Annotated in this window: 53 protein-coding genes (2 of these 53 cut by a window edge); 21 read left to right on the forward strand and 32 right to left on the reverse strand. The window is 42.1% G+C overall.

The annotated features are described in order from the left end of the window. On the forward strand, positions 1 to 15 hold the end of the coding sequence (locus RM368_RS08750; RefSeq protein WP_322693722.1) for a DUF6745 domain-containing protein. 1077 nt of this gene lie to the left of the window's left edge; the window shows 15 of its 1092 coding nt (coding positions 1078–1092); its start codon lies off the left edge, out of view; it ends in the stop codon at positions 13 to 15. A 124-nt stretch (positions 16 to 139) separates the two neighbouring features. On the opposite strand, the gene RM368_RS08755 is transcribed toward RM368_RS08750, so the two are convergent. The 5 genes from RM368_RS08755 to RM368_RS08775 form a co-directional block, all read right to left on the reverse strand. Further along, the gene (locus tag RM368_RS08755) at positions 140 to 343 is read right to left on the reverse strand and encodes a hypothetical protein (RefSeq protein ID WP_322693776.1); all 204 of its coding nucleotides are present in this window, start codon (positions 341 to 343) and stop codon (positions 140 to 142) included. Continuing rightward, positions 288 to 503 (reverse strand): histidine kinase dimerization/phospho-acceptor domain-containing protein, encoded by a 216-nt coding sequence (locus RM368_RS08760; protein ID WP_322693723.1) that lies wholly within the window; start codon positions 501 to 503, stop codon positions 288 to 290. The genes RM368_RS08755 and RM368_RS08760 overlap by 56 nt, the downstream gene beginning before the upstream one ends. A 177-nt stretch (positions 504 to 680) precedes the next feature. Then, positions 681 to 1997, reverse strand: coding sequence for a dihydroorotase (locus tag RM368_RS08765; RefSeq protein ID WP_322693724.1), 1317 nt, complete (start codon positions 1995 to 1997; stop codon positions 681 to 683). Between the two features lie 237 nt (positions 1998 to 2234). Then, a complete protein-coding gene (locus tag RM368_RS08770; protein WP_322693725.1) occupies positions 2235 to 3599 on the reverse strand; it encodes a histidine phosphatase family protein in 1365 nt (454 codons plus the stop codon). 274 nt (positions 3600 to 3873) lie between these two features. Next, positions 3874 to 4062 carry a hypothetical protein gene (locus RM368_RS08775; RefSeq protein ID WP_322672903.1) on the reverse strand — a complete coding sequence of 63 codons (189 nt, stop codon included), beginning with the start codon at positions 4060 to 4062 and terminating at the stop codon, positions 3874 to 3876. A gap of 23 nt (positions 4063 to 4085) precedes the next feature. Between RM368_RS08775 and RM368_RS08780 the strand changes: the two genes are divergently transcribed. The 7 genes from RM368_RS08780 to RM368_RS08810 all read left to right on the forward strand — a co-directional run bounded on the left by RM368_RS08780 (position 4086) and on the right by RM368_RS08810 (position 10343). Beyond that, positions 4086 to 5279 (forward strand): aminotransferase class V-fold PLP-dependent enzyme, encoded by a 1194-nt coding sequence (locus RM368_RS08780; RefSeq protein ID WP_322693726.1) that lies wholly within the window; start codon positions 4086 to 4088, stop codon positions 5277 to 5279. Positions 5280 to 5381: 102 nt separating this feature from the next. Continuing rightward, on the forward strand, positions 5382 to 6464 hold the full coding sequence (locus RM368_RS08785) for a glycosyl transferase (RefSeq protein WP_322693727.1): 1083 nt from the start codon (positions 5382 to 5384) through the stop codon (positions 6462 to 6464). 227 nt (positions 6465 to 6691) lie between these two features. Next, positions 6692 to 7105, forward strand: coding sequence for a secondary thiamine-phosphate synthase enzyme YjbQ (locus RM368_RS08790; RefSeq protein ID WP_322693728.1), 414 nt, complete (start codon positions 6692 to 6694; stop codon positions 7103 to 7105). A gap of 294 nt (positions 7106 to 7399) precedes the next feature. Further along, on the forward strand, positions 7400 to 8149 hold the full coding sequence (locus RM368_RS08795; RefSeq protein WP_322693729.1) for a hypothetical protein: 750 nt from the start codon (positions 7400 to 7402) through the stop codon (positions 8147 to 8149). Between the two features lie 32 nt (positions 8150 to 8181). After that, a complete protein-coding gene (locus RM368_RS08800) occupies positions 8182 to 8970 on the forward strand; it encodes a Nif3-like dinuclear metal center hexameric protein (protein WP_322693730.1) in 789 nt (262 codons plus the stop codon). A 269-nt stretch (positions 8971 to 9239) separates the two neighbouring features. Beyond that, the gene (locus tag RM368_RS08805) at positions 9240 to 9458 is read left to right on the forward strand and encodes a hypothetical protein (protein ID WP_322693731.1); all 219 of its coding nucleotides are present in this window, start codon (positions 9240 to 9242) and stop codon (positions 9456 to 9458) included. A gap of 573 nt (positions 9459 to 10031) precedes the next feature. Then, a complete protein-coding gene (locus RM368_RS08810) occupies positions 10032 to 10343 on the forward strand; it encodes a DUF6679 family protein (protein ID WP_012408115.1) in 312 nt (103 codons plus the stop codon). A gap of 105 nt (positions 10344 to 10448) precedes the next feature. Here RM368_RS08810 and RM368_RS08815 read toward each other — a convergent pair whose 3' ends face one another. Both RM368_RS08815 and RM368_RS38720 read right to left on the reverse strand, forming a co-directional pair. After that, positions 10449 to 12116, reverse strand: a complete 1668-nt coding sequence (locus RM368_RS08815; protein WP_322693732.1) for an MBL fold metallo-hydrolase — start codon at positions 12114 to 12116, stop codon at positions 10449 to 10451. 616 nt (positions 12117 to 12732) lie between these two features. Next, positions 12733 to 12882, reverse strand: coding sequence for a DUF29 family protein (locus RM368_RS38720; protein WP_416212223.1), 150 nt, complete (start codon positions 12880 to 12882; stop codon positions 12733 to 12735). A gap of 440 nt (positions 12883 to 13322) precedes the next feature. On the opposite strand from RM368_RS38720, the gene RM368_RS08825 reads away from it, so the two are divergent. Continuing rightward, positions 13323 to 13658 (forward strand): hypothetical protein, encoded by a 336-nt coding sequence (locus RM368_RS08825; RefSeq protein WP_322693734.1) that lies wholly within the window; start codon positions 13323 to 13325, stop codon positions 13656 to 13658. Positions 13659 to 13750: 92 nt separating this feature from the next. Here the strand turns inward: RM368_RS08825 and RM368_RS08830 are convergent, their stop codons facing one another. The 3 genes from RM368_RS08830 to RM368_RS08840 form a co-directional block, all read right to left on the reverse strand. After that, on the reverse strand, positions 13751 to 13897 hold the full coding sequence (locus tag RM368_RS08830; RefSeq protein WP_322693735.1) for a hypothetical protein: 147 nt from the start codon (positions 13895 to 13897) through the stop codon (positions 13751 to 13753). Between the two features lie 766 nt (positions 13898 to 14663). Continuing rightward, entirely contained in the window at positions 14664 to 14888 is a 225-nt protein-coding gene (locus tag RM368_RS08835) for a hypothetical protein (RefSeq protein ID WP_322693736.1), read from the reverse strand. Between the two features lie 272 nt (positions 14889 to 15160). Beyond that, positions 15161 to 16624 (reverse strand): RtcB family protein, encoded by a 1464-nt coding sequence (locus RM368_RS08840; RefSeq protein WP_322693737.1) that lies wholly within the window; start codon positions 16622 to 16624, stop codon positions 15161 to 15163. A gap of 528 nt (positions 16625 to 17152) precedes the next feature. On the opposite strand from RM368_RS08840, the gene RM368_RS08845 reads away from it, so the two are divergent. The 3 genes from RM368_RS08845 to RM368_RS08855 all read left to right on the forward strand — a co-directional run bounded on the left by RM368_RS08845 (position 17153) and on the right by RM368_RS08855 (position 20117). Next, positions 17153 to 17347, forward strand: a complete 195-nt coding sequence (locus tag RM368_RS08845; protein ID WP_322672151.1) for a heavy-metal-associated domain-containing protein — start codon at positions 17153 to 17155, stop codon at positions 17345 to 17347. 186 nt (positions 17348 to 17533) lie between these two features. After that, on the forward strand, positions 17534 to 19870 hold the full coding sequence (locus RM368_RS08850) for a heavy metal translocating P-type ATPase (protein WP_322693774.1): 2337 nt from the start codon (positions 17534 to 17536) through the stop codon (positions 19868 to 19870). Positions 19871 to 19889: 19 nt separating this feature from the next. Beyond that, entirely contained in the window at positions 19890 to 20117 is a 228-nt protein-coding gene (locus RM368_RS08855; protein WP_322693738.1) for a hypothetical protein, read from the forward strand. 6 nt (positions 20118 to 20123) lie between these two features. On the opposite strand, the gene RM368_RS08860 is transcribed toward RM368_RS08855, so the two are convergent. After that, a complete protein-coding gene (locus RM368_RS08860; protein ID WP_322693739.1) occupies positions 20124 to 20549 on the reverse strand; it encodes a heavy metal-responsive transcriptional regulator in 426 nt (141 codons plus the stop codon). A gap of 320 nt (positions 20550 to 20869) precedes the next feature. On the opposite strand from RM368_RS08860, the gene RM368_RS08865 reads away from it, so the two are divergent. Continuing rightward, positions 20870 to 21958 carry an aromatic ring-hydroxylating dioxygenase subunit alpha gene (locus RM368_RS08865; protein ID WP_322693740.1) on the forward strand — a complete coding sequence of 363 codons (1089 nt, stop codon included), beginning with the start codon at positions 20870 to 20872 and terminating at the stop codon, positions 21956 to 21958. Positions 21959 to 22364: 406 nt separating this feature from the next. On the opposite strand, the gene RM368_RS08870 is transcribed toward RM368_RS08865, so the two are convergent. The 7 genes from RM368_RS08870 to RM368_RS08900 form a co-directional block, all read right to left on the reverse strand. Then, the gene (locus RM368_RS08870; protein ID WP_322693741.1) at positions 22365 to 23408 is read right to left on the reverse strand and encodes a caspase family protein; all 1044 of its coding nucleotides are present in this window, start codon (positions 23406 to 23408) and stop codon (positions 22365 to 22367) included. A gap of 195 nt (positions 23409 to 23603) precedes the next feature. Further along, positions 23604 to 25757, reverse strand: a complete 2154-nt coding sequence (locus tag RM368_RS08875) for an ABC transporter substrate-binding protein (RefSeq protein WP_322693742.1) — start codon at positions 25755 to 25757, stop codon at positions 23604 to 23606. Continuing rightward, positions 25754 to 27178 (reverse strand): hypothetical protein, encoded by a 1425-nt coding sequence (locus RM368_RS08880; protein WP_322693743.1) that lies wholly within the window; start codon positions 27176 to 27178, stop codon positions 25754 to 25756. The genes RM368_RS08875 and RM368_RS08880 overlap by 4 nt, the downstream gene beginning before the upstream one ends. After that, entirely contained in the window at positions 27165 to 28100 is a 936-nt protein-coding gene (locus tag RM368_RS08885; protein ID WP_322646898.1) for a MoxR family ATPase, read from the reverse strand. Before RM368_RS08885 ends, RM368_RS08880 begins: the two co-directional genes overlap by 14 nt. Further along, positions 28085 to 29068 (reverse strand): hypothetical protein, encoded by a 984-nt coding sequence (locus RM368_RS08890; RefSeq protein WP_322693744.1) that lies wholly within the window; start codon positions 29066 to 29068, stop codon positions 28085 to 28087. The genes RM368_RS08885 and RM368_RS08890 overlap by 16 nt, the downstream gene beginning before the upstream one ends. Positions 29069 to 29298: 230 nt before the next feature. After that, positions 29299 to 29979, reverse strand: a complete 681-nt coding sequence (locus tag RM368_RS08895) for a hypothetical protein (RefSeq protein WP_322693745.1) — start codon at positions 29977 to 29979, stop codon at positions 29299 to 29301. A gap of 94 nt (positions 29980 to 30073) precedes the next feature. After that, positions 30074 to 32068, reverse strand: coding sequence for a heavy metal translocating P-type ATPase (locus RM368_RS08900; protein ID WP_322693746.1), 1995 nt, complete (start codon positions 32066 to 32068; stop codon positions 30074 to 30076). A 634-nt stretch (positions 32069 to 32702) separates the two neighbouring features. Here RM368_RS08900 and RM368_RS08905 point away from each other — a divergent pair. Next, the gene (locus RM368_RS08905; RefSeq protein WP_322684508.1) at positions 32703 to 33083 is read left to right on the forward strand and encodes a hypothetical protein; all 381 of its coding nucleotides are present in this window, start codon (positions 32703 to 32705) and stop codon (positions 33081 to 33083) included. Positions 33084 to 33326: 243 nt separating this feature from the next. On the opposite strand, the gene RM368_RS08910 is transcribed toward RM368_RS08905, so the two are convergent. The 5 genes from RM368_RS08910 to pipX all read right to left on the reverse strand — a co-directional run bounded on the left by RM368_RS08910 (position 33327) and on the right by pipX (position 39003). After that, positions 33327 to 36005, reverse strand: a complete 2679-nt coding sequence (locus RM368_RS08910) for an RNA helicase (RefSeq protein WP_322693747.1) — start codon at positions 36003 to 36005, stop codon at positions 33327 to 33329. A 141-nt stretch (positions 36006 to 36146) separates the two neighbouring features. Then, positions 36147 to 36965 carry a pyrroline-5-carboxylate reductase gene (gene proC / locus RM368_RS08915; RefSeq protein ID WP_322693748.1) on the reverse strand — a complete coding sequence of 273 codons (819 nt, stop codon included), beginning with the start codon at positions 36963 to 36965 and terminating at the stop codon, positions 36147 to 36149. A gap of 106 nt (positions 36966 to 37071) precedes the next feature. Continuing rightward, on the reverse strand, positions 37072 to 37677 hold the full coding sequence (locus RM368_RS08920) for a cell division protein SepF (RefSeq protein WP_322659462.1): 606 nt from the start codon (positions 37675 to 37677) through the stop codon (positions 37072 to 37074). A gap of 382 nt (positions 37678 to 38059) precedes the next feature. After that, positions 38060 to 38728, reverse strand: a complete 669-nt coding sequence (locus RM368_RS08925; protein ID WP_322693749.1) for a YggS family pyridoxal phosphate-dependent enzyme — start codon at positions 38726 to 38728, stop codon at positions 38060 to 38062. Further along, positions 38725 to 39003, reverse strand: coding sequence for a transcriptional coactivator PipX (gene pipX / locus RM368_RS08930; protein WP_069068710.1), 279 nt, complete (start codon positions 39001 to 39003; stop codon positions 38725 to 38727). Before pipX ends, RM368_RS08925 begins: the two co-directional genes overlap by 4 nt. Before the next feature lie 225 nt (positions 39004 to 39228). Between pipX and RM368_RS08935 the strand changes: the two genes are divergently transcribed. Continuing rightward, positions 39229 to 39456, forward strand: coding sequence for a hypothetical protein (locus RM368_RS08935; protein WP_322693750.1), 228 nt, complete (start codon positions 39229 to 39231; stop codon positions 39454 to 39456). 397 nt (positions 39457 to 39853) lie between these two features. Here the strand turns inward: RM368_RS08935 and RM368_RS08940 are convergent, their stop codons facing one another. The 4 genes from RM368_RS08940 to psaK form a co-directional block, all read right to left on the reverse strand. Continuing rightward, positions 39854 to 40771, reverse strand: coding sequence for an energy-coupling factor transporter transmembrane protein EcfT (locus tag RM368_RS08940; RefSeq protein WP_322693751.1), 918 nt, complete (start codon positions 40769 to 40771; stop codon positions 39854 to 39856). Positions 40772 to 40971: 200 nt separating this feature from the next. After that, positions 40972 to 42342 (reverse strand): ribosome biogenesis GTPase Der, encoded by a 1371-nt coding sequence (gene der / locus RM368_RS08945; RefSeq protein ID WP_322693752.1) that lies wholly within the window; start codon positions 42340 to 42342, stop codon positions 40972 to 40974. Between the two features lie 304 nt (positions 42343 to 42646). After that, entirely contained in the window at positions 42647 to 43843 is a 1197-nt protein-coding gene (locus RM368_RS08950) for a site-2 protease family protein (protein ID WP_322693753.1), read from the reverse strand. A 339-nt stretch (positions 43844 to 44182) separates the two neighbouring features. After that, positions 44183 to 44437, reverse strand: coding sequence for a photosystem I reaction center subunit PsaK (gene psaK, locus RM368_RS08955; RefSeq protein WP_322693754.1), 255 nt, complete (start codon positions 44435 to 44437; stop codon positions 44183 to 44185). Between the two features lie 110 nt (positions 44438 to 44547). Between psaK and RM368_RS08960 the strand changes: the two genes are divergently transcribed. Continuing rightward, a complete protein-coding gene (locus RM368_RS08960; protein WP_322693755.1) occupies positions 44548 to 45186 on the forward strand; it encodes a phosphoribosylanthranilate isomerase in 639 nt (212 codons plus the stop codon). Between the two features lie 202 nt (positions 45187 to 45388). Here RM368_RS08960 and folE read toward each other — a convergent pair whose 3' ends face one another. The 5 genes from folE to RM368_RS08985 form a co-directional block, all read right to left on the reverse strand. Next, positions 45389 to 46096 (reverse strand): GTP cyclohydrolase I FolE, encoded by a 708-nt coding sequence (gene folE / locus RM368_RS08965; RefSeq protein ID WP_322693756.1) that lies wholly within the window; start codon positions 46094 to 46096, stop codon positions 45389 to 45391. Between the two features lie 105 nt (positions 46097 to 46201). After that, positions 46202 to 46927, reverse strand: a complete 726-nt coding sequence (locus RM368_RS08970) for an SDR family oxidoreductase (protein WP_322693757.1) — start codon at positions 46925 to 46927, stop codon at positions 46202 to 46204. 362 nt (positions 46928 to 47289) lie between these two features. Next, positions 47290 to 48270: an acetyl-CoA carboxylase carboxyltransferase subunit alpha gene (locus RM368_RS08975; RefSeq protein ID WP_322693758.1), complete on the reverse strand. Its 981-nt coding sequence runs from the start codon at positions 48268 to 48270 to the stop codon at positions 47290 to 47292. 128 nt (positions 48271 to 48398) lie between these two features. Continuing rightward, entirely contained in the window at positions 48399 to 49418 is a 1020-nt protein-coding gene (locus RM368_RS08980; protein ID WP_322693759.1) for a long-chain acyl-[acyl-carrier-protein] reductase, read from the reverse strand. Positions 49419 to 49526: 108 nt separating this feature from the next. Then, entirely contained in the window at positions 49527 to 50225 is a 699-nt protein-coding gene (locus tag RM368_RS08985) for an aldehyde oxygenase (deformylating) (protein ID WP_322693760.1), read from the reverse strand. Positions 50226 to 50406: 181 nt separating this feature from the next. Between RM368_RS08985 and RM368_RS08990 the strand changes: the two genes are divergently transcribed. The 5 genes from RM368_RS08990 to RM368_RS09010 form a co-directional block, all read left to right on the forward strand. After that, a complete protein-coding gene (locus RM368_RS08990) occupies positions 50407 to 51234 on the forward strand; it encodes a carbohydrate ABC transporter permease (RefSeq protein ID WP_322693761.1) in 828 nt (275 codons plus the stop codon). A 204-nt stretch (positions 51235 to 51438) separates the two neighbouring features. After that, on the forward strand, positions 51439 to 51765 hold the full coding sequence (locus tag RM368_RS08995) for a hypothetical protein (protein ID WP_322693762.1): 327 nt from the start codon (positions 51439 to 51441) through the stop codon (positions 51763 to 51765). 168 nt (positions 51766 to 51933) lie between these two features. After that, positions 51934 to 54396, forward strand: coding sequence for a filamentous hemagglutinin N-terminal domain-containing protein (locus tag RM368_RS09000; protein WP_322693763.1), 2463 nt, complete (start codon positions 51934 to 51936; stop codon positions 54394 to 54396). 523 nt (positions 54397 to 54919) lie between these two features. Further along, positions 54920 to 55246, forward strand: coding sequence for a hypothetical protein (locus RM368_RS09005; protein ID WP_322693764.1), 327 nt, complete (start codon positions 54920 to 54922; stop codon positions 55244 to 55246). 169 nt (positions 55247 to 55415) lie between these two features. Further along, positions 55416 to 57671: the 5' portion of a filamentous hemagglutinin N-terminal domain-containing protein gene (locus RM368_RS09010; protein ID WP_322693765.1), read on the forward strand. 231 nt of this gene lie beyond the right edge of the window; only the first 2256 of its 2487 coding nucleotides appear in the window; its start codon is at positions 55416 to 55418; the stop codon falls past the right edge of the window.

Raw genomic sequence — 57671 nt, forward strand, 5'->3', positions numbered from 1 at the left:
GGTGTGCAAACATAATTACTTAAAGGACTTCCTCATTTAGAAATTGTTCAAATATGTAATGACAATCTATTCATGTTAGATGTCACTTTAGCAGAAAGGGCATACTATAAATTCTTAAATGCAGTAATTTGAGAGTTAATTATTCATTTTTGAGTAATACAGTGAAGATACTACCATTTGGATAATTATCTTCAACAGTAATTGAACCGGAATGTGCCTCGATCGCCATTTTGCAGAAAGCCAATCCTAAACCAATTTGCGAAACTTCTGGTATCAAAGTTCCAATTTCATAGTTTGACAAAGGCAAGGCTGGTATCACAAAGGCTCCTAACAGAAACATCATTTAGTTGCAGTTCCAGTTTGGTAGATTCGATTTTAGACAAATTTAGAATGTCATTAATTAGTTCTAGTAAATGTCTGCCACTACGCTCAATAGTGGCAATCGCTCTTACTTGTCTTTTATTAATGGAGCCGAATACACTTTCTTGTAAGCCCTCTGACATACCCAAAATCGCATTGAGAGGTGTTCGCAGTTGATGGCTCTATGTTTGCAAGAAATTCATCTTTGAGGCGAGTGACACGGGCAAGTTCCATATTGGCGTTAGCAAGCTGCTCATTTGTTTGCCGCAATTGTGCTTCGGCTTGTTTGCGTTCTGTTGAGTAGTTCTAAGTGCGCTTTTTTAACACCAGGTTTGCACAACATGACCCTTCAACTGTTGTCCTAACCAAGGTGTATTTTGTGAAAGTGTATAAAGACTTTTCCGTTCGACTTTCCAAGTTTGCTGAGGATCAAATAAAGTAAGTTCTGCTGGTCGATCGGGTGCGATCGCACTTACTTTTTCTCCCAAACACTCTGCTGGATTGGTACTCAATGCCCGCCATAATTCTAAAGCTGTAAATTCCTCAGTTTCAACGAGATATTGCCATAAAAGAGGTAGTGCTAATTCCAAACCAATTGCTCCTGGAGGCGCTTCGGCAAAGGCTTGGACTTTTTCTTCGTAGCTGTAGGGTGTGTGATCGATAGCGATCGCATCGATTACACCCGCACGTACCCCTGTACGTAACGCCGCTATATCACTGGGATTACCTAAAGGCGGATCTAAATGCAAGCTGCTGTGATAACTCTTAACTGCTTTTGTATCAAGTAAAACGTGCATCCAGGTGGTGCTGGCGGTGATGGGTAAACCAGCCGCTTTAGCTGAAGCAATTAATTCCACGCTGCGAGCTGTGGAAACACGCATGATATGAACTGGTGTGCCGATGGTTGCAACCAATTCAAGCATAGCTGCGATCGCAGTTGTTTCAGCGCTGGTGGGTATTGGGGGTAAACCAAAACGGAGAGCATTTGTTCCTTCTCTCATTACACCATTGGCTGTTAACTGGCGATCGCTAGGCCAAAATGCTACTGGTTTACCCAACGGCTGGAGATACTCTAACACTCTTCGCACCAGCGCCAAATTTTCTAAAGGTTTACCATCAGTAAAACCAACAACTCCAGCAGACGCTAAATCTGCCAATTCCGTCATCTGTTTCCCAGCAATATCTACAGTGATCGCACCCCAGAGATGAAGCAGGGGGAGAGGAGAAGACAAGGAAGAGGGGGGAGACAAGGGAGAAAAATTGCCCCCTTGTCCCCCTTGTCCCCTTGTCCCCCCTCTCCTCTTCTGCAACTGTGCCACAAGCGCAGGGTTATCAATAACTGGGGATGTATCGGGTAAAATGCTAACTCTAGTAAAGCCGCCAGCAGCAGCAGCTTGTAAGAAAGACGAAAGGGTTTCCCGTTCTTCAAAGCCAGGTTCGCCAGAGTGGCTGTACAAATCGACTAACCCAGGGCCGAGAACTAATCCCTGACAATCTCTGATTTGAGTATCGGCACTGATGTCAGAAATGTGGGAAGCCACTTCTCGGATATAACCATCAGCAATCAGTACATCAAAGAGTTCGTCGATTTCAGAAACAGGGTCAATTACTCGTACTTTTTGCAGCAGTTCAGTCATAAAAGTTTTAGTTATGAGTTAGGAGTTAAGTAGGTAGGCATAATTAAACATAAAGTAAAATCCTAATTCGTAGTGAGCGTTCATCGCTTAAAGAAGGGATTATAGGACTAAAGTCCTTACTACAAACTTTAATTTATTTACGTCTAGCTACTTATGAGTTATTTGTTTTTCAGTCATTGCTTCTAACTTTATTCCTCACTCCTCACGGGCTAAACGCCCTGCTGACGCTAACAGCACTCACAACGCTCCTGCTGCTGTTTTATCTAGTACACCTCCACCAAAGTGATAAGTGATATTCATTGCTTGCAGTACTGGTAAACCATCGATTCCAGCAGGGTAGTCGATAACACTGACTGCACCATTACCCTGACGAAAACTCCAGAATTTTTCCAGCGATAAACCCAGAATGTGACAAAGCAAGGTTTTGTTAGTAGCGTCATGAGCTACTACTAATACAGTTTTGAATTGATTCTTTGATGCTGCTTGCAGAATTGATTGCCAAGCTACAACGCTGCGCTCCCACACTTGTTGTAAATTTTCCCCTTCAGGCATTTGCACTTGCGTTGGTATCAGCCGCCATCGCTGCAATTCTCCTGGAAACTCTTGCTCTATCTCTGTTTCTAATTTTCCTTCCCAGAGACCATGACTGATTTCTCTTAAACCATCTTGCAATTCTAATTTTACATTCGGATGTTGTTTTAAGATAATCTCTGCTGTTTCTTTAGGGCGCAGCATTGTGCTACTGTAAGCATTATCGATTGCTACTTCTTTGAGAAATTTGCTGGCTTTTTGTGACTGTTGTCTACCGTTGTCGTTGAGGGGGACATCAATTTGTCCTTGAAACCTGGTTTGGCGATTCCAATCGGTTTCACCGTGACGTACTAGTAACAATCGTACTCCTTGATGATCCGGTCGCAATGAAGGTAGAGTTTCTCCGGTGTGTTGCGTCTGATTTAAAGATTCTAGCTGGACTGGTTTGCCCAATCCGCCAGCAAAATTTAATACGGTAATCCCACAGTTAGATTGCTGTATTGAGTGGTAGCGACTGGGAGGGATTCCCAACGCTGTGCTAATCAAAGCGCGATTGATTCCGTTATGTCCCACGATCAGAATGGTTTCGCCTTGATGTTGAGACAAAATTTCTTGCCAAAACTGCCGTGCTTGTTCGTATAAAGCAAGAACGGGAAAATGTTCTCTTGTTCCTTCTGCATCATTAAGCAACATTCGCAGTTCGTCGGGGTGTTGATGCCAAGTGCGGTAGTCTTCAGCAAATTTTTGCTTGACTTGGGCAGTCAGCAATCCTTCCCATAAAGGTAGATCGATTTCTAGTAGCAAATCAGAAACTTGAACTACAGCAGATTTTTGAGCATGAGTAGCTAACTCACTATGGATAATATCTGCTGTGTGTTTCGCTCGTTGTAAGGGACTGCTGTAAATCGTATTAAATAAGATATTGCTGAGGGCTTTGCCTACTAGACTTGCATCCTTACGACCTTTTTCGGTTAATGTTGACGCATCAGTGCGTCCTTGGATGCGCCGCTCGGTGTTATAACCGCTTTGACCGTGGCGCACAATGATGACCTTTAAAGTTTTATTTTTCAAAAGCTTCAGCCTTATTTCTACAAAAAATACTCAATTAATGCTCAAATTAATTAATTAAGTGCATAGTTGCACATTAAAAGTATAGATTTATACTCATTTTCAATGCTCAATATATGCTCAGATTTATCTTACTTCCTAATTACTCCAAGTAATACTCTGAGTTAAAGTGACTCCTTACAGTACAAGCATTCTAGCCATCTTTGTCATCAGGGCATTCATTCTTATCTGTTAATAGTTCCATCCTTTGACTGTAGATGGTAGACTAAAGGCAATTCTAGACATGAATAGGGATATCGTGAGAGTCATTATCACTCACTATTGATAATAGATTGGGTGCGATCGCCGGAAATACGATCGAAGATGTAATCCATGAAGTCTTGTATCCAGCATTGCCAGTCGGGCGGATACCGTAACGTCGGCATGAGAAACGGTCAAAATACTTTTGAATATCAATAGCCTGCAAACAGCAGATATCCCTTGTAAATTATGACTAGTATTTCTGCATCACCAATCAAGCTGCATCGTCATCGAGAGCAATTTCCCGCTTTAGGGAATAAGGCTTATTTTAACTATGGAGGACAAGGGCCCATGCCCCAAAGGGCAATGGATGCGATCGCCCAAACTCAAGCTTATGTTCAGCAAATAGGCCCCTTTGGCAATGAGGCGTTTAGCTGGATAGCACCTCAAACTCAAGCCGCTAGAGTTGCGATCGCTTTGGAATTAAATGCACCAAGCCAAACAATTACTCTTACCCAAAATGTCACTGTTGGCTGTAATATCGCCATGTGGGGCATTGAATGGCGTGCTGGCGACCATCTACTGCTCTCAGACTGCGAACATCCAGGCGTAATTGCTACAGCACAAGAAATCTCGCGGAGATTCTCTGTAGAAGTTACCACTTGTCCCCTAAAAGCGACTTTAAATGAGGGCGACCCTGTAACCATCATTGCCCAGCACTTGCGCCCCAATACCCGCCTAGTAATATTGAGTCATGTTTTCTGGAATACCGGTCAAGTTTTACCTCTAGACAAAATTGCCGAAGTATGCAGAAATAATCATTCTGCACTATTAATAGATGCTGCCCAATCTGCTGGTTTATTGCCTTTAAACTTGACTGAATTGGGAGTAGATTTTTATGCTTTCACTGGTCATAAATGGTTATGTGGCCCTGCGGGTGCTGGCGGCTTGTATGTCCGGCCAGAAGCACGAGAAAGCCTAAAACCTACGTTTATTGGCTTGAATGGTGTTGTTGTAGATAGTCAATCTCAACCTGTAGATTGGCTTCCCGATGGGCGACGATACGAAGTGTCTACATTAGCTTATCCGTTGTATCTTGGTTTAAAGGAAGCGATCGCAATTCATCAGCAATGGGGAACGTCACAGGAACGTTATGAGCAAATTTGTCATAACAGTGAGTACCTCTGGCGACAATTGACGGCGTTACCCAATATTAAATGTTTGCGAACTTCTCCACCTGAAAGTGGTATAGTCTCTTTTCAACTTGCAAATAATCAGCCTCAAGCTCATTTGAAGTTGGTGCAATTTTTGGACTCACAAAAAATATTAACTCGGACAATTGCCGATCCTAGCTGTATACGTGCTAGCGTTCATTACTTTACTTTAGAATCGGAAATCGACCAATTGATTGAGGCGATTCAAAATTTTTGCAAAATTAATTAAAAGTTATGATTTGTAAGTTAGCGTGTAGAAATTATGATTTCAACTCCTAACTCTTGTACAGACAAGGGTTAATCGCGTCTCTACTCCTAACTATAAAATAAAATGGAACGCCCAATCTTATACTTAGCCATAACTAACCACGGCTTTGGTCATGCTACCCGCACGGCTTCTGTAGCTGCAACAATTCAAAAGTTATGTCCAGAAGTTTTGCTAATTGTGGTCAGTACTGCCCCACGCTGGCTGTTAGAGTGCTATATAGAAGGCGATTTTATCTATCGTCCTCGTGCATTTGATTTGGGTGTGGTGCAAACAGATAGTTTGACAATGGATAAAGTAGCGACTTTAGAAAAGTTACTGGATATTCAGAAGCATCAAAATTCGCTGATTGCCTCAGAAGTGAATTTTATCCGCCAAAATCGCGTTAATATTATTTTGGCAGATATTCCCTTCCTCGCTCCTGGGTTTGCCAAAGCTGCAAATATTCCTTGCTGGATGATGAGTAACTTCGGTTGGGACTTTATCTACCGAGATTGGGGAGGCGAATTTACCGCAGTTGCAGATTGGATTAGTGATTGGTATTCAAAGTGCGATCGCCTGTTTCGTCTTCCTTTCCACGAACCAATGCCAGCTTTTAATAATATCACAGATGTCGGCTTAACAGGTGGTTCCCCCCGTTACACTGCTAATGATTTACGTTCTCTTTGGGGAATAACTGCACCAGCCGAAAAAACCATTTTGTTGACCTTTGGCGGGTTGGGTTTACAGCAAATTCCTTATGATAACTTACAGCGATTTCCAGATTGGCAATTTATCGTATTCGATCGATCTGCCCCTGATTTACCTAATTTAGTGAAAATTAATGACCACAAATACCGCCCTGTAGATTTTATGCCTATTTGTGGCCGAGTCGTTTCTAAACCTGGTTATAGTACTTTTTCGGAAGCCACGATACTAGGAGTACCAATTGTCACCATACCGCGTGAAGACTTTGCCGAAGCAACTTTTATAGTAGAAGGCATAACTAATTATAATCAGCATCAAATCATCACCCCATCTGAGTTTTTTCAAGGAACTTGGAATTTTCTCCATGATTTACCCCAACCTCCAAGGCAATCTCAATCAATTGCTAAGGATGGTAATGAAACTATAGCTCAAACTGTTATCAATTATTTACAGACAAAATAAAGCTATTTAAAGTAACATCAATTAATAATGGAATCTTCAAGCATAGATAAAGAAACTCTATAATTAGCCATCCAAGGAATATGGATTAAACATAGATTAAATAAAATGTAAAAATTACTGTTTGAAATGACCGAAAACGACTTATGATACAGAGTCACTAAATTTATTTACAGGGATGATTAATTTTGAATTTTGAATTTTGAATTTTGAATTCGGAGCGAAGCGACGTGACTCACTACCAGAAGTTACTCAGAATTTCTACTACTGGCAAATCTTTTCAAAACATCACCGCAAAAATTGCAGCTATAGTTGCAGAATCGGGAGTAGAAACTGGTCTTTGTACTTTATTTTTGCGCCACACTTCAGCTAGTTTGGTTATCCAAGAAAATGCCGATCCTGATGTTCTTGTGGATCTAGCTAATTTTATGGCAAAACTCGTGCCCGAATCAGGCAAATACATCCATGATGCAGAAGGGCCCGATGATATGCCAGCACATATTCGTACTGCACTCACCCACACTTCTGAACATATCCCCATTAATCGCGGTCACTTAGTACTAGGAACTTGGCAGGGAATTTATATTTGGGAACACCGCCAGCGCAGTCATTCCAGAGAATTGGTTGTTCACATTTCTGGATAGCCGATTCTCCAGTTGGATTGAAGGTGTGGTTTTGTAGAGTTTAAATACTCTGGTTATACTGTCTACATTTTGGATATAATCTCCTAAAATCACGGTGATATGCATTAAAAAAATATCGCCTTGATAAATTTCTCATGACAATTATTGATGCAAAATTGACCAAATATACATTAAATAATTCGTGTGTGTATATTTGTAAATCAAAAAGTTAAGTTTATTTGTGATTATTAAAGAATCCGCTGATGCCGATATAGACTAATATTTAGTGTCAGATGCTGGGCTATTATTATTACTATGAAGCAAGAACTAACACCAACTAATACTTTTCAGGTTATTGATGAAATCCTTGCCCAGCAGTCTGTTAAATTATTGTCACTGAGTCCCAAAAAAACATTAATTACTAGCTTTGCAGAGTTAGGAAATTTGATTACAAAACAAAATACAGACATTCAAATTATCACAACTATTCAAGAAACTCTCGAAAGCATAGTCCGCACTCAATTGCAAAACTTCCCAGAAAACATCTTTTGGGATTTCGATTTTCTGGTAAGCAGTATGCTTAGGCAGGCTTTAAATGCAGAGGAGGGCGCTATTGCATTCTTAAAATTTTTTGGTGAAAAGATGGTTTGTCTAACAGAGATGTTCGGTAATAAAACAGAAATTCGCTTTCGTTATGTTCATGATTTTATGTATGGGTTTGACTGGGCAAGATGGGTACAAAAAGAACCACAAAAGCGTGCACATATAGAGCCTTTTAGTCTGTTATTTTTGGATTATTTACTCATCAAAGGTAAGGAACTTTTACAACGTATTAATCATGGTCAGGTCGTATCTTATAAACTGTGTGATACGGGCTACCGCAACCCCTTCACCTTTTCTCGCGAACCAGAAGATGAATACCGTCTCTTAACTTATCTTGCTGAAGAACAACTGATTCCAGTAGCAGCATGGAACTGGAATGCAAGCCCTGTATGGAACAAACCTTTCCAAGAAATGCGCCAGCAATTAGCATTAAAATTAAATATTCAACCACAGAAACGGTGATTAGCAATTAAAAATTGCTGAAGAAAATAATTATGAAAATTGCTGATTTAATTATTTGGTTTGAAGCATGGGCGAATCCCGCTTGGTGTGAAAGTTGGGATAATTGTGGCTGGCAAATTGAACCAGGAGTTTTGCAGGAAGAAACACGGGTTTTGGTATGCTTGACACCGACTTTGGCGGTAATGCAAGAAGCGATCGCTCTAAATGCTAATCTAATATTTGCCCATCACCCCTTGATTTTTAATCCTCTCAAATCTTTACGTACTGGTGAAGCGATCGCTGAAATGGTACGGTTAGCATTTACTCATAATATTGGTATTTACACTGCTCACACAAATTTTGACCAAGTGCAAGATGGGACTGCTGACGTTTTAGCTCAGATTTTAGAATTAAAAGAAGTTACTCCCATAGAGCTTACACAAGCAAGATTAGGATATGGTCGTGTTGGTTTGCTAGAACCATTTCTGACATTACAGGAATTACTCGCAACCATTCAAACCCGACTTTCTCCCCCTAATTTGATTTTTTCCCCAAGTGCTGATTTACAGGAAACGATTTCACGAGTTGCTGTTTTGGGTGGTTCGGGGGCTAGTTACATTTCAGCCGTCGCCAAAACAGGTGCCCAAGCTTATCTAACTTCTGACTGTAAATTCCATCAGTTTCAAGAAAGCCGCGATCGCAATCTCATTTTAATCGATGCCGGACATTACGCTACCGAACGTCCGGCTTGCGATCGCTTAGTGCAAAAATTCCAGTCTTTAAACTTAGACTGGGTACAATTAAGTCAAAAAGATGAAGATTTCCGCCAGTTTTTTGCTTGATTGCTGATGTTTGATTGGATTTTGTAGATGCTTGTCGAAAAAATTATTGTATTTTAATTTTGTTAAGTATCAGCTTTTCAACATTGATGCTGAAAAATTTTCTGCCTTTTTATCTGTGTAATATTAGAGTATCCAAAACTCATATTGTGATATAAATCACTGATTTAGCGTAATACTAATCACACAGTATTAATGTCTCATATCAATTAGCAAGAAAAGAAAATGTTCCACACTAGACCTAATAATTTGCTCATTCTGCCCTAATCAAGATGATTCGCACAATTATCGCATCTGCTTTCCAAACTGGATATCTTAGTGTTGAATCTGAGGGTTTACTCCAGCAGGTGCTAGCCACTAAATGCTATCAGTCAGAGGATTTGTCAGAACTCGCAGCCCTATATGATGCAGTTCGCGCCGGAAAAATTAAACGAGAAGCATCCTCGTCGAACGTGCTTATAGAATTTCCTTTACCACATAAATCCTCCTAAGACTTCTGGAGTAGGATTTTCTCATGGTGTTTTCCTCTACTCTTCCCTGACGCTCTTGACTTTTTTCAGGTTTTTGACTGAAAAACTCAAAACTATTTGGGTGTTGTTGTTGAAAAGCATCAAGGTCAGCAAGAGAATGAGTTAAGATCAGATACAAGTGGGTAAAAGTAAAGCTAAGTCCCCGGACTTCCCAGTAATGCCAATGATTAAAAGTAGGCAAATTAAACAACCGCAATCAACGATTGTTTTGGAGTATTCTTTATTACATAATGATAAGAATGACTCAGCAGCAAATATGAACCTGGTTAGGACAGGTACCGAATTGTTTGACTTTTATAGAAGCAGACATTCCCTAGAATAAGCTGGAGGGAGATTGAGTTCATTGTTGGAGCAACCATTGATTTATGACCCAACACGATCCTGATATTTTGAATAGAAGCAAATCTTGGGATTGGGTTATGAAGCGCATTTGTTCTAAACGGTGAAATAAACCTCTTAAAGGTGTAATGTAATGGGGTAGAACCCAGATTTTGACAGGTTTAACTACGTTGTTTAAAAAGGCAGAAACAGTACATGCTACACCGCAAGATTTATCAACTGTGTTGCGATGGGCGCGAGGTATGTGTTTTCTTGCGGGACCAGCAACGCTGGATTGAACGCGCCCGCATCATAGACATAGAGGGAGATTTAGTGACCCTACGCTATGAAACAGAAGAAGAGGACGAAGTTTGTTCTTGGGAAGAAATGGTTCGCCTCGAGAGCATTGGTGCTGTAACGCAAAAATTGGCTTCAGTACCGCGCGGTAATGTAGAACCTCTGATGACTGAAGATTGTCCCGAAGCAGAGCGCATTCACAACCGTTACACTGACTCGAATCCAGAATAATCAGTCATTAGTCATTGGTCATTAGTCATTGGTCATTAGTCATTGGTCATTAGTCAAAAATGACAAAGGACAAATGACAAAGGACAAAGGACAAAGAACTAATGACTATTGGCTATCATTCAAACCTTCAAAGGCAGGACAGTAACCTTCGAGAGTTACTTTAAAGTTATACAACGGGGAAGCTGGATTCCAACACCGCTGCCCCCTTTGATGTCGGCAAGTACCACAACAGTCTACATCTGTCCAGGTATAGCGATCGCTGTTCTGGTTGAGCAGTTCTCGTTGAGACAATCCCCTTAATACTAATTCTTCTCCTTGCCAACGAGCTTCGATTAAACCAGTATCAGCGAATTGCCGCCAACGCGGATCGGCAGTAATCACATTCGGTAGGGTGATTGTGATTACTGTTCCTAATTCTGTCAGTTCCCCTTCATAGTTAGTTTCTGGTGCTGCTGGTTGTAAAAATGTGTCGCCGATGGGTAGTTCTACTAAAGTATCAGCCGACGGGGAATGTACGTGGTAGCGGTTTTGCAACTCCTCTAAGCTAGTCAGGTCTGCCAAGTAGGCAGGAGAACCGTGGACAAAAACGACGTGCTGGGGTCGCAAATTATGAATTAGCTGTGTAGTACCAGGGCCATCGCTATGTTGAGCTAAGAGATAAGTTTCGACAGTACTGGGCGCTAAATATTCTTTGTTAACTTTTATATCAATTTTTTCTGGCAGGAGAATCAGCCAAGGCCCGGTGTCTAATTGGCAGTGTTCGCCTAAATCAGATGTCGAGTCGGTGAGGACAATACAAGGTGACTTGCCTACACTGGGACGATGTTCTGGTTGGAGACGACGCACGCGGGGACGTACCCGTTCATCCCAAAATAAGGGTTGATGGCGGGCGAAGTTCTGCACCGATGGAGGGAGATGGGGTAGTAGTTCAAGATATGCATCGCATCCAGTGGCGACAGCACCATCTACCCAAATATCTAAATCTCGTCCGGTGAAGTGGTGATGCGATCGCAAGAGCATTAATAATTCTTGACCTAATCCTAAAGCTGGGGTAGGAAGGATTACAGAACAATGGTCAGCGATCGCTCGATTAATTCGCTCGGCTAGTTGATTTTCTTGGTTGCGGCGGTGAGGATGACGGGATGTGCCATAACTACCTTCAATAATTAGCACATCCAAATCCAAACCCCGCAGTTCCTCTAAACGCAAACCTTCTACTAGTCGGGAGTTCGATAAGAAAAAGTCTCCTGTATACAGTAGCTTGTAAGTACGCTGCTGGGTGGTATAGGTAAGGAGAATTGCTACTGCTCCTGGTAAATGTCCTGCGGGAAATAATTCTGCCACTAAACCATCTTGGAATTCTACAGGCGATCGCAATGGCAGGGCATGACAAAATTGAGAAATTTTCTCAGGGTCTTCATCTACCCAATTCAGCGGTAGTAACTTGCTAGTTACCTCACTACCATAAATTGGTAACTTGGGAAAAGCTGTATGCAGCGCCAGTAAGCCTTTAGCATGATCTGGGTGGGCATGACTAATCAAAACTAAATCTGCTGGTAGAGGCGAACTAGTTCCACGTCCCGATTTAGTCAGCCCCTTAGCCAGCGATGAAATATCCTCAAAACCACAGTCCAATAGGATGCGGTGCGGGCCCATCTTCACCAACAAACACACACCCTCATTGTCATGCTGGACACTATAGGGGAAACATTCTAATTCACTACCTAGTTCCGCAGCATCTACGCGAGAGGATGCCGATAGATTATCCCTCATGCTCTCCTCCCCTCAAACCTCATCATCATGGACATATCCCAAAAGCCAAAAGTTACACAAATTTTGGTTTTGTGACTTAGGGGTAAGTTTTATCGTGCGCCCCTACACCCTGAGAATACGGATTTTTGATTGGGGAGGACGCCTGCACCGAACCTGCACTGATTCGGAAAGGTGGGCTAACCAGAAGCCATCAAACTAGTAGCTCAAGGAGTTTGCCGTTTGTTTTCCCTTTACAAGTTTTGAGCGCTCTTAGCCAACTCACCCTCCGGTAAGCCGATCGAGCGTCTACAGATTTATCTCAATGTGCGGAGCCATTGCCATGATAATTATCTGAATCATAGAATCCATTCTTCGTGCCAAAAAATAAGCACGAAAGTGTAAATATAACTGTTAATCCAGCTAAAATCAGCTTTACATCCATTTGTCTGCTGCCCTTTACTCAAAGACTTTCCTATATTAATTTAGTGCTTCCGCAATCAAACGGAATCACTAGAAAATCTTTACTATGCTTATATGGATTGGGCAATAGGTAAATTTACCACAATCAGTCAGATTGTAGAACTTTTCGGTCAAGCTGTCTATCTAGATGTAAAGCAATATGACAACGAGCAATCGTCTACAGCCCGTAAAAATCTTCATCTAAAATCTGGGCATTTTTCTCTGCCTTACCCAAATCAACTAGTTCCTCAATCAAATGCTCAATATCCAACGCCTTAAATTCATGATTTTGTAACTTGATTTTATAACTGTTTAATGGTTTGCTCAATCCATAATTGTAAATCGTGAGTATAACGGCTTAGGCATTTCTCAGATCAACTCCTAGTTTCTCGCTCGATCGTAGCGATGAAAGCGATCGACGCGATCGCTACTTTCTAATTTAGGTACTTTAGTGTTAACCAGCGAATGAATATTAAGAAAAATTAGCGATCGCATTTGGATTAATGTAAATTTGTGTTTGCTATGGGTTCATTTTCCTAAAATTGGTTTTTTAAGAGCTATTCCTGAACTGTAATTTTTAATTATTATTTATCTCTGGAGTAGGAGGTTATTTATAAACCTCAGAGCTAGGGTATAACCTAAGATATGTTCCTCAGAAAATCTCTTCAAAATATATTCTCAAATTCTCTCCAGAGAAAGAACTCTTTATACCCTTGATTTTTTAAGCTGTTGTTAGTCGAGTTCCATATTTTAAGAATTGAAAGCGCCATGAGTGATAAAAATCAAGAAAATCAAATTAATCAACCAGTAAGCGAAGATCGGGATTCTCGTGAAAAGCCAGATGTGAACGAAAGAAACTTAACCGCGAATCCAGGAGATAGAATTTCTGATAAGCCTCAATCAGTTGAAGAGAAGGCTAAACAGGCAGCTATTGATGATGTACCAGATATTACAGGCGACAAAATCACAGTACCTACTTACTTCGTTGTCGATGAACCCGACGGTGAAAAGAAGGCACTTCATCACGTTAAAGATGCTGAAGAAATTTCCGACGTAATTCGGGAAGCACGAGTTGACGAAAATGGAAATCGAGTTTGGTGGTAGTTGTTTGTTGAAGACGCACAGATGCGGAGAAGTTATTAAATACTCTCTCCGTTTCTTTGCGTCTCGCGCTGACCACATTTTCTTTGGTCAAGTTAGTGTTGCTTGATTTTGTTTTGCTCGTCTACTGTTTCTCCAAGTGGATGAATTATTTTCCCCTCAAATTTTGCACCTAAACCAAGTCCTAATTCAATTTTAGTAATCGTTTCCAATTCAGCTTGTAACTGCTCGATTGTTGGCAAATTACCTTATTTTTACTTTTGCATAGAATCATTCCAAGAGTGAGTAATAGTAATTCTTTATTGACTGCAACTGCGGCTCGTAACTGAGCGCTAGAAATTCGCGTTTTTAGTTCAGTTAAAACATCTTCATAACCAAACGATCGCAGATGCACTCTTTTGTGAAGTTTCAAATTTATCGTCTCTAGGCATAAAAAAGAAATAGTGCTACTTGTATTCTGCCAGGATTACACCAAATTTTGGTATCAGATCCAGATAGATCAGAATTCAGAAGTAAAACACTCTTTCTGTCTGGGTAATAGACTTAGCTTATGTACCTCACCAACTTGAAAACTGCTGTATATAGATATCCAGTCATATACCAGCATTGTTGCTGTATAGGTTAAACTGGATGTAAGTGAAATTTGCAAGAATTTACGTAAGAGCGATCGCCATAACTTCAATATTTTTTCATTAAAAACCTTTTTTAGCCCTGAAAAATTAAAGGTTCTAAGAAGTCGTCACTTGTACCTTTGACATCAGAGTGTATAGCCTGAATAATATTTTTACGTAAAAATCCATACTTATATAAAACTCATATTTGATTTTTGCTAAATATACTGAGAGCAAAACCCTATCGCGCTTGCTCTGAGTTAGCTTGACTTTTAAAAATCAAATTTGATTCTTATATAAACTGGTATTAATAGGATTGCATTATGTATTTCTCGAATTCAAAAACCAGCTTAAAAACTCGTCAAAAAAACAAGAAAATAGGTACATTTATTTTGACTCATAGCAACATATTACTGCTGACTGCATATTTACTCACTCTACCAATTGGTACATTAATAATTTTATCTTTATTATTACCCTTATTCAGTGCTAGCTTATTCGCTTCCATTGGAAACTCGTACCACTCTACATCGATTCCTTGGATAGATAATGCATCTGAATGCGAACATACTGGCAGAAATTGGAGCGATCGCAAGTGTTGGGATAATGAACACAATCCCATGTTTTGAATGGTGATTGCAAAAAAGCGTAGGTCTAGCCCGCACTTCTCTACGAGATGCTCCGCGAACGGCTGCGCTCAATGACCGTCGTAGATATAGCTCTCATCCATGCCACTGAGTAAATTCCGATCTAGCTCACCAGTTGCAAAATAATCATCATTAATATGCAATTATCGCATTAATACGGATTTACTATAGCTTCACAGATGCGATTCTATATGAGGGAATAAAGATGGATACCCCTGGTGTTTACCAGGGGCTTTTTATTTAACAGCTACCCCTTAAACGTCAACACTGGACTCAATCGCGCCACAACGTCTACCATTTCTGCCTCAACTTGCACATCAATCACAGACTGAATTGGTTTGTAGGCAGCAGGTGCTTCCTCAATTCGGCGTTCTTCACGCAGGGTGATGCAGTCTACCCCAGTTAATCCCAGTTCTGCTTCACTTTGAGATGCACCTTTACGACTGAGATCGAAGCGAGAACGAATTCTTCCCGCCCCATGTGACGCCGAATTACAAAATGCTGCATTGCCTCTACCCACCATCAGATAAGAATAAGCACCCATTGAACCAGGGATAATCACTGGTTGCCCTAGATGGGCAGGACAAGCGCCCTTGCGTGTTACCCATCCTTCACCTTCTGCCAAAGTGATGTTATGGGGCAAGTCATAAACTAGAGGTGCTTCCACATCTTTGTATACTTCCCGCAAACGCAGACGTAGCAATTCTGCTAATAGCAGGCGATTGATAAAAGCATAGTTAGCAGCAGTGGCCTCAGCTTGCAGGTAACTAGCAACTAGTTCGGGGTGCGAATAAGTAGAGAGAGGAAAAATCTGAGAATCAGGGTACTTCAAACCTTTTTGCCAAGTCGCCTTAGCTTTATCTCGCCACATTCCCCCAATAAACTTACCCACGTTTCGAGAACCAGAGTGAATCATAAAAGCTAGCTGTCCCTCACGCACTCCCCAAGTGTGGGCAAGTAGGCGATTTTCGACTTTATCAACCCGTTGCACTTCGACAAAATGGTTGCCGCCACCAATGGTTGCCAGTCCGCCATCGCGTACTAGTCCAGCATCGGGAACCAATTCTTCAGGCGCTAGTTTCCAGTCACCATCCATTGAACCACCTAAGAAAATGCGTTCGCCCCTGGCGTTGGCGGAGCCATCGCTCTCTTGGGCAAGTTGTTGTAAATCAGATTTGATTACACTCCCCGTAGGCTCGTCTAGCATGGCATCCAGCCAACCGAGAACTCCGTACTGAAATAGCGATCGCATTGTACGAGCAGTCATTGTCACATTACGCGTACCGAAGAAGTAATCCCCCTTCATCCGTTCTACGAATTGGTCGCGCTTTGCCAGGAATTCGTCGATTGTCAAATCAGCAACATGCAAACGCATCCCACAATTGATGTCAGAACCGACAGCACCAGGAATGACTTGACCTACAGTTTCTACGACTGAACCAATGGCAACACCTGCATCACCTGGGTGAAAGTCAGGCGTAGCACAGGCACGACAAACGCATCCACCTGACGAGTGACGGACGCTTGCTAAATTTGCCAACTGCTTCAATGCCTTAGCTTCTACGGGGAAGTCTTCTGGCAGCAACACTTCTGCTACAGGGGCATCAGGAGAATTAACTAAACGAACTGAATAAGTGCGATTGTTATAAGTTACATCTAAACCTTGCCGCTCTAAAGCACGCAGGAGACGTTTAAGATTTTTTGGCTGCATGAAAACTCCAAATAAGGTCTTAAAGAAGACCCTTTGTTGTGAAGAGAGGAGGAGACTTGGTTCAGCAGCCACGTCTCAATTAGTGCAGAAGGTCATTTTTCCCAAACTGTGGGCAAAACAACAGGTTAATTCTGACTAATGTGGTTATATAGCCTTAATAACACACAGTTTCATCAAATGACAAGGGTTTTGTAGTACGTTGTATTTTTGATGGGCAACGGTTACTCAGTCAAACCAAAGTTGTAAAGAAATTTGAAGTTTAGCGGAAAACTTTTAAAAATCTCTAGACTCTCCAGCCGGCTAGAGAGTCTAGGATAAATTCAAGGCGACTCTCTTTCCAGTTATTTCTAATGTGTGAGAGATACGTCTCAATAGACCTCTTGCAAAAGTGTTTTTTGCAAGAGTTGGGAAAAGGAAAAAGGTTAAAGGGGAAGGGGACAGTACAAAACCTTTACCCTTTCCCCCTTTCCCTTTTCCCGACAAATGCCAAGAAGTCTCAATCATCCGTTCATATTATCCCGTAAATCTATGACTCTCCAACTCACAGTTCCTAACATGGCTTGTTCTGCTTGTGCAAGCACCATCACCAAAACACTTCAGGCAGTCGATGCCAATGCTAGCGTTCAGGCCGATCCAACAACCAAGCTTGTCAATGTTGAAACTCAAGCATCAGAAACAGCAATTAAAGAAGCGTTAGCTGCCGCTGGCTATCCGGTGGCGTAAACGGGGACTGGGGAGATGGAAAGACAAGGGAGAGGGGGTAGACAAGGAGAGAAGTCTGAGCGCCAGCTTTTGGCGATGGGAACTTCAAAGAGAAAGATTCCTACCTTGTCCCCCTTGTCTACCTTGTCTACCTTGTCTCCCTTGTCCTCTTCCCAATGCCCTATTCCCCAATCCCCAATCCTCAGCATGGATACTCTCACACTCAAACTTCGAGGCATGAGTTGTGCCGCTTGCGCCAACAACATCGAAAAGGCAATTCGCTCTGTTTCTGGGGTAATTGACTGCAACGTTAATTTTGGAGCCGAGCAAGCTACCATCAAATACGATCGCTCTCTAACGAATTTAGAAAAAATCCAAAGTGCGATCGCAGCTGCGGGATACTCTTCTGACTCACTTCAGGAAGAATTGCTCACCGAAGATGATGCTGAGAAAGCAAGTCGGCAAGCATTACAACGCCAACTCTCTCTCAAGGTAGCGGTGGGAGGTGTAATCAGCATTTTCCTATTTTTGGGGTCGTTGCCCATGATGACTGGGCTAAATTTACCCTTGATTCCCAGTTTCCTGCAAAATCCTTGGGTACAGTTAGTGCTGACAACCCCCGTTGTGTTCTGGTGTGGTGGATCTTTTTACCGAAATGGCTGGAAATCCCTCAAGCGCCATACGGCGACGATGGACACGCTGATTGCTTTGGGTACAAGTGCAGCATATCTATATTCTTTGTTTGTCACTGTTTTCCCGAAATTTTTTATTGCTCAAGGCTTGATACCTCATATTTATTATGAAGTTGCCGCCATTGTGATTACCTTAATTTTGCTGGGGCGGTTGTTAGAAAATCGCGCTAGGGGACAAACTTCTGAAGCTATCCGCAAACTCATCGGACTGCAAGCTAGAGATGCCAGAGTTATCCGTGATGGTAGAGAAATTGATCTTCCCATCGCCGAAGTCAGAATCAACGATGTGATTTTAGTGCGTCCTGGTGAAAAGATTCCAGTAGATGGCGAAGTGATTGCAGGCGCTTCAACGGTAAATGAAGCGATGGTGACGGGTGAAAGTTTGCCAGTCAAAAAGCAGCCAGGAGATGAGGTGATTGGGGCAACGATTAACGGTGCGGGTGCATTTCAGTTTCGGGTGACACGAATCGGAAATGATACGTTTTTGGCTCAAATCGTCAAACTAGTGCAACAAGCGCAAGGTTCTAAAGCACCAATTCAGCGCTTGGCAGATCGAGTTACAGGATGGTTTGTACCAGCTGTAATTGCCGTTGCAATCGCCACTTTCATCATTTGGTTTAATTTCACTGGCAATCTTACCCTAGCCACAATGACAACGGTGGGTGTACTAATTATCGCTTGTCCTTGTGCTTTGGGTTTAGCTACGCCCACTTCTGTAATGGTTGGGACGGGCAAAGGTGCAGAAAATGGCATTTTGATTAAAGGTGCTGACAGCTTAGAACTAGCACACAAAATTCAAACCATTGTTTTAGATAAAACCGGCACTTTGACTCAAGGGAAACCGACAGTTACAGACTTTGTAACTGTCAACGGCACAGCTAATGGTAATGAAATCCAGCTTTTACAATTAGCGGCAACGGTAGAACGCAATTCTGAGCATCCTTTAGCTGAAGCGGTTGTAAAATACGCCCAGTCTCAAGAGGTGAGTTTAATAGATGCAAAAAACTTTGTAGCTAATGCAGGTAGTGGTGTGCAAGCAGTTGTGGCAAATCGGCTTGTGCAAATTGGTACACAACGCTGGTTAACAGAAGTTGGAATTAACACCATGAGTCTCCAGCAGTATAAAGATGCCTGGGAAGCTGCTGGTAAAACAGTTATTTTGATTGCTGTAGATGGCGAACTACAAGGAATAATGGGTATTGCCGATGCCCTAAAACCTTCATCAGCAGCAGTGGTGAAAGCCTTACAGAAGTGGGGTTTAGAAGTAGTAATGCTTACCGGAGATAATCGTAAAACTGCTGATGCGATCGCAAGACAAGTTGGCATAGAGCGAATCTTTGCCGAAGTGCGTCCAGATCAAAAGGCGGCGATTATTCAATCTTTGCAAGGGGAGCAGAGGGGCAGGGGTGCAGAGGTGCAGAGGGGCAGAGGAGTAAGGGGAGAGAATTCTCGTAAGTTCTCACTCAAAACTCAGCACTCAATTGTCGCAATGGTAGGTGATGGGATAAATGATGCGCCAGCGTTAGCACAGGCTGATGTGGGAATTGCGATTGGGACGGGAACAGATGTGGCGATCGCAGCTAGCGATATCACTCTAATTTCTGGCGATTTGCTCTTAATTGTGACAGCAATTCAACTTAGTCGCGCCACCATCAACAATATTAAACAAAATCTCTTCTTTGCCTTTATTTACAACGTCATTGGTATTCCGATTGCAGCAGGAATTTTGTTCCCCATCTTTGGTTGGTTACTCAATCCAATTATCGCCGGCGCTGCGATGGCTCTTTCTTCGCTGTCTGTTGTTAGCAATGCTCTCAGATTGCGTAACTTTCAACCAAAAACTATCTCATAATTGCAGGGTAATTTAGCAAATGTTCACTCAAAAAACGCTTTGGGGAAGCCTGATAGCTTTAGTGTTGCTTACTGGAACATCAGGCGTAGCATTAGCAGAAATGCCAGCCCACTCGTCAGAACAAACCAGCCAATTCCAGCACATAGAGCAACCTTTAAGCTTGAAAGTTGGGGTTGCGATCGCAGGTTTCGCCTTAATTGGACTAGAGTTGTGGTGGTTTCTTCTCTATAAAAGTCGTGATTCCTGATTAGTGTCAGCCCTGAGAGGTGTTTTGAATAATCGGACAAATTGTCTTTTCATGATGGTCGCTGATATTCTTCCAGCCTGAAAGTAATCCCTTGATTTCAGAGCGTAAAGTTAACAGCTGATCGATTTGGCGATCGATCTGCAAAACCTTCTCTTCAAGTTTTTCTTTGATTCCACCACAAGGAGTTTGCCCTTGGTCATAAACCTGAAGAATACTTCCAATCTCTTCTAGGCTAAGACCAAGATTTTGTGCCCTTTTAATGAATGCTAGACGAGTTAGCACATCCAATGAAAACTGGCGAAAGCCTCCCTCGGTTCGTCTTAATGAATTGATTAAACCTAAACTCTCGTAATAACGAATTGTCCTAATGGGTATTCCAGTTAAATCTGTTACCTGACCAATTAAAAGCAGTTTTTTATCTTGAGTTAACATGGTAGATTTTTTCAATTCTTGTAATTATTATTACATATTTTTTATACATTAACTTGTTTGAGAGTTAAGCAAAAATTTATCACCAGTATTGAAACTTTTTATCGTCAATTAAAAGGCTTAAGACCTCTACATCTACATATAGCAACAATTTCAGTCGGGGTTTCAATCCCCATCTGAAATGTCTTTAATTTTGAATTTTAAATTTTGAATTTTGAATTGTTAATGGGTAGCTGTTTCTCATGGTACTGAAAGTAACTGTTTTTTTGAAGTTTCCATGTTATTTCTAGATCAACTGCTTCACTTCAAGTGAAACCATACAAATGAATCTCAACTCGCAGACTTTTAGCTCAATCCGTAAAACTAAAATTTTCAATAATCCAGAGCGTTTTATTGAGGGATGGTATTGGGTAATACCCTCTCAAAATCTGCGGGTGGGTGAAGTAAAACCTGTCACGATTTTGGGTAGAGAATTAGTAATTTACCGTGGGAAAGATAAAAGAGTAGTTATCTTTGATGCTTACTGTCCACACATGGGCGCTCACTTTGCTGAAGGCAAAGTTGAAGGTAATGCACTACGTTGTTTTTTCCACCACTGGAAGTTTGATGCTGAGGGGATGTGTATTGATATCCCGTGTTTAGATGTACCACCTTCGGTAAAGTTACAAACTTGGCCCACTGCTGAAAAATATGGGATGATTTGGGTTTGGACTGGAGAAATACCACAACAACCTCTACCATTTGTTCCAGAGTTAGAGCAAAAAGAGTGTGATGTCGCCATCCATTCCCACTTCTTGCTGAACTGTCACCCAAATGTGGTAATGATTAATGCAATTGATGCTCAACACCTCAATACAGTTCACAAATTGCCATTAGAAATTATTTTTGAAAGACACGAACTAAACGAGAATGCGATTATCTTCAGCAATACTACACCCATCAAAGATAATTTCTTTTTGATTAAGCTCATCCGTCTTTTTTACAAAAATGTCATAACTTACAGTATTTGCTATTGGTACGGTAGCATTGGCATTGTGACACTTGGTCCTGATTTCTTTCATGTCCACATGATGGTTGCAGTTCGCCTTTACGAAGGCGGAAAAACTGAAGGTCAAGTTCTATTGATGACTAAAAAACGTAAAGGAGTTTTTGGTTGGTTATGCAATCGAGTTGTGCTATGGCTGACTAAGATTGCAGCTAAGTACTTTCTCATGGGTGACATCAAGATTCTTCAAACAATTCAGTTTGATTTGAAAACTCCTATCAAAGCAGATTACTCAATTATGCAGTTTATTAACCATGTTGAAAAACAGCAATCCCTAATGTGGGGGACTTGGCAAGAAATGCGATCGCGCAATGTGGAAAGCAAGCCCAAGCGTGAGAGATGGGAAGATACAATGAGTAATGACTAACATCATGTTTATTATGACCAAAAGTTCGTCAGCCTGCTTGGCCAATTAAATGCACGCATTATAACTATTGTCAACAATCTTTGCAAGAAATGAATCGTTTGTAGGGGCGTATAGATGTACGTCTCTACCATGTATGTCTAGCAAATGTTTTCTGAAATAATATAACAATTAATAAAAATTAAAAGTTTAACAAAGTTACTTTTTTACTGGATTACTAGATAAATAAAAAGAAGTGGCAAAGCCACTTCCTAATTCCCAGGTAGAACCTAAGTTATGAGTATAACGACTACAAAAAAATGAAATAGTATAAACAAACACCAATTAACTGAATATCTCTATTTTCCTTGTTTCTAGGTGAGTAAATCCTGATTTCTATGCACCAAATAACTGTATATTTACATAAGTCTCATGATTGCAATCCAGACTCAAGTTTCTCCAGTTCATCGCTAAGATATGCCAGTTTTGCCTCTTCATCAAGAAGCTGCTGTTCTAATTGAAACTTGACTGCCGTAGCAGCCTCAATAGCCAAAGCTTTCTTCATCTGCCTTAACTTCTCGCTGCGGATGTCAAACTCTGCCTGAAGTGCGTCTAGTTTTTGTTGCGATCGCCGTCGCTGTCCAGCAGTTAAACTAGTAGAAATTGGACTAGTTTCAATAGTTGCTGTTTCACCAGATAAAAATTTACTTCCACCTGCGTAATAACAAAGGGGAAAATTATCACCCAAATCCAGCACTTTATTTACAAACGGGTGTTGTGGCCCTGATGCTCTTTTTGGCACTTGGTCAAATAAGTAAACTAAAATATCAAGAATACGTGCATAACCATCTTTATTCACAGTTGCTTTACCTTGCAAGGCTTCTAACAAGCAATCGGTGAAAGCACTGTAGGGGTGACCTGTGTAAGAATATTCGTCTTCTCGCGAAGAAGCAATCACAACTCGACCACTTCCCGTTCCTAGTACATTTAACAGTTCCGGGGGTAAGGGTGATTTTACAAAGGTTTCTCCTGGTTCCTTCAAAGCTGGAACGCCGCTTGCATGACAACAATCTAATAAAACTACAAGTTTACGCGCTGTAATTGCTTCAATTGTTTGGGTAAATTCTACACCTGATATAGCTGTGTCTGCGCGTTGACTGGGGTCATAGCCGAATGGTACAAGGAAGTATTCATTGGTGCGCTGGATGCGTCCACCATGACCAGAGTAGTAAATGATCACAGTTGCATCAGAATTTTGATTGACTTGGGCGATGATTTGGTCAAAAGCTGCGAGGATATTTTGCCGAGTTGCAGAGGTTTCGGTGAGGAGTGTGACTTGTTCTGGTGGATAAGCGGCGCAACTTGGATCAATCAGTATATCTCGTACAGCCGTTGCATCTATGACTGTGACAGGTAAATCAGCACCTATGCCAATGAGTAATGCATAACCATTGGTAAAAGTTTGGTTTGTCATACGGTGGGTGAGCAATGCGTAGCTCCTAGCTTGTCGTTAGACATCGCCTTTTATAATCTATAACTTGTGGAGAAGTGCGATCGCTTTCATTAGATATTTCACCATCGCTGCCATCCTTATCTTATTTACCACTGCCTTCCCTTACAAGGCTTCTAACAAACAATCTGTGAAAGCATTATATCGTTTGCGTTGTGCTTAAGGTTGAATCGGCACAAACTCATAGTTGTCAGTGCCAGGTATTTGTTGAACTTTGACTAAGAAGATGGCATTATTTGTGCGATCGCCTGATGGTGAAAACTGAATCTTTCCCGTTGCACCATCGACTGAAAAACTCGGACTATGCAACACCTTTTGTAATTCATCGCGTCTGTTGGTATTGGTTCGTTGTAAACCTGCGATGATCGCCAAAGTTGCATCATAAGCTGTAGCTGTTCGCCAATTGACAGTTGCACCCCAAAGTTTTTGGGCTTTTTGCGGAAAGATGTTATTAGGAAATGCTGCGGGATACCAAGGTGCAGAGATTATCAGTCCGTTGATACTGCTGCCATTCTTTAAGGTTTCGTCAGTGAAAAGTGTAGGACTACCAAATACAGTCAACTGCCCTTGATTAGATTCTGCCACCGCTAGACCTTGTTTTATTTTGTCTATATAAAGACCTAACACCAAAGCATTAGCACCACTACTTACAGCTTGAGAAATGACAACACTAGGGTTAAAGTCACGGGCAGAAATATCACACTCTGTAGAATTGATCTGACTGCCAGCAGCCTTTATCGCTTTAACAAACTCACTTTTAAACGACTGATTATCTATCCCTTGGTAATCAACACAGATAAGAAAATTGGTTTTCCCCGCTATTTTAATAGCGTAATAAGAGACGCTATCTGCTATAGATTTAACACTAGGAGCAGTGCGGAAGATATAATTGCCAACACTAGTAAGATTTTGGGCAAAACTGGTGGGAGAGATCATCACTAACCCGTCTCTTTGATAGACTGGGGCTGCCGAGAGAGAAGCATTACTAGAATTATGTCCCACGACAGCTAAGATGTTGGTATCTTTGCCAAACCGAGTGGCAAGCTGTGCAGATTCACTTGGATCATTATCATCATTAGCGATCGCTACCTCCAATGCTTTGCCATTGATACTGCCACTGCTATTCACCTCATCTTGAGCTTGAGCCACACCGCGCAGTATCTCTTTTGCTACATTTGGATTTGTCCCAATAGGTACGCTCACAGCAATTTTGAGCCGATTTTCTTTTTGACGAGCCTTAGCATTATTCAAGTAAATCAATGCTTCTGGGTCTGTGCTGTTAGCTTTGCGATATAAATTTAACTTATTAATAGCAGTTTGACAATCACCATTTAAAAATGCTTGAACTCCAGCTTCTTTATCTGAGTTTGTATCTTGTTTTAATAAAATTTCTTCACCCAGGCTAATTCTGTCATTCAAACTATAGGTCTCTTTAGGACATAATGAGTTTTGTGTAAGTTGAGATGTATGAAATCTAAAAATGTATATTCCTGTGCCTCCAATCAGCGTTCCTAGAGCTAATATAGATAAAAAGAATAGTGATGAAATTCTACTTCTTTTTAGCGCGTTTTTATGGTTAGCGAGTTGCTCGAATAGCTCTGGAAGATTTGCTTTTATCTTTTCGGGAATAGGTAAATCAACTCCGGCAACCCGTATTTTATTTTCTCCTTCTAAGATTTTGCTAACTTGATCTGTTGCAGCCTCCAAATTCCCACGGGCTAACTTTCCCATTCCGCGTGCATAACTGAGTAAAGGATCGAATTCAGCTAATGGTTGTGCAAATATTTCTGTTAATGATACGATTCTTATCAGTTCTGCTTCATTATTAAAATCCAATTTATCGAATTCCAATGCCAATTCATGAGCTACCTTATTAGGCTGCGTGTATGCTAAAGCTGTCCACTGCTGCGTTAGAGCAAAATCTTGAATATCTGGATCTTTACTTTCAAGTTTTGGCCTTACATAGTCGAGTAAAAAGTTTGATAGTTCATTAATCCGCTGTTGACCAAATTTTTTATCTTCCTGCAAACGACTCAACAACAGATTTCGTACTGTTAAATCCATCTCGTATAGTTCATATCCGACTTCATTACACAAGCTTGAAACCAGCAAATCTGCTACTGCTACCCAAGGGATACCTAACACTTGGTCATCAATATCCCGTTGGAACTGAACCCATAGACGATACAACAAATCTGGTGTGAGTGCTAAGGGAAAAGCAGCATGATATGCTAAATATAGATGAGCTTTGCCGAGTTTTGCAAAAGACTCAATGCGTTGCTTGGCAATTTCTTCAAGTCTAATCTTGCTCATATTATTTGCCTCTCAAAGTTAGCAAAGCGTCCACGCAGCACAGCAATAGCATCTTGTAAACCTTGGTGGCTAAATTCAAACATGGGGACAAGATGGGCAATTTCTGCGGCTGTTGTACGAAGCCAACGCTTTCTCGGCATAGGATTAAGCCAAGCAATATAACGTACCCGTTGTTTCATTTGGGCAATAAATTGTTGAGTTAATTCGTAGCGTTCATCGCTATATCTGCCACGAACAGCACCAGCATCACTAAAAATCAATACAGCAGTTCTATTTGAGCAAATATGGTTAACAATATTAGTGATTAATTCTGCTTGCTGATGATGGGGGTCGTGGTAAAGATATTCAATAGGGCAATTGTGAAAGTAGTAAATTCCAGATTTGCCCAAACGTCCCCCACGCAAGGCAGTTTCTGCCAACCGCCGTGATAGCGAGTGGAAAGGCACCATTGAACCATCTTGGTCAATTAGTAAGAGTAATTCTGATTTATTCACTCGACGGGGTATGAATACAGGTTCAAGCAATAAACCTTGGCATCCAATCTGGTGAATAGTTGCTGCCATATCTAACTCTATTTTTGGTCCTTCACGTACTGGGTGGCGCAAGTAACGCCAAATTTGTTTCATTTGTCGCTCGGTTACAGGCAAATACTCGCTAGTCAAGACGAGGCGCGTGGAAACAGTTTCTTCATTTCTGTTGGTAGCTTCTAGAACTGCTTTGACTGCTTGTACCTCATCTTCTATCGTCTGGGTCAATTTTGCAGCCAGAGATGAATTAGCTGTAGGGGTTACTTGTGAATGCGAGGTACTTTCAACAATGCGCTGTTGATTATTTCGCCTAACTAACCACTTAAAAATCATGGCTGTAACTAATAAAAAACTCCAAAAAAGCCAATCTGAATGGTTTGGGTTTGGGCTTGGGTTTGAGTTCGGCTTTGGTGTTTTAATTGCTTGGGGTGTTGGTTTTGTGGTTGAGGATGGTATCGGATCTGAGATTGGTGTTTGAATTGGCTCTGGTGTTTGAATTGGCTCTGGTGTTTGAATTGGCTCTGGTGTTTGAATTGGCTTTTGTAAAAAGAATCCAGCACCCAAGCCAATAGCAACTCCGATAAACCCCAAAATTACGTAGCGGGTAATCGGAGAAACTTGATGCTGTTCGGATTGTGTAGGCAATGTTTCCGCAGTTGACAATCCAGGCTCATTACCTATTACCAGTTCAAAATGATCTTCAAACACCTGCTTTTCTTCAGATGATTTGATCCACAAAGTCTGACACAGACGTTTCAAAGCAGCTTGATCATTAATTCCAAAGCCGGCTTGCATCGCTTGTAGAACTAACTGATATTCCTCTATGCCAAGTGGTAAGCCAGCATCGCACAGTTTGGTAAACAGTTCCAGCAGAGGCAAATCATTCACATCCACGGCTTTGTCTCAAATAACGTAAATGGTCATCCCACCTTTTCAGCAACACGCCAGCATAAGGTATCTTGCCATCCAGTTTTGCCAGAGCTTCATCTTCAGGATAACGGCGCAGAACGCGAAACCAATCAATTAATTCGCTAGTGCTGACCTTTTTGCCAGCCTCCCCCTTGTCTTCTTGCATTTTCTCCCGCAGACGCCAGAAGCTATCTATGGCTTGCTTCACCAAAGCTTCGGGTGAAGTAGGAAACAGAGCATTAACAATTTCCATTAATCGCTCACGACTTGGAAATTCGACATAGTGAAACAAACATCGACGCAAGAAGGCATCCGGTAAATCCTTCTCATCATTACTAGTGATTAAAACAATTGGTGCTGCTTTGGCCTCAATTTTTTGTCCTGTTTCCTCCACAAAGAATTGTTTTTGGTCTAATTCCAATAGCAAATCATTAGGAAAATCAATATCAGCTTTATCAATTTCATCAATTAACACTACCGTGCGCTGCTGTTGCTGAAATGCTCGTCCTAATGGCCCCCAGCGTACATAGCTAGTCGGGTCATCAATTCGCAGAATTTGTTCTGGTGTTAGGCGACTGGAGGTTGCAAGTTGGGCATCACGCAACCGTCCCACGGCATCGTAAATATACAAACCATCTCGCGCTCGACTGGTGGATTTAACATACCAAGCTTCTAATTTCAAATCTAGCTCGTAGGCAACTGCACTTGCCAGTAAAGTCTTCCCACATCCTGGTTCTCCCTTCAGTAGTAAGGGGCGTTCTAAGTAAATCGCCAAGTTCACCGCTTCTACCAGTTCGGGGTTAGGAAAATAGGGATATAAAAGCTGTCCGTTCGCGCCTCTTTCTCCTAACTGTGGCTGAACTTTACCTGTATATTCCAAGAGTTTTCCACCTACGGCTTGAACCATATTTGCTCCCATTCACAATTAGACAAGCGACAAATTTCTTGTAAGGCGGGTTCTGGAATGCCATTCTCACTGTTTTGGAGTATGTCACGTACTGCTTTATCTACCTCTACCTCTGTTGCCAAGTCGATTAGCAGTTCCTCGGCTTCATATTTTATCCAAGTAACTAGCTCATTTTCGGAAAATTCGGTAATTATAGGTAGCTTAATAGGGGTATCCGGTTCCCAATCTGGGTTGAGTTGCTCTGCAAAAGAAATATTCCAACTGCCCACACAGCCGTCATTGTCAACCAAAAACATGAATAGCTGGAATTGATTGGTTTGTCTAGTAGTTTCCCTAGCTTTAGTCACCAATGGAAACCAGAACTTAAGGATCATTTCTTGCAAAAAAGCTTCAGACAGGTGATTCACATTGTCAAAAATCAGCAAAATGGTTTGAGTTCGCGACCATTTATACACTCTTTCTATAATGTCCGAGTTTGAGCTTCCCCAACCAAGACCGACCCCATAACTGAGTTCACGCCATAGTGCAGCAACATCACTTCTACGGGCAATGCGGGTAAGGTTAATTACCACTCTTTTAGCGTTAACGTTCTTGCTAACATACTTTGACACCAACCGATTCAATAACCAGCCTTGTCCATACCACAGTGAGCCATGAATCAGGAAAGCTGCTACAGAATGAGCTTTAATAAATTGTCGGAATGCTCCCGTCTGAGTTTGATATCCCAATTTCAATAAAGCACGATACACCCTTCCACTAGATAAAGCTTGTTCTAGTGCATCAAGCTGTTGAGTTAGTTCGTTGAGTTGTGTTTCAGTTTGTTCAATTTCCTTTTCCAGTTGGAAGCGAATGGCTGTGCTTGCCTGGATCGCCCAATCACGCCGTAGCATTTTTTCCTTTTCTATCAGTAAATCATATTGCTGTTCTAATGCTTGGCGTCTACGCTCTAAGTACTGTTCATCGGACATTCAATTACTTTTTTAGTGAATAATCTTTACTCAAAAGGAGTAGCCAGAATGTTGATGTAGGAATCTGAGCGATCGCCTTTTGTTTCAATAGCTGAAACATCATTCTGACGATAGATGTAACTTATGTAGTTTCTTATAAAAGTAATTTACCACTTCCAGACCTAGTATAAAAATCTGGTTTAGATAGTCCGCTTTTGCCTAAGCCAGCAAATTAGATGTTTAGCAGCCGATCATTGCTCACTTGAATTCAATACAACGATAATTTCTGCAAGCCTAATTCCCAAAGGTTTCCAGTGGGGATTGCTGGAGGAAAAAGTACCATCCCCAGACACTGCTTGGTAGTCATTGGGAAACTTTTCAGAAGCATTGGGAGCAGCGTCTACTCGGAAAATGATTTTGCCTTGATAACGGGATAATTTACTACTATCTAACAAAATCGTGCCGCCGTAGTCCCAACCCAATCCATAAAGTTTAAAATTACCTAATTTTTTACGTAACTCGCTCAACGGGGTTCCCACTCCAATACCTTCGCGGGTTTTCCAAGCTGAACCCAGGTTACGCACATCTAGAGGTTTGGTACGAGTATTATCACTCCAAACCACTAGCAGCGATCGCCCCTGATTTAGATTTAACTGAGTAGCTGCAAAACTACCTATTCCTTCAGCACCAGAGATAGTTTTATCAACGAGATGGGATGCACCAAACAGTTTGACTAAATCCTGCTTGGTGGTTGTGCGTGTTATCGGGCCAACTCTTTCCCCAGGAACAATTAAGGTATCTTTTAAGGGTTGCGATTTAGCAACAGTAATTGGGTGATTGATTTTCTGGGGTAGTGCAAAGGCTGGGTTTGCTGAATAGTTTAGCAGTAAAGCTAAAGTAGCTGTAGCAATGCCTTTGATTGATGAATTCATCGGTTTTATTTTGGTTAGTAGAATATGAGTGAGAAGTTCTCATATTTTAACTACTACAAATTACCAATTAAAGATTCCCGATTTCCCAATAACTTTATTTCATCGCTCTAGTTGCGTTTAAAATTGCCAGCATTGCTACTCCGACATCAGCAAATACAGCTTCCCACATTGTCGCTATCCCGAAAATACCCAATCCAATAAATACACCTTTAATTGCTAACGCAAATCCAATATTTTGCCAAACAATTTGCCTTGTTTTTCTGGCGATTTGGATTGCTTCTGCCACTTTCGATGGTGCATCTGTCACGATTACAATATCGGCAGTTTCGATCGCTGCATCTGAGCCTAATCCACCCATTGCCATACCAACATCTGCTCTAGCAATCACTGGGGCATCATTAATTCCATCCCCAACAAAGGCAACTTTACCATGCTTGGCAGCGGTGCTGAGTAACTTTTCAATGGCATTAACTTTTTCTTCAGGTAATAACTCTGCTTCGTAAGTATCTATGCCAAGCTGTTGAGCAATGCGGGAAGCGATCGCTTGATTATCTCCTGTCAACATTACTGTTCTCTCTACACCCATTCGCTTGAGTGCTTGAATAGCAAGTCTTGCATCTTCTTTAAGTTCATCAGCAATGACAATATAGCCAGCGTAAATCTTATCCACTGCTAGATGAATTACTGTTCCTTCTAACTGACAATTCTCGTGAGAAATCTTTTCTCTATGTAATAGGCGATCGCTTCCCGCTATCACTACCCTATTTTCAATCTTGGCTCGAATTCCATAACCTGCTATTTCTTCATAATCTCCAATCTCAAATTCATCAATTTTTCCACCATAAGCCTTGCAGATAGATTGAGCGATAGGATGATTAGATTGTGATTCTACTTTGGCAGCTAATAGCAACAGTTCTTGTTCATTCCAGCCATTTAATGGTACTATTTCTACTACTTTGAATACCCCTTTTGTTAACGTCCCAGTTTTATCAAAAACAACTGTATTAACTGCATTTAAAGTATCTAAAAAAGTAGAGCCCTTAACCAAAATTCCACGTCTAGCTGCACCTCCTACACCTCCAAAGTAACCTAATGGAATACTGATAACGAGTCCACACGGACAGGAGATAACTAGTAAAATCAGGGCACGATAAACCCATTCGGAAGAAGTTGCACCCGAAATGAATAAAGGAGGCAATATTGCAACTGCTAGTGATGTAAAAACTACGATTGGTGTATAATATTGGGCAAATTTAGTAATAAACTTTTCTGTTGCTGCTTTTTTACTTTTGGCATTTTGCACCAAGTCTAAAATCTTGGCAATGGAAGATTCATCAAATAGTTTTGTGACTCTAATGACGAGCGCACCTGTTTTGTTAATCGTCCCAGCAAAAACTGTTTCTCCAATTCTTACCGTTCGCGGTACAGATTCTCCAGTTAATGCAGATGTATCAATTTGCGAATTACCATCTATAATTTCGCCATCTAAAGGAATCTTTTCTCCCGGCTTGACAACAATAATATCTCCAATGTTTACTGTTTCTGGTGATACTTTCTTCAGTTCTCCTTCTATTTGGATATTCGCATAGTCTGGGCGAATTTCCAATAATGATTTGATCGAATTACGAGAGCGGCTGACGGCAATATCTTGGAACAATTCTCCAATTTTGTAAAATAACATTACCCCGACAGCTTCGGGTAATTTATGAATTGCGATCGCTCCTAATGTTGCTACCGTCATTAAAAAGGTTTCATCAAATATTCTACCTCTGACTATATTGCGTCCAGCAGTTTTTAAAACACTCCACCCACTTAATAAATAAGCAGGAATGAAAAGCAGATATTCTCCTATTGAGTAGAATGTATTGTGTAATTGATTTTCAAAAATCACACCAGGCGCATATAAACTTAAAATTGCTACCAAAGGCAATATCTCATTTTTCAGATTGAATTCTCCTCCGTGTTCATGATTGTGGTCATGGTTATGATTCTCATTATGATTGTGATGATGAACATGGTTATGATTATCGTGATGGTCATGTTCACAGCTGCAACAATCTGAAGATTCCAAATGTACTTTCTGCTTCATTTTTTCTATGTAGGCTAGTAAATTAATTGAGATATGAGCCTTTTTTTAAATGTAATGAAAAAAAGAAGTTTTTACAAGTTGGTATTTTAAGAACGAGAATCTATCTCAATCCGGTTCGGTTAAAATTTTTTGATGAAAATTATAGATAGCTAAAGATCCGATAAATCACTGTCTCTTGTTTTAATCTATCTTGATGATTAAAATTAAGATTTTTAATCTTGTAAAAATAGCTATGGCGGCTTTCAATTATATAGAATTATCTAAGATATAAATTTTGTTCGTAGCAAACAATTTATTGCTCTGTATAAGAATTTAAAGGGCTAGATGGGCTAATTACTAGCTCTAATTTGATTAAGCTTTTATACTTATATCAAGCAAATAATAACCGTCTTGGGAATATACAGCGGATTGAAATTTGCTCAATTGCATAAGGTTGCGTCTAAAAGCTAGATATCAAGCCTGTTTGATTGCTGAATTATAATAATGTAGTAAATAATTTCCGAGCGAACTGGTGTAGAGATGGAACTTTCTTGGGTAACAAGTGTCTATCTAGCTATTCTCAGGGAAAATTCACTTGAAGTTTGAAAGTTAATCGAATACCCTAATCTAATAGACAATTTTCTCAAGGAAATCTATGAACAAAAAAATTCTTCTGAATTTGCTTTCCAGTTCCTCAATTTTTGTGTCAATGATGTCTACGCTGGTGGCATTTCATCCTGCCCATGCTAGTGGTAGCATTACACAGCGATTACTGCACACACAAGACGGTCGTACCTGTATCACTAACCCACATGGTGGACAAGATTTTGTGTGCATTCGAGATTCAGAGAGAAAACGTCCGTATACCTCTAAAAGTTCCTCAACTATTGTCACATCAGTATCAGATCGGAATGTTGCCATGTTGAACTTTACTGAAGAGGAAAGCGATGCTGCAATTAGAGTATTTGGTTGCGACTGTCCATTATGTATAAATTCTTTGCGTCAGTTGCAGGGTACTGGAAACTTGGTGTACTAAGATTGAATAGCGCTGATAGCGACTATAACTTTTGTTAGATACACGCGATTAATCACGCATAAAAAATATACGAAACCAAAAAAGCATTTTTAACTAAGTACCACTACTATTATTTGATAACATGTAAGTTCATTGCTGGGGCAATTCATGAATTGCCCCAGCATCAACTATTTTTGCATCAGTACTGAGAGAAAAAAACGGTACAGAAATTATTAAATACCCGTGTCTGCCAAAGCGTCCTATTTATTCAACCACCTCATTCACAGGGAATCTATCAATCAACTGCATCGCCCGATAGGCATTGCGTTGGAAAGAATCTGGCAAATGGGGAACGTGGGGTATTTGTGATAACAAATCCAACGTCCGCCGTAAAATTCTCACCACATCGCCTTCATCCAAAGTGGTGTTTTCGCACAGTTCTATCCACTCCATTCCTAGCGCCCATTGTTCCACTATGGCAATTAGCTCAAATTCCAACCAAATAGGCAGCGCTACGTTATAACGCCGTTGTAGTTGGAACATTTGGCGGCGAATTCCCCGCAATTTTGCCAAGGCTTCCGCAACTTCATTACTGAGATCAAAGTTAACCTTGCTATCTGGACGGGGCGTTTCCATCACCAAAGCGGCGGCGGCGGCGGCTAAATGATGCGGGTCTAAGTTATCCAATTCGCCGCTAGCAAATACTAAACCTAGCCACAATTCATTCTCGCCTCGAATGGCGGCAGCGATTTGCCCTAATTGTGTGGGGACTAAGTTATCTAAAGCGCCAAAGTGTTGCAGAATTGCGATTAAATTCAGAAACTCTTCCCAATGACGTTGTGACTGTTGCTCTACTTGCCCTTGCAACTGTTCGAGTTCGGCTTCTAGTTCGACATAGCGGGCGCGGCGCTTGAAAAGCGTGGCCGCATTGCCTGATTGATGTAGGGGATGAGCTTCTAATTGCTCTTGGACGGCGGTAGTGCGACTGAGTTGTTCTGCTACTTCTGGTGCTAGATGCAAAGATTCTATCGGGTCGGGAATACGCGTGGCGATCACAAAGCTTTCTTCGTTACCACGGCGCGATTGTCCTGGCTTCAAAGGCATCTCTGGTGGTGGTAGCATATCAGGCGGCACTTCAATTCGTGGCAGTTCGGCATACAAATCGACTACATCCCCTGTGGTTGCCACATACCAGCGGTTATCGTGCCCCAAGCATACCAAGTAAGGAGCTTGACCAGAACTAGGTGATTTTCCGACTAAAACTGCCGTTACAGGTGAAGATACCATGATATTTTTGCCTTTGAGACTTAACAGAGTTCCTGACACTGCAAAGCCCAACATCATTACCAATTCCTCTTGGCGGTCTTCTTGTGCTTGCTCTTGCAAGGTTTTCAATATCTGGCGTTCCACCTTCAGGCGTTGCCGCAATTTTTCATAAATAGCCAGTTCATTTTCATCAACTGCGGCAATTTGCTCATGTAATTGAGCTAATTGTGTTTGCAACTCGGCAATCTCATCGTATTCTGGCCGTAAATGCAAGGTCGCCATGTACTGCCCAAAACTGCGCTCTATCAGTTCCCTGGTTTGCTCTAGGGTATGGGTTTGTAGCAAGTTGAGTACCATACCATAACTGGGCGTAAACTGGCTTACTAGAGGGTCTGGCTTGGATGTTCCCAAATAGGCGGCTTCTTTAGCTCCTTCAAAGGGAGTTTGGACTGTCACTACATGACCTTGTTTATCCATCCCCCGGCGGCCTGCTCGTCCTGCCATTTGCAAAAATTCAGAAGCGTTCAACAGGCGGTGTCCGGTATCGGTACGCTTGGAAAGGGTAGAGATTACCGTTGTCCGGGCGGGCATATTAATTCCTGCTGCTAGTGTCTCGGTGGCGAATACTACTTTAATCAGCCCTTGCTGAAATAGTTCTTCTACCAATGCTTTCCAAGCAGGTAAAATTCCGGCGTGGTGGGCAGCAATTCCTCGGTACAGGGGGGCAATTTGTCCAGAACGCCCAGCTTCGGGATTGCGGGCTAAAAAGTCATCAATTTGTTGCCGTAAAATCTGAGACTCTTCGTTATTTACCAGCCATAAATCACCCACTTCCGCCACCGCTTTATCACATCCCCGGCGGCTGAAGATAAAGTAAATCGCTGGTAGCATATCCCGTTGCTCTAATTGGCTGAGGGTAAAAATTATACCTGGAGCTTCCGGTCTACCATTTCTCCCCCTATCCCTTTCTCCCCCTCTCCCCTTTTTCTTCTGAAGAAGGCGGGGGTTAATTTTGGTTTTGCTATCATTCAGCAGGGGAAATAGCCCTTTAGGATTGCAAAAGTGAAATTCCAAGGGGACTGGGCGAAAATCGGAGTAAATCAGGTCAGTTGGGCCGTGAACGCGATTTAGCCAGTCGGTGAGTTGATCGCTATTGGCAACCGTTGCTGAGAGGGCTGCTAGTTGCACTTCACGGGGACAATAGATGATTGATTCTTCCCAAACAGTACCGCGCTGGCGATCGTTCATGTAGTGGCACTCATCAAGGATCACTGCTTCCACGTCTACCAATGAGATGCCGATTTGCCCAATGGGTGTGCCATAGAGCATATTTCGGAAAATTTCTGTGGTCATCACCAAAATCGGTGCATCTCTGTTAATCGAAGCATCTCCAGTTAACAGCCCGACTCGATCGAAACCGAATTTTTCTCGAAAGTCACGTAATTTTTGATTCGACAGCGCCTTCAGGGGAGTAGTATAAAACACGCGTTTTCCTCGCGCTAGGGCGCGATAAATAGCGTATTCCCCGACTAATGTTTTCCCCGAACCTGTGGGGGCACATACAACTACGGAGCGCCCAGCGTTCAGGGACGCGATCGCTTCTTTTTGAAACTGATCCAGTTCAAAGGGAAATATAAACCCTAAGTCAAGTTCTGGAGACGGTGCAGGATAATTCACTCAATCACATTTGCAACCAGATTGTTTACTATACTAACGAGTCTTTTGTCAACTTCGTTAGCGGTCATTTGTCATTTGTCATTTGTCCTTTGTCTTTTGTCTAAAACTAATGACCAATGACTAATGACAAATGACTCTTATTTATTTTCCCAGTTCTTGCGATCGCTCTGTGGCAGCTTTGACTGCTTCAATGAAAGCGGAACGAAATCCTGCCTGTTCTAGCTTGGCAATCCCCGCAATGGTTGTACCGCCGGGACTGGTAACGCGATCTTTGAGTTCTGCTGGGTGTATTTTGGTTTCCTGCAACAGTTTTGCTGTTCCCAGTACGGTTTGCAAGGCTAGTTGATTAGCAATTGTTCTAGGTAAACCTGCGGCGACTCCACCATCTGCAAGTGCTTCTACCATCAGCGCCACGTAAGCGGGGCCGCTACCAGATAGCCCTGTAACTGCATCCATCAGCCCTTCTGAAACTTCTACGACTTCACCTACAGCTGAAAAAACTTGCTGTGCTTTTTGGTGATGCGAGGCATTGGTATATGCACCTAAACAAATTGCGGTAACTCCTGCTCCCACAGTGGCCGGGGTGTTGGGCATTGCTCTAATCACTGGCAATTGCACAAATGCAGCTTCTAGCTGACTTAAGGGCACACCCGCCAAAATAGAAATGATCAGAGGTGAATGTTCTCTATTAAGAATATCAATATCTGCTAATTCTTGAGCGATCGCGCTAAACACCTGCGGTTTTACTGCCAAAAATAGAACTTCTTTTGCTTCGGTGAAAACCTGGCTATTATCTGTCGTTACAGCAACACCGTATTGCTGCTTTAAAAAATCTAGGCGTGAAGATAATGGTTCGCTAACTATGACTTCTGATGATTGATAAATTCCACGCGCGATAAGGCGGGATAAGAGCGCTTCTCCCATTACCCCACCACCAATTAGGCCAAATTTTATAGTCATTAGTCATTAGTCATTGGTCATTAGTCATTAGTCGTTTGTCATTTGTCACCATGAGCAAAACTCAGGACAAATGACAAAGGACAAAGGACTAAATACTAATTTAACTTTATTGTGCCATCCGGTTAGTTTCGTTGCCCCAGGTTTGATTTGGAGTACCTGTTGTCGGACGAGAGGGACGTACTGGTGGTTGTGGTACTTCATGAAGAACGCCACCTTGGGTGCTAACTTGGACACAACTTGGTGTAAACAAAAAGATGCTCTCACCGATGCGCTCTTGATGTCCATCTAGTGCGTAAGTACCACCTGCTACAAAATCTACTGCTCGTTGAGCTTGATCTGGGTCCATGATTGTCAGATTTAATACCACTGACTTGCGTTCGCGCAACGCTTGAATTGCCTGGGGCATTTCTTCAAAGGTGCGTGGTTCGAGTACTAAAACTTCCGAAATTCCGTTAATTGCTCCTGGCATACCAATCACATTCCCCATTGGCTTTGAACCTGCTGTCATATCATCTCCCATTGTAGGCACTGGTTCCCGCCAGCGTCGGTTTTGAGCGGCTGGACTCTCTTGCGGTGCTGGCTGGGGATTTTCTTGCTGATACAGATTTTGGTAATTATTATTATCTGTTTCTGGTTCTTCTTCGTAATACTCGTATTCTACTTGCTCATTTAGACCCACAAAGTCTCTGAGTTTGGAAAAAATGTTGTTCATGGTGCGTGTACTCTCCTGATGCGAATTGCCTGCATTGACTTGGCTGAGGATTGATTGAGTTAAGAGCGATGCCTACGGTGGTATACGCTACATCAATGGATACTTCAGCAACTTTATTGCTAGTTGTAGCCTATATTACGAGTTTTGGCGATGAACTGACACTTATTGGAAAGGTCTGTGCATCGCCTAAACACAATAATGAGTAAAGATTATATCCTAAGGTTTATCCGAAGGAGACTTCTTTATACCCCATTTTTTCTTGGCGATTGCTCTTGTCAATACTATATCCTTTGTTTCCGATTGCACCAGTCTGTTAGAAAATTCTTGTCATCAAATCTTTAGCTTCTATTAATACCCAAGAGTAAAGCTGATGATTAATCGGCTAATAGCGATCGCCAAACAATATGGTTCCTAATCGTACCATCGTTGCGCCTGCTTGCACTGCCAGTTCGTAGTCGCCTGACATACCCATAGATAGGTGCTGCATTTTAATATGCGACCAGTTTTGCTCCTGGATTTCTTTGGCTAGCTGACGATTGCGATTAAACACACTGAAAATTTCAGAATCATTTAATCCTGAAGGCGGAATTGTCATCAAACCTTGAATTTGTAAATTTTTGTAAGAATTGAGTGTGGGTAAATCAGTTAAAAGTTCTGGTACACTCCAACCAGACTTGTTGGGATCGGGGAGAATTTTCACTTGTAAGCAAACCTGGGGACTCACTCCTAGCTGTTGCGCCAATTGGTCTAAGCGCTGTGCCAGCTTCAAATTATCCACAGAGTGAATCCAAGGAAAATGCTCAATGGCTTTTTTGGCTTTATTGCTTTGCAAATGTCCAATAAAGTGCCAGGTAATATCCGGTAAATCTTGCAACTCGGCTTGTTTGCTGGCAGCTTCTTGGATACGACTTTCCCCGAAATCACGAATTCCTGCATTGTATGCAGATCGAATGGACTGGGCAGATACTTGCTTGCTAACAGCAATCAATTTGACTGACGTTGGCAGTGAGGAACGAATGGAAAGAATACGTTCGGAAATCGAACTGTTCATTGGAAGGTGCGTTGGAAAACACTCTGAAGCTGATCGTACTCCTGAGAATGCCCACTGCGCCGCAGGGTACGTAAGCGATTTTCCAACATCATTCTTGCCTCAGTACGTCCTAGAGACTGAAATTTAACACCTTTAACATCATTTGCCACCAAAAAAAATAAGCGTTGGGCATAAAGTGTGGTGAACAAATCCTGGTTCTCATCAACCATACAGATTTTGTAGAGTAAACCCCAAGTTGGATGGTTTATGTAAGTTTCTGCGTTTTCTGGATTCATTTAAGAGTCAAGGTGTAGTCAAGGTGGAAGTATATATATCTTTTCGCAGTGAATTCCAAACATTCAGACGATAATACCAACATTCGTCAGAATATTTGGTTAAAATGCGAAGCTGCGGTTACGAAGACCTCGATCTAGTTCCTAATGGGCAGATGAAGCTAGTGGTAGTGAAGCGCAATAGTACAACAGAAGCCGCGAAGCGTAGATTCAAAGAGTAGAGGCTGTTTGACAAATATCACCATCTGCTTTGGTGACTTCAATTTAGCAATCTGTAGGGACAAGGCACAAAATATTGCCGCTCCTCTGGTTGAAAGTTCGACGCGGGAAGGAAAAACACCCTTTGAAGTTCCCAACGGCAACGGCGAATTTTTCAACTTCTTTCCATACTGCCACAACTGTCGCCCAATGGCACAAAATTGGGATTGGGGATTGGGTACTGGGTACTGGAAATAAAACTATCATTTATGCAAAAGTCTATCGATTATCCAGTATTTTCAGTGGTGCAATTTGTGCTTGAGCATTGTGCAGAGATTCATAAGGGTACTCGGTCAAAAATCTTAAGATTAGTTTGTAGTGTTCGCGTAAGGCTGGTTAATAGCTAAAATCTACAGAAAATGGTAGGGGATCAATTTTATGGCTGGGTAGCTATTTAAATTACCCTACCATATTGTTACCTATAGCTCAATACTGTTCGGTTAAGGCAAGAGACGCGATGAATCGCCGTCTCTACAATAATTAGTCTTTGGTAGAAACGGCAATTTAATGTTTTACTTCTGACCGGAGGCGGAGCGTCTCCGGCTCCGCTCCTGAATTCTGCTGTATTATCTCTTACCTTTATCTCGGTGCAAAATTACGCCTGAGTTCCGATAGCTAGCCGTATTCCCCAGAATAAGATTAAAGTTGCGATCGCCAACCAGTCACGCCCTTTTAATCGTAAATCGTGCCATTGGACTCGATGCTCATTGGGACTGGTAAAACCCCGCACCATCATGGCATTTGCCATTTGGTCGGCTCGTAAGAGTAGATTTTCTAAAAGTCTCTCTGCAACTGTCATCCAAACCTTGAATGCTCCTTTCAATCCCAGCTTTTTCCAATTAATTGCCCTTGTCATTACGGAGCGAAATAAGTTTTGCACTTCTTCTAAAACCAAGGGAATGAAGCGCAAGGACAAGGTTAAAGTTAAAGCGATTTCTGTGACAGGCAACTTGAAGCGTCGCAAGGGTTGCATTAAGCTTTCTATGCCAGATGTGATTTCTTCTGGTGCGGTTGTCAGCAGATAGAGGTTAGTGCTGTAAATAACGGTAAAGATAAGTGTACTCAGGCGTACTGCCAAACTCAATGAGTAGCGAGTCACTTTAACCGGGCCTTTGTGAAATAGCACGTAGCTGTATGCTTTTTTCTCAGGGGCTGGCTCTTGAATATTATTAGAGTTTGCTGGCTGGGTTAAGATTTGTTCATTAGCTGGCAAACGTGACTGATAATCTACACCCAATCCATCAGGACTAATGGCTGCGATCGCCAGCACAAAAAACGATAGCATTAATAGCCAACCCATTTGCTGCTGCCATACGCGTCGAGGAATTCTCGCAATCAAGGTGGCAATAATCAAAATTACCACCAACAGCACCCGCCAATTGTTGTTGGCCAAAACATAGCTTGTTAAAAAGCTCATCAACCAAGCGAACTTGACTCGCGGATCGATTTTATGCAGCCAAGTTTGGGGTTGTTCTAAATAAAGTCCAAGTGGCAGCGATCGCAATAAATCCATTTTAGAGTTAGGAGTTAAGAGTGAGTAGTTAGAAGTGAGGAGTTAGGAGTTTTGACTTTAACTCATAACTTTCACCTTCTGCCGTTATCAAACTCAAGTCGATAGGGTTCTATAGTTAGCAATTTTGACTTTAACTCATAACTCTTGTACAGACGCGATTAATCCCATCTCTCTTGTACAGACGCGATTCACCGCGTCTCCTAACTTATTTTGACGCGAGTTGCTCTATTAACATTACCATTTTCGGCATCACGGACTTTTTTGCTCCGCCACAGCAAAATAATTGGCGTGCCTTTAAATCCTAGCTGTTGACGAAATTGCCGTTCAATGTACCGGCGGTAGTTGTCGTTGAAGCGTTTCGAGTCGTTGACAAATAGGGCGATCGTTGGTGGTTGGCTGCTTACTTGTGTACCATAATAGATCTTCCCTTGACGCCCACTACGAGATGCCGGCGGTGAATGCCAACTGACGGCATCTGTTAAGACTTCGTTAATAACTGATGTGCTGACACGGCGTTTGTGTGATTCAGCCGCCGTTTTCACCAATTCTAAAATCTTTTCTACTCGTTGTCCTGACAAGGCACTTACAAAAATTGTTTCTGCCCATTCGGTAAAATGTAACCGTGATTGCAGAGTTTTTTCGTAATCGTAAATTGTGTAAGAGTCTTTTTCGACAGCATCCCACTTATTAACGACGATGATGCAAGCTCGACCATCTTCGATAATCCGCCCAGCTAATTTTTGGTCTTGCTCGGTGACTCCATCTAAAGCATCAATTACTAATAAAACCACGTCAGCGCGGCGAATCGCTTTGAAAGCCCGGTTAATACTAAAGAATTCTGTGCCGTATTCGATGTGTTTCTTTTTGCGAATGCCGGCGGTATCAATCAAGCGGTAGGTTTGTCCGGCTCGTTCAATGACGGTATCAATAGCATCGCGGGTTGTACCAGAAATTGGGCTGACAATTGCCCTTTCTTGCCCGACAAAAGCATTGAGTAAGCTCGATTTGCCCACATTTGGGCGTCCCACAATTGCTACTTTGATTTCATTTGTTTCTGGAATGTCTTCAATAGCAGGGATGTGATTAACTAACTCGTCGAGTAATTCTCCTGTACCACTGCCATGAATCGCGGAGATGGGGTAAGGCTCGCCCAATCCCAATTCCCAAAATTCGGCAGCTTGCATTAAGCCTTGTTCTGGGGATTCACATTTATTTACAGCTAGTAGCACAGGTACGGGTTGTTGGCGCATCCATTCGGCGATTTCTAAATCTGCCGATGTCGGGCCTGTTTTTCCATCGACAACAAAAATAGCGGCACACGCTTCTGTAAGGGCTGTCATTGCCTGTTGGCGAATCAGTGGTAAAAATTCGGTATCATCATTAAAAACTAAACCACCGGTGTCTACCACTAAAAATTCGCGACCATTCCAGAAAGCTGGAAGATAAGTGCGATCGCGTGTCACTCCCGGTTCATCATGGACAATCGCCGTTTGTTCCCCGGCGAGTCGATTAACCAGGGTGGATTTGCCCACATTTGGGCGTCCGATAATTGCAACAATTGGCAGTGCCATAAAACCAGGGTAAGTGAGAGACGTAGTATATCACGTACTTACATTTTACTCGCTTTAAACTTGAAGTTTTAATAATTTACCATCATCTGAGGCGATGTCTACGACGGTCACTGAGCGTAGCCGTTCGCGGAGCGTCTCGTAGAGAAGTGCGGGCTGTTTGGTAATGCCATACTTTGAAAAATAAAAAAGGTAGGAAATCTTCCTACCTTTTACCCAAAAAAAGCATTTTGTAACCAAATACCAAATTAAATATCACACACGCTTTTGACGTATCTATTGCAAACCTATGACGAGGGTGTGACGTTTAATTTGTAGTTGATTTCGCGATTACTCCCAGTTGCAACCCTGGTGGATAGTTACCTTCTTCCTTGATGCGCTTAATTTCAGCATCGGTTATCTGCAAATTTAACTTTTCTACCAGCGATCGCACAATATCTCCCCGATCGATTACACCAGCTACAGCACCCGCCGGAGAAAGGACGGTAATTCTCGGTAACTGCTCATTTTCTAGCTTGTTAATAACCTCAGCGATCGCTGTTGATTCTGTGACAGTAGGTATTTCTGTCAGTGGATGCACTATGCTGTGTAAAGTTTTGGTTTCCCATTCACTCCTTTGGGTTAAACGGAAATCGTCAATGGAAACTAGACCCCGGTAACGTCCATCAGAAGCGGCAAAATAAACCTGCGAGGGATTGGTTTCTAAGAGGTATAAATCGGCAAAGGAACGCAATGTCTGGTCAGCATCTATTACGCGAAAGTCACGAGTCATCGCATCGGCCGCCACCACTTTGAGTAAACTTTCTTGCAATGTAGTCATGTTGTCATAGGTGTTAGCATTGCGGACAGCAAACCAACCTAACAGCGCAATCCACAAACCAAGTACTAACTCTCTGGTGACGAAATCTACAACAAATCCGAAAGCGATCGCAGCATAACCCAATATTTGCCCAGATTTTGCAGCCAAGTGTACGGCTTGAAAACGATTACCTGTGATTTGCCATAATGCTGCTTTTAACACTTGCCCTCCATCTAGAGGTAAGCCGGGAATCAAGTTAAATAGAGCCACCACTAAGTTAATTCTTGCCAAATCTCCGACCATGATACTGAGGGGATTAGTATCAGGTATCATAAAAGCTGTCAGACGGAGCAGGACAAATAGGATGATGCTCACCAAAGGCCCAGCGATCGCTACTTGAAAGGCTTTAAAAGGAGTTTTAGATTCTTCTTCAATGGCAGCAATCCCGCCAAACATAAATAGGGTAATTGAATTAACTCTAATACCTTGCGATCGGGCTACCAAGCTATGACCCAACTCATGCAATAGCACCGAACCAAATAGCAGCAGTGCCATAACTATGCCAGCACTCCAAGCTATAACAGGCCCCCATTCCTGGTAAGCTACCCCAAAATTCAGGGTTGCCAACCCTAAAATCACAAACCATAACGGGTCTAAAAACAGGGGAATTCCAAATAATGACCCAATTCTCCAATTTGTTTGCATTACATTGCCCTAAAACTAGATATCGCCAGTACTTTTTATACCGAGATTCTATGCATATTCGTATACACATTTATATTGAGCATCAATTCGGTAGTAACAAGTGACGAAATGCTCTTATTTCTAGAATAGACAATTAATGCCTGTGGGCAAAACTCTGGAATTAGGAATTGGGCATGAGGTTAGGGTAAAGGTGAGAGGTAACAGGTGACAGGGAATAATCTATACCCTTTTCCCTGTAACCTATTCCCTTCTTTACTCCCTACTCCCCCTGCCCAAAATCATTTTTAGGAGTTTTGTATTGATAGCGGGGTTACAAGTAACACCTCTGTCATCACAAAACTATAGACGACCGATATTAGTCAATCCTAAAACGATGCCAACGCCAATAATATGACCAAAAGCCATTGCTGCAACGAATGTTGGAATACTAACGGGCAGGATGGGGAACTTGGGGCCTACTAAAGGTTTTTCAATCCTAGTACTTAGCAAAAGAACTACTAAGCTACTAATGCTGATGATAATGCCTACTGTAGGATTCCACGCAGGTGTTGCGGGAACAGTTTCAGCTGCTGCTAGTAAAATAGATGAAATCAAGCTTTTGTCTCCTAAAATGTAGACCTACAAGATTATAAAATTACCAAGGCACAAAAGTTTTTCAGATAATTTAGAATTTGTTGATATTATTTGAAATTTGTTAAATTTTTATGCGCGTTAAGATTTGCGGCATTACTCAACCACAGCAGTCTATAGCGATCGCCTCTCTAGGCGCAACGGCACTAGGATTTATTTGTGTGCCAAACTCACCTCGTTACGTGACTACATCCCAAATTCGGGCAGCAGTGGCAGAACTACCGGCAAATATTGATAAAATTGGGGTTTTTGCCAATCTTAGTATCGCTGAAATCAGTCAGATAGTTGCTGATTCTGGATTGACTGGTGTGCAGTTGCACGGAGATGAATCCCCAAATTTTTGCTACCAATTACGTCAAGCTTTACCCAATGTTGAAATTATTAAAGCACTGAGAATTCGTAGTCTTGAGCATCTTGACACAACGGCTGATTACACCAAATTTGTAGATACTTTGCTACTTGACGCCTACCATCCGCAACAACTAGGTGGGACAGGCAAAACTTTAGATTGGACGATGCTAGAACAATTTAGCCCTAGTTGTCCTTGGTTTTTAGCAGGAGGACTAACAGCCGATAATATTATGGAAGCCCTAAATCAGGTTAATCCTAGCGGCATTGATTTATCTAGTGGTGTGGAACGGACACCAGGAGATAAGGACTTAGATAAAGTAGCGCTCCTATTTCACAGTCTCAAGAACATTGAGTTAACGTGAGTTCGACAGACCTCTCCCGGACAGCCTCCTTCTCCTAAAAGGCAAGAAAGGAGTAACGAGAAAAGAAAAGTTTTTGCTCCCCTCTCCTGGTAGGAGAGGGGCTGGGGGAGAGGTCAAAATCGCACTCGTCGAACTCACGTTGAGTTACTTAGAAATTAGGAGTTATCAGTTGTGAATTAACTCCTAACTCCTAACTCAGCACTTAAAAAAATGCTGGTTGGTGGCGAATTAAGTTAAAAAATTCTTCGCGGGTTTTGTGCTCCTCTTCAAACACACCAACCATTGCGCTAGTAACAGTCCAAGAACCTGGTTTTTGAACGCCACGCATTACCATGCACATGTGGCTAGCTTCCATCACTACAGCAACGCCTTGAGGTTCAAGAATCGTCTGGATTGCTTCAGCAATTTGGCGGGTTAGTCTCTCTTGTACTTGTAAGCGACGGGAATACATCTCAACAATCCGGGCCAGCTTACTCAGTCCAACAACTTTTTGGTTGGGGATATAAGCAACGTGCGCTCTACCCATAAATGGCAGCATGTGGTGTTCGCACAGACTAAAGAAGTTAATATCTCTAACAAGTACCATCTCGCTATGCCCTTCATCAAAGATGGCATCGTTAACGAGTTCTTCAAGAGATTGGTTGTAGCCACTGGTCAAAAACCGCATTGCCTCGGCTACTCGTTTGGGTGTTTTCAAGAGTCCTTCGCGTTCGGGGTCTTCGCCAACTCCCAATATTAGTGTCCGCACGGCGTCCTTCATTTCCTCCAGATGTTCCTCTTTTGGTGGGGACACATCCGCTTGTCGCCCGTTGTGAGTGTTGCGATCGGGTCTAGGAGTTATGGCTTCTGCCAAATCGGAAATCAGAGGCGATTGAGAGCAATTGGAACCGTTGGAACTAGCAATAGTCATGATTCAGTCTTGGTTATGGTTTAGTCATTAGTCATTAGTCATTAGTCATTGGTCATTGGTCATTTGCAAAAGACAAAAGACAAAGAACAAAGGACGAAGGACTAATTAGAGTGCGCCAGCGCTGGGCATCAGAGTCAATTCATCAATCACTGCCTGTTGTGGTAACAGAACTGTGTAGAGAATTGATTGAGCCACAATTTCCGGGGTTAACATTTTAGAACGGTCTAAGTTGACATGGACTGTTTCTGTATCCCAAAGTTCGGTATTGACTGCGCCGGGACAAATAGCTGTGACACGAATGCCATGAATGCGTTCTTCTTGTGCCAGGGTTTGAGAGAGGGCTATCAAACCAGCTTTGCTGACGCTGTATGCTCCCCAACCAGGAAAGGGTTGCTTGGCGGCAATTGAGGCGATGTTGATAATTGTGCCTGTGCCTCGATCGCGCATTGAAGGTAAAATCCCCACAATGCACTGAAACACACTGGTGAGATTCAAGTCAATTACCTGCTGCCAGCTCTCTAGAGGGATTTCGCTCAAAGCGCCTGTATAAGCGATGCCAGCATTGTTTACCAGAATGTTTATATCACCGAAGTCAAGGGCGATCGCTTGGATCTTGTCTTTGACTTCAGAAATCTGCGCTAAATCTACAGCGTAAGCTTTCGCTTCCACCCCAGTATGCTCTACGGCTTCTCTTACCGCCTCCAACTTATCCAAAGAACGGCTGACTAAGGCAACATCTATTCCGGCTTTGGCAAAGGCTAAAGCCGTTGCTTTCCCAATTCCACTACTTGCCCCAGTAATCAGGGCGCGTCGTTTTTGCTCAACACTCATGGTGTCTCCCAATTTTTTGACAGTTCCCAAAACCTATTACCAGCCCATTATTCACACTTCTCGGTTTGCATAGATTAAAGGAATCTAAAAATCTGATGATTTTCATTAAACAGATGTTATGATTCCGCACAACACTAACCATATTGTGGTTTTTAATAGTAAAGACAACAAATTGTTGCCTGGAAAACCACGCGGTACATCGTACATTCAAATTAGATTATTTACATAATACAAAACCCACTCAATCAAATTGAGTAGACTTGCAAAAAATGCAAATGCCTATGGCTAGATTGTTAAAAATCTTTAAGCACATAGGCAATTATAGCATTGCTGTTTTGCTAATCTATCATTATAGAGTTGCTTTAGTGGGCAACTTCTGTAAAAACACCAATTTTGCGGAATTTTTCATAGCGCATTTGGCGGCGTTCTGGAGCGGTTAAACGATTGAGTTCGTCTAAGTTTTCCATCAGCACTTGCTTAAGAGTAGTAGCGGCTTTTAAGGGGTCGGAATGAGCGCCACCAGTGGGTTCAGGCAGTATTTGGTCGATAATTCCCAACTTTTTCAGGTCATGGGAAATAATTTTTAGCGCCACAGCGGCTTGGGGAGCCTTAGCGGCATCTTTCCACAAAATTGCAGCGCAGGCTTCGGGAGTGGCGACGGTATAAACGGAGTGTTCAAACATGAGTAGGCGATCGCCTACACCAATACCGAGTGCGCCGCCAGAACCACCTTCACCGATAACTGTGCAGATAATTGGCACATCCAAACAGAACATTTCTCGCAAGTTGTAAGCGATCGCTTCTCCTTGACCTTGGTGTTCTGCTTCTACCCCAGACCAAGCTCCTGGTGTGTCGATAAAGGTTAGTATCGGCATACTAAACTTGTTGGCGTGTTCCATCAACCGCATAGCTTTGCGATAGCCGCCAGGGTAAGGCATTCCAAAGTTACGGGCAATATTGTCTTTAGTATCGCGTCCTTTTTGATGACCCAACATCACCACAGGTTGTCCACTCAGACGACCAACACCACCAACTAAAGCCGGATCGTCACCACCACAGCGATCGCCATGCAATTCCATCCATTCATCACTAATTGCCTGAATGTAATCGAGAGTACTGGGGCGACGCGGATGACGAGCGACTTGCAATCGCTGGGACGGGGATAGACTAGTGAAAATTTCCTCACGTAGTTGCATGGCGCGTGCTTCTAGTTGACGAATTTGACCAGATACATCTACGCCATTTTCTTCTGCAAGTTGCCGAATTTGATCGATTCGGGTTGCAAGTTCTGCTAGGGGCTTTTCAAAATCTAACAGTAATGGTTTACGCTCGGTAGTTGCCATCGTAGGGTTTATAAGTACGAGTTATAAGTTATCTATCCTTTGTTTTTTGTCTTTTGTCCTTTGTCCTTTGTCCTTTGTCCTTTGTGCAAATAACAAATGACCAATGACTAATAACCAATGACCAATGACTAAACCAACAGCGGTCTAAATCCATGTTTCACTGATACCTTACCAATCTGCTCCATTTTGTCTACGGTAATCTGATTCCGTCCCCAGGAAAAGTTCGTGTATAACTTCTCAAATTCCAACAGCATTGATTCGGCAAAACAAGCAAACAACTGGCGGGCTGGTACGTCCATATTGACGATTTTCATAATTTTCCAGTCAATATCCAAGGAATGCTCGACAATCCCACCATTTAACACATATACACCAGGATGCTGAACTTTTGTTGCTAAGTTTTTCGGATAGCCACCATCAATCAATAAACAGGGTTGTTTCAAAGTGGTCGGGTCGATTTCCACGCCTTTGGGCATACTCGCAACCCAAACTACAATGTCAGCTTCAGGCAGTGCTTCTGTCAAACCCATGATTTTTCCTCGCCCCAGTTCGCCTTGCAGTTCTTTGAGGCGTTCTTGGTCGCGGGCGATCAACAGAAGTTCTTTGACATCTGTTTTCGCATCTAGCCAGCGGGTAACTGCACTACCAATATCTCCAGTTGCCCCACATACAGCAACAGTCGCTTTTGACAGATCGATTCCCAATTGTTTTGAGGCTTCTTCCACCTGCTTACAAATAATGTATGCAGTATGTGTGTTTCCTGTAGTGAACCGTTCAAACTCTAGTTTAATGTTGCGGACTTGGCTAAATTGGTCTAACTTAAAGTTTTCAAAAATAATCGAGGAAAATCCGCCTAAAGCTGTAATGTTAATGCCATGCTTTTGTGCATGAGCCATCGCGTTGAGGACTTTGCGTGTTGCAGCTTTGATGCGGCGACTAGCCAGCATCTCCGGCAAAAAGCAAGATTCTACATACCGTCCTTCAATTTTTTGCCCAGTTATACTGGTGACAATAATGGTATCGACAATTTGTGGTGGGGCGCTGCACCAAAAGTCTAGCCCTTGATCGGCATATTCTGGGTATCCCAATTCTTGAGCTACCGATTGAGCGTGTTCTAAACTAGTCAGATGTCCAATTAGACCAAACATGTAGTGATTATTAGGCTTATGCTGTTTTGAGGCGTGGAATTTAGTAGAGTTAGGAGTTAGGAGTACGATTCATAATTTCTCACCGATCATTCCTCACTCCTAACTCTTTTAAGCGGCGATGAGTCCGTAGGCTGACAAGCGCATGATGTCGCGAGTTGTAAAGCCTATGTTACTTAATGCTTCACCGTATTGAATCATAAAGTCTTCTACTAAAGCATCTTTTTCCATTGCCATTGTGTGGGCATCACCCTCTACTTGGTTGAGCATTTTCCAGACGATGGGTAGGTTCTGGCGATTTGCTAGTTCAAGTTCAGCTTTGGATTCTGTAAAGTGTTCTTTCAACCAAACTTCTCCAAAGTTGAGGTGGCTATACTCATCTTTGACTACGCCCTCTGTGATTTTGCGGGCAAAAGCATCGGCAACGGGGATGTAAATGTTATATGCTGCGATCGCAAAACATTCGATAATCAAAGACTGAATCAACAGACAAGTGACGACCTTTCCGGACGCCGCTGCTGTTTGGAAATTCTGGTGTAGTCCAGAGAAAAATTCCTTGGCAAATTGCAAATCTGGGGTAACTTCCAAATTCCGCCCACAAGCTTCAAATCCTTTCTTGTGTCGGCTTTCCATCTTGGAGAGGCGAATCAATTCATCATGAGATTCTGGCAGCAGTTGGGCTAATGTGATGTAATTTTCATGGGCTTCTTGTTCCCCTTCAATCACGATTGCATTGATCCGGCTATAAGCATCTTTGTATGTTTCGCTCTTGAAATCTAATTCTTTAAATTGGTCTGCAAGCTGCTGCATAGTTATCTTTACTCCTGTAAACCTGAGTTATTTGACACCAAGTATTGATTTTCCCTATGAACTAAGAGTAACAATTACTGTGGTTTAATTTAACTTAACAAGTAGACTATGTTTATAGATTAATTGTTGCTGGGGGCAATGTTCTAGTACTAGCGAAATAAATGCTTTGCAGTTTAAGTTTATGTTCAAATCAAACCCGAATCTGAAATCTAGCGATTTTTTGAGCCTAGTAATCTTACTGCTAGGGGCATTTATCGTTTTACTACCATTGTTTGTGGTCTTTCTCACCTCCTTTGCACCGACATCCGCCAGCCCAGAAAATTTGTTCAAAAATAACTGGTCTTTAGCAAATTACCGCGTTGCGTGGCAACAAGGAAAATTTTTGCTCGCGTTTGCTAATTCTACCTTGGTAGCGATCGCTGTGACGGCGTTTCAGATTGTCACTTCTGCTTTGGCTGGTTACGCCCTAGCACGGTTGAAGTTTCGGGGACGCCAAGCACTGCTATTAGTCGTTTTAGCAACTTTAGTGATTCCCTTTCAGTTATTGGTGATTCCTATCTTTTTGGTATTGAAGTGGGGACACCTGATAAATACATACTGGGCGCTGATTTTACCCACTGCGGTTAGCGGATATGGGATTTTCTTATTACGTCAGTATTTCCAGACAATTCCTGTAGAGTTAGAGGAAGCCGCAGCGATAGATGGGGCGAACCGACTGCAAATTTTGTGGCGGGTGATGTTACCTTTAGCCCGTCCGGCCTTGCTAACGCTGTTTTTGTTCACCTTCATCGGTGAGTGGAATGATTTATTTAAGCCTCTAGTATTTACGACAAGACCAGAATTAAGGACAGTGCAACTAGCGTTGGCTGAGTTTCAGGAGCAATTTACGAATAATTGGCCCTTGATGATGGCAGCAGTAACAATAGCCACAATTCCAGTGATGGTATTATTTCTCATCGGTCAGCGTCAATTTCTTCAGGGTATTGCTGCGACAGGGATTAAGAATTAGTGGGGAAGGCGGTAAGTAAAAGCCCGATTTAGTTACTAGACGAGATGCCCACTCAACAAGAAATAATTTGAATTGGTATTAGTTAAAAATAGCTGTAAAGAAAATCTCGTAGGAAAATTATGAACTTTTGTGACACTGAGCGTAATCATTGCTAACTAAACTGAAGCAATAATTATACACCTCCCGTCAGGAACAAAAACACTCATGAGTTCTCAACAAGTCATAGATCCTCAAATATTACAGCAGTTACAAGAAGAAATTCAGCAGAAAATGAATGAAAGCCTAGAAAACGCTGACTTACATTCAGTGCTTGAAAAGTACGGCTTATTAGAATATAGAGTCTTGAGAATTCATTGGCAGTGTAATCTCGATCCCAATCAACTCCAATCTGATGATGCACCTGATGAACAGCAACCCAATGCATTATTACCAGAAACTTCAAGACCTTCAATACCAGAAATTGTGTTAGTCAAAAAAGCATTGTGTATCCCTTGTCCATCAACTGGTAGCCCTTTAGGCTGTAACTGCTAAATAATTTAATCTTCGGACTGCAAAGAGTTTATTCTAGTGAATGTAAAAATACTAAACTTTGATTTTATGTAGTATTAAAGTTACAGAGATAACATCAACGTACTAACATCACTACTTAGCAAAAAGCAGTATTTTAATAAACTCTGATGTTTTGAGCGCCAGTTTTTCATGTCTCAAAATCGAAGCAGTTGCCACTGGAAGTTAGGAATCGTGAGTACTTTAGTAATTGCTAAAGTGCTCATTTTTGCTGAGAGTTTTGCTCTAGCTCAAATTCAAAAAGATGCCACACTTGGATCTGAAAGTTCAATCATTACACCAAAGCTCATCGATGGTCAGCCTATAGACCAGATTGATGGTGGAGCAGTTCGTGGTACAACCTTGCTCCACAGCTTTGAAAAATTTTCTATCTCTGCGGGAACGACAGCCCATTTCAACAATGCAATCAATATTCAGAACATCATCAGTCGGGTGACAGGCACTTCTGTTTCTAATATAGATGGCATTCTCAAAGCTAACGGTGCAGCCAACGTATTTCTGATTAATCCTAACGGCATTGTTTTTGGGCCCAATGCTTCTTTAAATATTGGCGGTTCATTTGTGGCGAGTACGGCGAGTAGTTTGAACTTTGCTGATGGTACAAAGTTTAGTGCTACATCACCTCAAACTACACCTCTACTCACAGAAAGTGTTCCTATAGGTTTACAATTTGGAACAAATGCGGCGTCCATCCGCAATCAATCCCAAGCAAGTCCTAATAATGCAATTAATACCTTCGGACAAGGTGTTGGTCTACAGGTGCAGCAAGGCAAAACCTTAGCACTGATAGGTGGTGATATAACCCTAGAGGGCGGAAATTTAACAGCAAGTGGGGGAAGAATTGAGTTAGGAAGCGTTGCTGGCAATAGTTTGGTCAGTCTGAATTCAATGAATCAAGGTTGGGCATTAGGATATGAAGGTGTTCAAAATTTTCAGAACATTCAACTAACCCAGCAAAGTCAGATTCCATCTACTTTAGATACCAGTGGCAAAGGTGGCGGTAATATCCACCTACAAGGACAACGAGTACTGGTAAGTGACGGTTCACAAATTTTGGCTCTGACTCTGGGAGCGCAACCAGGAGGAAATTTAACACTGAAGGCTTCCGAGTCTGTAGAACTTGGACTAAATGCGCTCTTGGATACTGGGACTCTCGACACTGGAAACTCTGGAGATATAAATATCACTACCAGAAAGTTGATTGTCAAAGATGGAGCGCAAGTTGTAATGTTCAATCTTGGTTCGGGATTAGCGGGGCAATTGAGCATCAACGCCTCAGATTCCGTAGAACTAATTGCAGGTATGCCCATTGCTCCTTTGCCAGATGGTAGTGATTTAATATCGAGTGGATTATTTAGTGCAACTTATGGCGCTCAAAATGCTGGCAGCATAATAGTTAATACTGGAAAGTTACGTATCGAGGGAGGAGCAGCAATATCAACAAGTTCTGAGGGTATACTTGGGCGTTTTTCTAACCAATTTATACCAGCTACAGGAAATGGAGGAGATTTGACAGTGAATGCCTCTAAGTCCGTAGAATTAATCGGAACCTCAGCAAATGGTTCTAGGCTCAGTAGCTTGTTTGCTGGGACTCAAGGGCCTGGAAATGGCGGTAACTTGACCCTAACTACAGGGCAATTGACCATCCAAGATGGGGCGGCAATAACTGTGAGCAGTGAAGCTCGAAAAAATGTTAACTATCAAGGGGGTGTACCCAATTTCGGTCTAGCAGGCGAACTCAATATAAACGCTCGTTCCATCCTGCTTGATAAAGGAAAACTCACATCTAATAGTGAGTCAGGTAAGGGCGGTGACATTGGGGTACAAGTGCGGGACTTATTACTGATGCGTCGCAACAGTCAAATCTCTACTAATGCCGGAGGTGATAAAACTGGCGGTAATATCACCATCAATGCACCTAATGGCTTCCTCGTCGCCACTCCTTTCGGAAATAGCGATATTACCGCTAACGCCAACTTTGGTTCTGGTGGTAAAATTGCGATCGCTGCTAAGAATATCTTTGGATTTGTGCCACGTACCCGTGCAGAGGTGGCGAGGCTCGATCCAAAAGATATAAACCCGAATAACGTACCAACAAGTGACATCACGGCATTTTCTCAGCAAAACCCTTCATTAAGTGGCACTGTACAAATCAATTCACCAGATGCTGATCCCAGTAAAGGATTAGTGGAACTACCTGTAAATCTGGTTGATGCTTCGCAGCAAATTGTTGCTAATTGTAGTTCTGGTGGAAGAATAGGAAGAAGTTCGTTTTTTACTACTGGGCGTGGAGGAATACAAGCCGACCCCACAGAGCCATTGATAGCTGATGATGCAGTGCTAGCAGATTGGATTACCCTTCCTCCAGAGAGTCAGAATCGTGCTGGCGGTATTCAGAAAAGAGCCGTTATTCAGGCGCAGGGAAACACAGAAGAAAAATCACAGAAGGTTAATTCTGTCAAAGAACCTGCTCAAATTGTAGAAGCCCAAGGCTGGGTAATAGATGCCAATGGGAACGTGGTTCTGGTTGCTCAAGTACCCACTGCATCGCCTCATAATTCCTCGCTCGTTGCGACATCTTGCGGTGCTAATTAAAAATTGAGATGCTCGTAACTTTTGTTGGTGCGTTGGCGTAGCCCATCGTAGACATCGCTGCTTTGCAATGAACTTTATATGAGCGATCGCCCTTTCCATTAAATCAGTGCGTTGGCGTAGACCTTCGTAGATATCGCTGCATTGCAATGAACTTTATATGAGCGATCGCCTTAATAAAGCTTCTAAGTTTATCCAAACCGTAAGCAGAGTGAGACTTGAGGAGATATCAATTACTCAATTCTCTTGAGCAATCAACGGTGAGTAGCCATATTCATCAATCCTTGAAACAAATCCGGCAGAAATATATGAAGTTTTGTAACACAAGGCGTAATTATAACTAGTCAAGTTGAATTCATAACTATCGGAGTTCACAAGAGCGTTAGAAACCTAATGCTTTCGTAGCACTCTAGACTTTGTATTATTGATTTCTTAGTTGCCAAACTGTACTAATCAAACTCACGTTAATTTAGTACATTACAAAATAAATTTACACATTTACCAGTCTGCAAGGAGAGCAAAATTCATGGAATCTCAAACAGTTATAGATGCTGAAACATTACAGCAGATACAAGACGAAATTCAGCAAGAAATAAGTGAGATACTGGAGAATTCTAACTTCCACAAGGTACTCGAAAAGTATTCTATATCAGGAAATAAAATTCTTAAAATTAAGTTTCAGTGCAGTATAGATAAAAATAAAATTCAACATGCTGATGCTGTTGATAATGAGCAAGTCAAGAAAATTTTGCCAGAGATTACAGGAGAACTAAGAGAGGAATTAGTGCTAGTGAATAAATTATTGTGTATCCCTTGCCCTACAAACCAAAGTATTAAAGGCTGCTACTGCTAAAGGATGTGGTTTTCATAGAGCAGCTAAAAGCCTCCATTTAATTGAATATGAAAATACCGATTTTTATACTCACAAAGTTAGGCTGAATAGATCATCTCACAGTTTCATTATCATAATTAGTAATGAGCAGTAATTCACTAAACTATTGTTTTTTGGTGCAAATTATATAATGGCTCAAAGCCGAACTATTTGGTACTGGAAGTTAGGATTAGTGAGTGCTTTAGGAATTACTGGAGCGCTCACCTTCTCTGAGAGTTATGCTTTGGCTCAGATTGTCAGAGATGACACTTTGGGATCGGAAAATTCAGTTGTTACACCCACGCTAATCAATGGTAAGCCTACTGACCAAATTGATGGTGGGGCAACTCATGGTACAAACTTGTTCCACAGCTTTGAACAGTTTTCTGTTCTCACTGGCAGTACAGCTTACTTTAACAATGCGGCAAATATTGATAACGTCATTGCTCGGATAACAGGCAAGTCTATTTCTAATATTGATGGTACACTTCGAGCTAACGGTAATGCCAACCTCTTTCTAATTAATCCCAACGGGATTATTTTTGGCCCCAATGCTTCTTTAAACATTCGCGGTTCATTCGTGGCAAGTACAGCAAGTAGTCTGAATTTTGCTGATGGTACTAACTTTAGCGCTACAGATCCCCAAACCACACCCCTTCTGACGGTCAGTGTTCCCGTTGGCTTACAATTTGGAGCTACACCAGGAACGATCCACAATCAATCCCAAGCAAGTCCAGGTGGCGTAACCAGTTCCTTCTTAAAAACGCCTGTTGGTCTACAGGTGCAGCAAGGCAAAACCTTGGCACTTGTAGGTAATGATATCACCCTGGATGGAGGAAATTTAACAGCAGAGTCGGGACGAATTGAGCTAGGAAGTGTCGCTGGCAATAGTCTGGTCAGTCTGAATCCTACAAACCAAGGCTGGAGTTTAGGGTATAAAGGTGTTCAGAATTTCCAGAATATTCAATTCATCCAGCGAACTGATGGTTCTAACACATATCAATCTATTGTAGATAGTAGTGGCGATGGTGGCGGTAATATCCAAATACAAGGCAGGCGCGTACTGCTTAATGGCGGCTCACAGATTTCTGCTAACACTTTAGGATCGCAACAAGGAGGGAATTTGATAGTGACTGCCGCCGAGTCTCTAGAACTTGACGGTAGTGCAATATTGTCAAGTGGGACTGACTCAGACTCAACTGGAAACGCTGGAAACATACAGATCGCTACCGCGAAGTTGATTGTCAGGGGTGGAGCACAAGTATTAATGTATAATCGTGGTTCGGGTTTACCGAGTCAATTAATCGTAAATGCCTCAGATTCGGTGGAACTGATCGGCGGCACTATCACGCCATTGCCAGATGGTACTGATTTACTACCCAGCGGATTGTTTAGCGCTGGTGAGAAAAATGCTGGTGATATAACTATAAATACCAAAATGTTGCGTATCCAGGGGGGAGCAGGGGTATCAGCAGAGTCTTCAGCAATACTATTTATTAAGTCAAATCAATTTATACCAGCCACAGGATATGCAGGAAATTTGACAGTGAACGCCTCTGAATTGGTAGAAGTAAGTGGAACTTCACCAAATGGTTCTAAGCTCAGTAGGTTGTTTGCTGGAACTAAAGGGTCTGGAGATGGCGGCAACTTAATAGTAACTACAAAGCAATTGATTGTCCGGGATGGAGCTGCAATAACTGTGAGCAGTGAAGCTGAAAACGATTTCAACTCTCAAGGGAGTGTATCCAATTTAGGTCAAGCAGGCGAACTCAATATAAACGCTCGCTCTATCCTGCTGGATAAAGGAAAACTCACATCTAATAGTGAGTTAGGTAAGGGCGGTAACATTGCGCTACAGGTGCGGGATTTATTACTGATGCACCGCAATAGTCAAATATCCACTAATGCCGGAGGTGATGGAGATGGCGGTAATATTACCATCAAAGCACCAAATGGCTTCCTTGTTGCCGCTCCCTTAGAAAATAGCGATATCACTGCCAACGCCAACTCTGGCTCTGGTGGTAAAGTTACAATCAACGCTAAAAGTATCTTTGGGTTTGTGCCACGCACTCGTACAGACTTAGTGAAACTGTTAAACACTGAAGATCCAGAGCAACTACAGCCAAGTAACCTGCCAACAAATGACATCACGGCATTTTCTCAGCAAAACCCTTCATTAAATGGCACTGTACAAATCAACTCACCAGATGCTGACCCCAGTAAAGGATTAGTGGAATTGCCCGTAAATCTGGTTGATGCTTCGCGGCAAATTGTTGCTAGTTGTAGTACTGGTGGAAAAATAGCAAGAAGTTCATTTATTACCACTGGACGTGGAGGAGTAGTAGCCGATCCCACGGAGCCATTGATAGCTGATGATGCTGTACTAGCAGATTGGATCGCGCTCCCT

The sequence above is a fragment of the Nostoc sp. DedSLP03 genome, assembly GCF_034530815.1.
Lineage (GTDB): Bacteria > Cyanobacteriota > Cyanobacteriia > Cyanobacteriales > Nostocaceae > Nostoc.

Coding starts and splice junctions, on each gene's coding strand:
- RM368_RS08755 (WP_322693776.1), bottom strand. CDS start 343: ATGATGTTTCTGTTAGGAGCCTTTGTGATACCAGCCTTGCCTTTGTCA.
- RM368_RS08760 (WP_322693723.1), bottom strand. CDS start 503: ATGTCAGAGGGCTTACAAGAAAGTGTATTCGGCTCCATTAATAAAAGA.
- RM368_RS08765 (WP_322693724.1), bottom strand. CDS start 1,997: ATGACTGAACTGCTGCAAAAAGTACGAGTAATTGACCCTGTTTCTGAA.
- RM368_RS08780 (WP_322693726.1), top strand. CDS start 4,086: ATGACTAGTATTTCTGCATCACCAATCAAGCTGCATCGTCATCGAGAG.
- RM368_RS08785 (WP_322693727.1), top strand. CDS start 5,382: ATGGAACGCCCAATCTTATACTTAGCCATAACTAACCACGGCTTTGGT.
- RM368_RS08795 (WP_322693729.1), top strand. CDS start 7,400: ATGAAGCAAGAACTAACACCAACTAATACTTTTCAGGTTATTGATGAA.
- RM368_RS08800 (WP_322693730.1), top strand. CDS start 8,182: ATGAAAATTGCTGATTTAATTATTTGGTTTGAAGCATGGGCGAATCCC.
- RM368_RS08805 (WP_322693731.1), top strand. CDS start 9,240: ATGATTCGCACAATTATCGCATCTGCTTTCCAAACTGGATATCTTAGT.
- RM368_RS08810 (WP_012408115.1), top strand. CDS start 10,032: ATGCTACACCGCAAGATTTATCAACTGTGTTGCGATGGGCGCGAGGTA.
- RM368_RS08815 (WP_322693732.1), bottom strand. CDS start 12,116: ATGAGGGATAATCTATCGGCATCCTCTCGCGTAGATGCTGCGGAACTA.
- RM368_RS08825 (WP_322693734.1), top strand. CDS start 13,323: ATGAGTGATAAAAATCAAGAAAATCAAATTAATCAACCAGTAAGCGAA.
- RM368_RS08835 (WP_322693736.1), bottom strand. CDS start 14,888: ATGGGATTGTGTTCATTATCCCAACACTTGCGATCGCTCCAATTTCTG.
- RM368_RS08840 (WP_322693737.1), bottom strand. CDS start 16,624: ATGCAGCCAAAAAATCTTAAACGTCTCCTGCGTGCTTTAGAGCGGCAA.
- RM368_RS08845 (WP_322672151.1), top strand. CDS start 17,153: ATGACTCTCCAACTCACAGTTCCTAACATGGCTTGTTCTGCTTGTGCA.
- RM368_RS08850 (WP_322693774.1), top strand. CDS start 17,534: ATGGATACTCTCACACTCAAACTTCGAGGCATGAGTTGTGCCGCTTGC.
- RM368_RS08855 (WP_322693738.1), top strand. CDS start 19,890: ATGTTCACTCAAAAAACGCTTTGGGGAAGCCTGATAGCTTTAGTGTTG.
- RM368_RS08860 (WP_322693739.1), bottom strand. CDS start 20,549: ATGTTAACTCAAGATAAAAAACTGCTTTTAATTGGTCAGGTAACAGAT.
- RM368_RS08865 (WP_322693740.1), top strand. CDS start 20,870: ATGAATCTCAACTCGCAGACTTTTAGCTCAATCCGTAAAACTAAAATT.
- RM368_RS08870 (WP_322693741.1), bottom strand. CDS start 23,408: ATGACAAACCAAACTTTTACCAATGGTTATGCATTACTCATTGGCATA.
- RM368_RS08875 (WP_322693742.1), bottom strand. CDS start 25,757: ATGAGCAAGATTAGACTTGAAGAAATTGCCAAGCAACGCATTGAGTCT.
- RM368_RS08885 (WP_322646898.1), bottom strand. CDS start 28,100: ATGGTTCAAGCCGTAGGTGGAAAACTCTTGGAATATACAGGTAAAGTT.
- RM368_RS08890 (WP_322693744.1), bottom strand. CDS start 29,068: ATGTCCGATGAACAGTACTTAGAGCGTAGACGCCAAGCATTAGAACAG.
- RM368_RS08895 (WP_322693745.1), bottom strand. CDS start 29,979: ATGAATTCATCAATCAAAGGCATTGCTACAGCTACTTTAGCTTTACTG.
- RM368_RS08900 (WP_322693746.1), bottom strand. CDS start 32,068: ATGAAGCAGAAAGTACATTTGGAATCTTCAGATTGTTGCAGCTGTGAA.
- RM368_RS08905 (WP_322684508.1), top strand. CDS start 32,703: ATGAACAAAAAAATTCTTCTGAATTTGCTTTCCAGTTCCTCAATTTTT.
- proC (WP_322693748.1), bottom strand. CDS start 36,965: ATGACTATAAAATTTGGCCTAATTGGTGGTGGGGTAATGGGAGAAGCG.
- RM368_RS08920 (WP_322659462.1), bottom strand. CDS start 37,677: ATGAACAACATTTTTTCCAAACTCAGAGACTTTGTGGGTCTAAATGAG.
- RM368_RS08925 (WP_322693749.1), bottom strand. CDS start 38,728: ATGAACAGTTCGATTTCCGAACGTATTCTTTCCATTCGTTCCTCACTG.
- pipX (WP_069068710.1), bottom strand. CDS start 39,003: ATGAATCCAGAAAACGCAGAAACTTACATAAACCATCCAACTTGGGGT.
- RM368_RS08940 (WP_322693751.1), bottom strand. CDS start 40,771: ATGGATTTATTGCGATCGCTGCCACTTGGACTTTATTTAGAACAACCC.
- der (WP_322693752.1), bottom strand. CDS start 42,342: ATGGCACTGCCAATTGTTGCAATTATCGGACGCCCAAATGTGGGCAAA.
- RM368_RS08950 (WP_322693753.1), bottom strand. CDS start 43,843: ATGCAAACAAATTGGAGAATTGGGTCATTATTTGGAATTCCCCTGTTT.
- RM368_RS08960 (WP_322693755.1), top strand. CDS start 44,548: ATGCGCGTTAAGATTTGCGGCATTACTCAACCACAGCAGTCTATAGCG.
- folE (WP_322693756.1), bottom strand. CDS start 46,096: ATGACTATTGCTAGTTCCAACGGTTCCAATTGCTCTCAATCGCCTCTG.
- RM368_RS08970 (WP_322693757.1), bottom strand. CDS start 46,927: ATGAGTGTTGAGCAAAAACGACGCGCCCTGATTACTGGGGCAAGTAGT.
- RM368_RS08975 (WP_322693758.1), bottom strand. CDS start 48,270: ATGGCAACTACCGAGCGTAAACCATTACTGTTAGATTTTGAAAAGCCC.
- RM368_RS08980 (WP_322693759.1), bottom strand. CDS start 49,418: ATGTTTGGTCTAATTGGACATCTGACTAGTTTAGAACACGCTCAATCG.
- RM368_RS08985 (WP_322693760.1), bottom strand. CDS start 50,225: ATGCAGCAGCTTGCAGACCAATTTAAAGAATTAGATTTCAAGAGCGAA.
- RM368_RS08990 (WP_322693761.1), top strand. CDS start 50,407: ATGTTCAAATCAAACCCGAATCTGAAATCTAGCGATTTTTTGAGCCTA.
- RM368_RS08995 (WP_322693762.1), top strand. CDS start 51,439: ATGAGTTCTCAACAAGTCATAGATCCTCAAATATTACAGCAGTTACAA.
- RM368_RS09000 (WP_322693763.1), top strand. CDS start 51,934: ATGTCTCAAAATCGAAGCAGTTGCCACTGGAAGTTAGGAATCGTGAGT.
- RM368_RS09005 (WP_322693764.1), top strand. CDS start 54,920: ATGGAATCTCAAACAGTTATAGATGCTGAAACATTACAGCAGATACAA.